This window comes from Streptomyces sp. NPDC033216, assembly GCF_055577115.1.
In genome coordinates, this window is record NZ_JBVIQK010000005.1 from 252,390 (window position 1) to 310,060 (window position 57,671).

41 protein-coding genes and 1 tRNA gene (1 of these 42 only partly in view) are annotated in these 57,671 nt (G+C 72.6%); 27 read left to right on the forward strand and 15 right to left on the reverse strand.

The window, feature by feature from the left end:
* The first annotated feature begins 479 nt into the window (after nt 1-479).
* Together ACZ5Y0_RS12880 and ACZ5Y0_RS12885 are read left to right on the forward strand one after the other, a co-directional pair.
* Entirely contained in the window at nt 480-2,555 is a 2,076-nt protein-coding gene (locus ACZ5Y0_RS12880) for a PTS fructose transporter subunit IIABC (protein WP_469128679.1), read from the forward strand.
* Nucleotides 2,556-2,662: 107 nt separating this feature from the next.
* Nucleotides 2,663-3,121: a hypothetical protein gene (locus ACZ5Y0_RS12885; RefSeq protein WP_469128680.1), complete on the forward strand. Its 459-nt coding sequence runs from the start codon at nt 2,663-2,665 to the stop codon at nt 3,119-3,121.
* A 42-nt stretch (nt 3,122-3,163) separates the two neighbouring features.
* Here the strand turns inward: ACZ5Y0_RS12885 and ACZ5Y0_RS12890 are convergent, their stop codons facing one another.
* The 4 genes from ACZ5Y0_RS12890 to ACZ5Y0_RS12905 form a co-directional block, all read right to left on the reverse strand.
* Nucleotides 3,164-3,910, reverse strand: coding sequence for a DUF6227 family protein (locus tag ACZ5Y0_RS12890; RefSeq protein ID WP_469128681.1), 747 nt, complete (start codon nt 3,908-3,910; stop codon nt 3,164-3,166).
* Nucleotides 3,911-4,108: 198 nt separating this feature from the next.
* A complete protein-coding gene (locus ACZ5Y0_RS12895) occupies nt 4,109-5,329 on the reverse strand; it encodes a L,D-transpeptidase (RefSeq protein WP_469128682.1) in 1,221 nt (406 codons plus the stop codon).
* A gap of 158 nt (nt 5,330-5,487) precedes the next feature.
* Nucleotides 5,488-6,546: a P1 family peptidase gene (locus ACZ5Y0_RS12900; protein ID WP_469128683.1), complete on the reverse strand. Its 1,059-nt coding sequence runs from the start codon at nt 6,544-6,546 to the stop codon at nt 5,488-5,490.
* 316 nt (nt 6,547-6,862) lie between these two features.
* Nucleotides 6,863-8,140 carry a low temperature requirement protein A gene (locus ACZ5Y0_RS12905; protein WP_469128684.1) on the reverse strand — a complete coding sequence of 426 codons (1,278 nt, stop codon included), beginning with the start codon at nt 8,138-8,140 and terminating at the stop codon, nt 6,863-6,865.
* 178 nt (nt 8,141-8,318) lie between these two features.
* Here ACZ5Y0_RS12905 and ACZ5Y0_RS12910 point away from each other — a divergent pair, with 178 nt between their 5' ends.
* The gene (locus tag ACZ5Y0_RS12910; protein WP_469128685.1) at nt 8,319-8,501 is read left to right on the forward strand and encodes a hypothetical protein; all 183 of its coding nucleotides are present in this window, start codon (nt 8,319-8,321) and stop codon (nt 8,499-8,501) included.
* A gap of 49 nt (nt 8,502-8,550) precedes the next feature.
* Here the strand turns inward: ACZ5Y0_RS12910 and mscL are convergent, their stop codons facing one another.
* The 6 genes from mscL to ACZ5Y0_RS12940 all read right to left on the reverse strand — a co-directional run bounded on the left by mscL (nt 8,551) and on the right by ACZ5Y0_RS12940 (nt 14,503).
* Nucleotides 8,551-9,015, reverse strand: a complete 465-nt coding sequence (gene mscL, locus ACZ5Y0_RS12915; protein ID WP_469128686.1) for a large conductance mechanosensitive channel protein MscL — start codon at nt 9,013-9,015, stop codon at nt 8,551-8,553.
* 138 nt (nt 9,016-9,153) lie between these two features.
* A complete protein-coding gene (locus ACZ5Y0_RS12920) occupies nt 9,154-9,729 on the reverse strand; it encodes an RcpC/CpaB family pilus assembly protein (protein ID WP_469128687.1) in 576 nt (191 codons plus the stop codon).
* A gap of 296 nt (nt 9,730-10,025) precedes the next feature.
* A complete protein-coding gene (locus ACZ5Y0_RS12925; RefSeq protein ID WP_469128688.1) occupies nt 10,026-10,859 on the reverse strand; it encodes an S-methyl-5'-thioadenosine phosphorylase in 834 nt (277 codons plus the stop codon).
* A 133-nt stretch (nt 10,860-10,992) separates the two neighbouring features.
* The gene (locus ACZ5Y0_RS12930) at nt 10,993-11,316 is read right to left on the reverse strand and encodes an FmdB family zinc ribbon protein (RefSeq protein WP_469128689.1); all 324 of its coding nucleotides are present in this window, start codon (nt 11,314-11,316) and stop codon (nt 10,993-10,995) included.
* 67 nt (nt 11,317-11,383) lie between these two features.
* Complete coding sequence (locus tag ACZ5Y0_RS12935) at nt 11,384-12,676, reverse strand: MFS transporter (protein WP_469128690.1); 1,293 nt, start codon at nt 12,674-12,676, stop codon at nt 11,384-11,386.
* Nucleotides 12,677-12,952: 276 nt separating this feature from the next.
* Entirely contained in the window at nt 12,953-14,503 is a 1,551-nt protein-coding gene (locus ACZ5Y0_RS12940) for a potassium/proton antiporter (RefSeq protein ID WP_469128691.1), read from the reverse strand.
* Nucleotides 14,504-14,726: 223 nt separating this feature from the next.
* Between ACZ5Y0_RS12940 and ACZ5Y0_RS12945 the strand changes: the two genes are divergently transcribed.
* Nucleotides 14,727-17,627, forward strand: coding sequence for a penicillin acylase family protein (locus ACZ5Y0_RS12945; RefSeq protein WP_469128692.1), 2,901 nt, complete (start codon nt 14,727-14,729; stop codon nt 17,625-17,627).
* A gap of 112 nt (nt 17,628-17,739) precedes the next feature.
* Here the strand turns inward: ACZ5Y0_RS12945 and ACZ5Y0_RS12950 are convergent, their stop codons facing one another.
* On the reverse strand, nt 17,740-18,357 hold the full coding sequence (locus ACZ5Y0_RS12950; RefSeq protein ID WP_469128693.1) for a 5-formyltetrahydrofolate cyclo-ligase: 618 nt from the start codon (nt 18,355-18,357) through the stop codon (nt 17,740-17,742).
* Nucleotides 18,358-18,450: 93 nt separating this feature from the next.
* Here ACZ5Y0_RS12950 and galU point away from each other — a divergent pair, with 93 nt between their 5' ends.
* The 7 genes from galU (at nt 18,451) to ACZ5Y0_RS12985 (ending at nt 24,149) form a co-directional block, all read left to right on the forward strand.
* The gene (gene galU / locus ACZ5Y0_RS12955) at nt 18,451-19,362 is read left to right on the forward strand and encodes a UTP--glucose-1-phosphate uridylyltransferase GalU (RefSeq protein ID WP_469128694.1); all 912 of its coding nucleotides are present in this window, start codon (nt 18,451-18,453) and stop codon (nt 19,360-19,362) included.
* The gene (gene glp, locus ACZ5Y0_RS12960; RefSeq protein ID WP_469128695.1) at nt 19,359-20,681 is read left to right on the forward strand and encodes a molybdotransferase-like divisome protein Glp; all 1,323 of its coding nucleotides are present in this window, start codon (nt 19,359-19,361) and stop codon (nt 20,679-20,681) included. Before galU ends, glp begins: the two co-directional genes overlap by 4 nt.
* 105 nt (nt 20,682-20,786) lie before the next feature.
* Nucleotides 20,787-21,266, forward strand: coding sequence for a cyclic pyranopterin monophosphate synthase MoaC (gene moaC / locus ACZ5Y0_RS12965; protein ID WP_469128696.1), 480 nt, complete (start codon nt 20,787-20,789; stop codon nt 21,264-21,266).
* The gene (locus tag ACZ5Y0_RS12970) at nt 21,263-21,778 is read left to right on the forward strand and encodes a MogA/MoaB family molybdenum cofactor biosynthesis protein (RefSeq protein WP_469128697.1); all 516 of its coding nucleotides are present in this window, start codon (nt 21,263-21,265) and stop codon (nt 21,776-21,778) included. Before moaC ends, ACZ5Y0_RS12970 begins: the two co-directional genes overlap by 4 nt.
* Nucleotides 21,775-22,443: a GNAT family N-acetyltransferase gene (locus ACZ5Y0_RS12975; RefSeq protein ID WP_469128881.1), complete on the forward strand. Its 669-nt coding sequence runs from the start codon at nt 21,775-21,777 to the stop codon at nt 22,441-22,443. The genes ACZ5Y0_RS12970 and ACZ5Y0_RS12975 overlap by 4 nt, the downstream gene beginning before the upstream one ends.
* A gap of 170 nt (nt 22,444-22,613) precedes the next feature.
* Nucleotides 22,614-23,975 carry a hypothetical protein gene (locus ACZ5Y0_RS12980; protein WP_469128698.1) on the forward strand — a complete coding sequence of 454 codons (1,362 nt, stop codon included), beginning with the start codon at nt 22,614-22,616 and terminating at the stop codon, nt 23,973-23,975.
* Nucleotides 23,976-24,075: 100 nt separating this feature from the next.
* Nucleotides 24,076-24,149, forward strand: a tRNA-Ala gene (locus ACZ5Y0_RS12985).
* A 110-nt stretch (nt 24,150-24,259) separates the two neighbouring features.
* Here the strand turns inward: ACZ5Y0_RS12985 and sbnB are convergent.
* Both sbnB and ACZ5Y0_RS12995 read right to left on the reverse strand, forming a co-directional pair.
* Nucleotides 24,260-25,291, reverse strand: coding sequence for a 2,3-diaminopropionate biosynthesis protein SbnB (gene sbnB, locus ACZ5Y0_RS12990; protein WP_469128699.1), 1,032 nt, complete (start codon nt 25,289-25,291; stop codon nt 24,260-24,262).
* A 29-nt stretch (nt 25,292-25,320) separates the two neighbouring features.
* The gene (locus tag ACZ5Y0_RS12995; protein ID WP_469128700.1) at nt 25,321-27,540 is read right to left on the reverse strand and encodes an MMPL family transporter; all 2,220 of its coding nucleotides are present in this window, start codon (nt 27,538-27,540) and stop codon (nt 25,321-25,323) included.
* Between the two features lie 231 nt (nt 27,541-27,771).
* On the opposite strand from ACZ5Y0_RS12995, the gene ACZ5Y0_RS13000 reads away from it, so the two are divergent.
* The gene (locus ACZ5Y0_RS13000) at nt 27,772-28,734 is read left to right on the forward strand and encodes an ATP-binding cassette domain-containing protein (RefSeq protein WP_469128701.1); all 963 of its coding nucleotides are present in this window, start codon (nt 27,772-27,774) and stop codon (nt 28,732-28,734) included.
* The gene (locus tag ACZ5Y0_RS13005) at nt 28,727-29,503 is read left to right on the forward strand and encodes an ABC transporter permease (protein WP_469128702.1); all 777 of its coding nucleotides are present in this window, start codon (nt 28,727-28,729) and stop codon (nt 29,501-29,503) included. The genes ACZ5Y0_RS13000 and ACZ5Y0_RS13005 overlap by 8 nt, the downstream gene beginning before the upstream one ends.
* Nucleotides 29,504-29,905: 402 nt before the next feature.
* On the opposite strand, the gene ACZ5Y0_RS13010 is transcribed toward ACZ5Y0_RS13005, so the two are convergent.
* On the reverse strand, nt 29,906-30,874 hold the full coding sequence (locus ACZ5Y0_RS13010; RefSeq protein WP_469128703.1) for a LuxR family transcriptional regulator: 969 nt from the start codon (nt 30,872-30,874) through the stop codon (nt 29,906-29,908).
* 229 nt (nt 30,875-31,103) lie between these two features.
* On the opposite strand from ACZ5Y0_RS13010, the gene ACZ5Y0_RS13015 reads away from it, so the two are divergent.
* The 13 genes from ACZ5Y0_RS13015 to ACZ5Y0_RS13075 all read left to right on the forward strand — a co-directional run bounded on the left by ACZ5Y0_RS13015 (nt 31,104) and on the right by ACZ5Y0_RS13075 (nt 55,193).
* The gene (locus ACZ5Y0_RS13015; protein ID WP_469128704.1) at nt 31,104-31,364 is read left to right on the forward strand and encodes a hypothetical protein; all 261 of its coding nucleotides are present in this window, start codon (nt 31,104-31,106) and stop codon (nt 31,362-31,364) included.
* 594 nt (nt 31,365-31,958) lie between these two features.
* Nucleotides 31,959-32,162, forward strand: coding sequence for a hypothetical protein (locus tag ACZ5Y0_RS13020; protein ID WP_469128705.1), 204 nt, complete (start codon nt 31,959-31,961; stop codon nt 32,160-32,162).
* Nucleotides 32,163-32,190: 28 nt separating this feature from the next.
* On the forward strand, nt 32,191-33,195 hold the full coding sequence (gene sbnA, locus ACZ5Y0_RS13025; RefSeq protein ID WP_469128706.1) for a 2,3-diaminopropionate biosynthesis protein SbnA: 1,005 nt from the start codon (nt 32,191-32,193) through the stop codon (nt 33,193-33,195).
* The gene (locus ACZ5Y0_RS13030) at nt 33,192-41,117 is read left to right on the forward strand and encodes an amino acid adenylation domain-containing protein (RefSeq protein WP_469128707.1); all 7,926 of its coding nucleotides are present in this window, start codon (nt 33,192-33,194) and stop codon (nt 41,115-41,117) included. The genes sbnA and ACZ5Y0_RS13030 overlap by 4 nt, the downstream gene beginning before the upstream one ends.
* Entirely contained in the window at nt 41,114-48,121 is a 7,008-nt protein-coding gene (locus tag ACZ5Y0_RS13035) for an amino acid adenylation domain-containing protein (protein WP_469128708.1), read from the forward strand. The genes ACZ5Y0_RS13030 and ACZ5Y0_RS13035 overlap by 4 nt, the downstream gene beginning before the upstream one ends.
* A 101-nt stretch (nt 48,122-48,222) precedes the next feature.
* Nucleotides 48,223-48,426: an MbtH family protein gene (locus tag ACZ5Y0_RS13040; protein WP_469128709.1), complete on the forward strand. Its 204-nt coding sequence runs from the start codon at nt 48,223-48,225 to the stop codon at nt 48,424-48,426.
* A 77-nt stretch (nt 48,427-48,503) separates the two neighbouring features.
* Nucleotides 48,504-48,758: an acyl carrier protein gene (locus tag ACZ5Y0_RS13045; protein WP_469128710.1), complete on the forward strand. Its 255-nt coding sequence runs from the start codon at nt 48,504-48,506 to the stop codon at nt 48,756-48,758.
* The gene (locus ACZ5Y0_RS13050; protein ID WP_469128711.1) at nt 48,755-49,975 is read left to right on the forward strand and encodes a beta-ketoacyl-[acyl-carrier-protein] synthase family protein; all 1,221 of its coding nucleotides are present in this window, start codon (nt 48,755-48,757) and stop codon (nt 49,973-49,975) included. Before ACZ5Y0_RS13045 ends, ACZ5Y0_RS13050 begins: the two co-directional genes overlap by 4 nt.
* A gap of 2 nt (nt 49,976-49,977) precedes the next feature.
* Nucleotides 49,978-51,096 (forward strand): beta-ketoacyl synthase N-terminal-like domain-containing protein, encoded by a 1,119-nt coding sequence (locus tag ACZ5Y0_RS13055; protein WP_469128712.1) that lies wholly within the window; start codon nt 49,978-49,980, stop codon nt 51,094-51,096.
* A gap of 113 nt (nt 51,097-51,209) precedes the next feature.
* Nucleotides 51,210-51,929: a 3-oxoacyl-ACP reductase FabG gene (fabG, locus tag ACZ5Y0_RS13060; RefSeq protein WP_469128882.1), complete on the forward strand. Its 720-nt coding sequence runs from the start codon at nt 51,210-51,212 to the stop codon at nt 51,927-51,929.
* A gap of 53 nt (nt 51,930-51,982) precedes the next feature.
* Complete coding sequence (locus tag ACZ5Y0_RS13065) at nt 51,983-53,098, forward strand: class I SAM-dependent methyltransferase (protein ID WP_469128713.1); 1,116 nt, start codon at nt 51,983-51,985, stop codon at nt 53,096-53,098.
* A gap of 652 nt (nt 53,099-53,750) precedes the next feature.
* Complete coding sequence (gene metK / locus ACZ5Y0_RS13070) at nt 53,751-54,947, forward strand: methionine adenosyltransferase (protein WP_469128714.1); 1,197 nt, start codon at nt 53,751-53,753, stop codon at nt 54,945-54,947.
* A gap of 15 nt (nt 54,948-54,962) precedes the next feature.
* Entirely contained in the window at nt 54,963-55,193 is a 231-nt protein-coding gene (locus tag ACZ5Y0_RS13075; RefSeq protein WP_469128715.1) for an acyl-CoA carboxylase subunit epsilon, read from the forward strand.
* 89 nt (nt 55,194-55,282) lie between these two features.
* On the opposite strand, the gene ACZ5Y0_RS13080 is transcribed toward ACZ5Y0_RS13075, so the two are convergent.
* Nucleotides 55,283-57,277 carry a serine hydrolase domain-containing protein gene (locus ACZ5Y0_RS13080; protein ID WP_469128716.1) on the reverse strand — a complete coding sequence of 665 codons (1,995 nt, stop codon included), beginning with the start codon at nt 57,275-57,277 and terminating at the stop codon, nt 55,283-55,285.
* Between the two features lie 173 nt (nt 57,278-57,450).
* Between ACZ5Y0_RS13080 and ACZ5Y0_RS13085 the strand changes: the two genes are divergently transcribed.
* Nucleotides 57,451-57,671, forward strand: the beginning of a protein-coding gene (locus ACZ5Y0_RS13085) for a sensor histidine kinase (protein WP_469128717.1). Its footprint extends 1,021 nt past the window's final position; 221 of the gene's 1,242 nt are visible here — the first part of the coding sequence; it begins with the start codon at nt 57,451-57,453; its stop codon lies off the right edge, out of view.

The following is a 57,671-nucleotide window of genomic DNA, read 5'->3' on the forward strand; positions in this document are numbered from 1 at the left end:
GGCTCCGCGCCGGGTACGGGCGTTGGCTCCGCGCCGGGTACGGGCGTTGGCTCCGCGCCGGGTACGGGCGTTGGCTCCGCGCCGGGTACGGGCGTTGGCTCCGCGCCGGGTACGGGCGTTCGCTCCGCGCCGGGTACGGGCGTTGGCTCCGCGCCGGGTACGGGCGTTGGCTCCGCGCCTGGCGCGGGCGTTCGTCTCCCCCCGCACGGGGCGTTCAGGTCGCCGGCCCCGTTCGCACCGGTGGCCGGGAAACGGCGAGGGTCCCCGTTACTCGCCGCCCGGCACGGTCGGCGTGCCGCCCTGAGCCGCCCCGCTGACCGGGGCAGGCAGGGCCCGTACCAGCCTGCCGCCCCGCGGAGGCGGGGCTTCCCCGGCCCCGGCCCCGCTCGCCCCACCTCCCCCCACCGCACCCCCGTCCCCCCCGTCCCCCTTTGCGCCCAGCACACCCCCCGGGCGATACGCGAGCGAAGGAGCCCGCGATGAGCGAGATGATCACCGCGGAACTGGTCGACCTCGACCTGTCCGCCGACACCAAGGAAGCAGCGGCGCGGTCCCTCGCCGAGCGCATGGTGGCCCTGGGCCGGGTGACCGACCTGGAGGGCTTCCTCGCCGACGTGGCCGCCCGCGAGGCCCAGATGCCCACCGGCCTCGACGGCGGCATCGGCATCCCGCACTGCCGCAGCGCCCACGTCACCGAACCGACGCTCGCCTTCGGGCGCAGCGCCGCCGGTGTCGACTTCGGCGCGCCGGACGGCCCGGCCGACCTGATCTTCCTGATCGCCGCTCCCGCGGGAGCCGACGACGCCCACCTGACGATCCTGTCGTCACTCGCCCGCCAGTTGATGGACGCCGACTTCACCTCCGCCCTGCGGTCGGCGCGGGACGCGGCCGCCGCGGCGGCGCTGATCCGCGGGGAGGAGCCGGCCACGGCGCCCGCGGAGGGTGCGGGCGCCCCCGAGGACACCGCTGTGGCGTCGGCGGCGGCCTCCGCCGACGCCACAGCGGCCGACGCCCCGACTGCCGGCACCACCTCCGCGCCCGGCTCCGACGCGCCCCCGTTCCGGATCGTCGCCGTCACCTCCTGCCCGACCGGTATCGCCCACACCTACATGGCGGCCGAGTCCCTGGAGAACGCCGGCCGTGCGGCGGGTGTCGAGCTGGTCGTCGAGACGCAGGGCTCGGCCGGTTTCACCCGCCTCGACCCGGCCGTCATCGCCGCCGCGGACGGCGTCATCTTCGCTCACGACGTCCCCGTACGGGACAAGGACCGTTTCGCGGGCAAGCCCACCGTGGACGTCGGCGTGAAGGCGGGCATCAACCGGCCCGCCGAGCTGATCACCGAGGTGCGCGGCAGGGCGGAGCGCGGCGAGGTCACCTCGGGGTCCGCTCCCGGCACGCCGGTCGAACGCGCCGGTGACGCCGGCGAGGGCTATGGCACAAGGCTCCGCAAGTGGCTGATGTCCGGCGTGAGTTACATGGTCCCGTTCGTCGCCGCGGGCGGTCTCCTGATCGCCCTCGGCTTCGCCATCGGCGGCTACGAGATCAACAAGGCTCCGTCGGTCATGGACCACTTCGTCTGGACCCAGGCGGACAGCTGGGGCGCCCTGCTCTTCCAGATCGGCGGCGTGGCCTTCGGCTTCCTCGTCCCGGTCCTGGCCGGTTACATCGCCTACGGCATGGCCGACCGGCCCGGCCTGGTGCCCGGTTTCGTCGGCGGCGCGATCTCCCTGACCGTCAACGCGGGCTTCCTCGGCGGCCTCGCGGCCGGTCTGATCGCCGGTGGGGTGGTGATGGCGATCCAGAAGGTCCGCATCCCGGTGGCCATGCGCGGCATCATGCCGGTGGTGGTGATCCCGCTGATCTCCTCGGCGGTCGTCGGATTCCTGATGCTGGTGGTCATCGGCAAGCCCATCGCCGAGGCGCAGAAGGGCATGACCGACTGGCTCAACGGCCTCACCGGCACCAACGCCGTCCTCCTCGGCGCCCTGCTCGGCCTGATGATGTGCTTCGACCTCGGTGGGCCGGTCAACAAGGTCGCCTACGCCTTCGCCACCGCGGGCATCGCGGTCGCCGACCCGAGCGACTCCGCGATGAAGGTCATGGCCGCGGTCATGGCGGCCGGCATGGTCCCGCCGCTGGCGATGGCCCTGGCCACGACCGTCCGGGGCAAGCTGTTCACGCGGACGGAACGCGAGAACGGCAAGGCCGCCTGGGTCCTGGGCGCCTCCTTCATCTCCGAGGGCGCGATCCCGTTCGCCGCGGCCGACCCGCTGCGCGTGATCCCCTCCTCGATGGTGGGCGGCGCGATCACCGGTGCCCTGTCGATGGCCTTCGGCGCGACCCTGCGCGCCCCGCACGGCGGCATCTTCGTGGTCCCGCTGATCGGCAACCCGTTCCTCTACCTGGTCGCCATCACGGCCGGAGTGTGTGTCACCACGGCCCTGGTCGTCGTACTCAAGGGCCTGCGCAAGCCGGTCACCGGGGCGGCGGCTCCCGGCGCGGAGAACGGGGCGTCCCTCTCGCCGGCGGAACGGAAGCAGCCGGTGGCGGCGTAACGTCCGTATCGCACGGGACCTTCGGGCAGCCCGCGCCACATGCGAGATACGTCACGGTCCGGGACGAAAGTCCCGGACCGTGACGTCTGCGGTGTCTACTGGTCGGTATGCCTGAGTACCTCTCGATCCCCCGCCCGACGGGCACGGCGGCGCTCCCCCTCGCCCTGGCGGGAGTCGCCTGGCTGGTCGCGGTGACCGTCCTGCTGCGTCGCAGCCGTCCGAGTACCGGCGCGTGGGGCTTCGGGACCGGCGCACAGCGCAGGCGGCGCCCGGTCCTGGGCGCGACGCGCCCCGGTCACGACGCGATACGCCCGGAACCGCGCGGACGTCTCCGGACCACGGACGTACGCCGCCGGGACAGGAACCAACAGCTCCGCAACACGGATCGCCGCCCGGACACGGACGTACGCCGTCCCGGCCCCGCCCGTCTCCCGCACTCGCCGGCCCAGCAGGCTCTGCCCGCCGTTCCGCCCCAGTCCGGCCCACGTTCGGAGGCCGTCGAACTGACCGCGGCGGAGCGGGCCGCCTTCGAGGCTCTCGTACGCCGGCTCGGCGACGACCGCTGAACCGGCGCGGGCGTTCGGGTCGGCCCGGCGGGGGACTCCGGCTCAGGAGATCCGGGCCGCCCGCCGCTCCATCGCCTCGCGGGCCGCGTCCTCGGTGGGATACACCTCGCACATGTGCCGCCCGTCGGGTGTGGCCGTGTGCTCGACCTCCCAGAGGGAGACCTCCCGGCCGTCACGGAGCAGGAACGCGTGCTCGTACAGCGCGAAGCCCAGGCCGACGCGCCCCGCACGGCAGGGCCTGCCGAAGGCCTGGGTGATCTGGTGCGCGAAGGCCGACCTCAACAGGGCGGCCGTGTCGGCGCCCGGCCGGTCCGCGTTCTCCGCCCGGCGCAGCAGCCGGCGGGCGTGGTCCGCCGAGTCGTCCGGCACGTACACATGCCGGGGAGCGGGGATCGGCGCCAGTTGGACCAGCACCGGCAGTTCGAAGTCCGGTGCGTCGGCAGGGAGGGGCAGCCGGGCCGTGGCGGCCCGCAGCTCCTCCTCGTCGACGTACACCTCGTGTTGCGGCTCGCTGCCCGGGGTGGGGTTGTGGACCAGCTCCCACAGGGTGAGCGCGGAGCCGTCCGGCAGCAGCCAGGTGTGCCGGTACGTCTCGCGGTGCAGGCCCGCGCTGTGGTGTGCGGAGTGCAGTGAGCTGTCGTGCGCCAGCGCGCAGTCGAGTTGTCCCACGCTCTCGTCGGGCAGTTCGAACGAGTTCAGGGCGCGACCGAGGAGCCGCGCGAGGTGCTCCTCCGGAGTCTCGGGCGACTCGGCTGCTTCGTGCGCTGCCGTCTCGTACGGAACGCTCAAGGTTTCTCCCGGCGTTGCTGCATGTCACCTTGTGGGTGCATACCGTAGCTCCTCGGTCGGGCGTCGTGTCCGGGAACCGGGAAAACGTACGTCGGGAAAACGCGGAGGCCGCGCGAGAAGTTCCCGCGCGGCCCGATGATCCGTCAGGAACCGCCGGTCAGAGGCGTCTCCCGCCGGAAAGGGAGGCGCGCGGACGGCTCAGGTCGCGCTCCCCGCGATCCATTCGCTCCAGGCCAGGTTCCACCCGTTGAGGCCGTTGTCCGGGGCGACCGTCTTGTCGGGGGAGTTCTTGACGATCACCACGTCACCGACGAGCGAGTTGTCGTAGAACCACTTGGAGGGGGTGTCGCCCCGCGCTCCGCGCGTGTCCGCGAGGCCGACGCAGCCGTGGCTGGTGCCTTTCCGGCCGAAGGGCGGGTTGCCCTTGTCGTACCAGTAGTTGCCGTGGATGAAGGTCCCGGACTGTGTCAGACGCATCGCGTGCGGCACGTCCGGGATGTCGTACTCGCCGCCCAGACCGACCGTCCGGCTGTTCATCCGCGTCTGCGTGAACTTCTCCGTGATCACCATCTGGCCGTTGTACGTGGTGTGCTGGGCGCTGCCCGAGGAGATCGGGACGGTCTTCAGCGTCGCCCCGTCCCGCACCACCGACATGGTCTGGGTGCCGACGTCGACGGTGGAGACCTGTGAGCGTCCGATGGTGAAGGTGACCGTCTTCTTCTGCACGCCATGGACGCCGTTGGCGCCCTGCACGCCGTCCAGGTCGATCTTCATCGTGACCTTGGAGCCGGCCTTCCAGTACTCCTCGGGCCGGAAGTCGAGCCGCTGCGACCCGAACCAGTGCCCGACCACCTTCTGCCCGCTGCTGGACGAGACCGTGATGTGCGACTGAACGGCCTTCTTGTCGTCGATGGCCTTGTCGAAGGTGAAGGACACCGGCATACCGACACCGACCGTCGTGCCGTCGTCCGGTGTGTACGTCCCGACGAAGCTGTTGGCCGAGGACACCGTCGTGAAGACCGAGTCGGCCGCCACCGTCCGGCCGTTCGCGTCCTTCGCCGTCGCCGCTATCTCGTACTTCGTCCCGCGCTCCAGCTGCTCCTTCGGCTTCCAGCTGCTGCCGTCCGCCGACAGCGAGCCCGCCACGACCTGCTGCGTCCCGGCCACCGTCATCTTCACGGTGGTCAGCCGGCCGTCGCTCACCTTCACGCCGGTGCTGTTGATCGACGCGCTCGTCGAGCCGTCCTCGGCCGAGATGACGATCTTCGCGGTATGTGTCCTGGAGGAGTTTCCATCCCCCTTGCCGTCCTTGTTCCCGGCGTTGGCGCTGCCGCCGCAGGCGGTCAGGGTGAGGGCGCCGACCACCAGGGCGGCACAGGCCCCCAGTGTGCGCCGCGCTGTTTTGTTCGGCGTTGTCACGGGCTGCTCCAGCTTCGTGTGATGTGCGTGATCCGCTCCAGTACGTGGAAGAAGAGGACCACCACGTCCGCCGGGGTTCCCGCCGTCGGCCACTGAGCCCTTCGCGTGACAGAACCGGGACAATGACCCGTGCTTCCGGGGCCACTTCCCGGCCCCTCCTACCGGTTCCCGTACAGCTCCCCGTACGACGGCCACGTCCCGCCGGCCCCCGTCACCGACTCGGCGGCGCGCACGGCCCGCACGATCGCCCGCGTCACCATGTCGGCGCCCGCCGCGAGGACGTCGTTCAGGGCGAGCGGACGCGCGGTGCCGAGCGGGCCGGTGCCCAGCGGCCGCGTGCCGGTCGCCAGCGCGAACACCGTGTCCCCGTCGTGCAGCAGGTGCACCGGCCGTACGGCGCGGGCGATGCCGTCGTGCGCCGTGCCCGCCAGCTTCTGTGCCTGCGCCTTCGTGAGGTCCGCGTCGGTCGCCACCACCGCGAGGGTCGTGTTCAGCGGCGGGGGCGCGCTCTTCGCGGCGCTCTCCGCCAGGCGCCGCCGGGCGGCCTCGTGCACCCGCTCCTGCGGATACTCCACACGTCCCTGGAACAACTCCCCGTACAGCACGCCCGTTTCCGGGTCCACGACCGAGCCCGCGGCGTTGGCCACCACCAGCGCGGCCACCGTGACCCCCGAGTCGAGCACGGTGGCGGCGGTACCGACCCCGCCCTTCATCGGCCCGACCGCGGCGCCCGTCCCGGCGCCCACGCACCCTTCCGGCACCCGCGCACCGGGTGTGCTCGCCGCGGCGGCCTCCACCGCGGCCCGGCCGAGCGCGGCGTCCGGGCGGGCCCGGAAGTCGCCGCCGCGCCCGAGGTCGAAGACGCACGCGGCGGGCACCACCGGCACGACGTGCGCGGGGTCCGCGCCCACCGGCACCCCGCGACCGCGCTCCTCCAGCCAGGCCATCACCCCGGACGCGGCGTCGAGTCCGTAGGCGCTGCCGCCGGTGAGCACGACCGCGTCCACCCGCTGCACCACGTTGCGCGGATCGAGGGCGTCGGTCTCCTTGGTCCCCGGGCCGCCGCCTCGTACGTCCACGGCGGCCACGGCCCCGCCTTCAGGGGCGAGGACGACCGTGGTGCCGGTCAGCCACCCGTCGCCGGTGCGAGACGCATGCCCCACGCGCATCCCGGCCACATCCGTCAGAGCGCCGACTGTCAGAGCGTCACCTGTCATACGCCCCAGTCTCGCGCGTGCCGGTCTCATGCGTGCCCGGGTCTCACGCGAGCCGGTCTCACGCGAGCCGGTCTCACGCGAGCCGTTCTCGCGCGAGCCGTTCTCGCGCCTCCGATCCCACCCGTGACGGTCATGACCGCCCCCCGTCTGCCGGTCCCAGCGTGCCGGTCTCACGTGCCCGGGTCTCACGCGAGCCGGTCTCACCTGGGCCGTTCCCCCCCGGCACCGGTCTCGCCGACTCGGTTCCGAGCGGCGACCGTCACACCGACGCGGTCAGCCGTCCGTCGTGACTTCGCGCGGCGGCACCCGTCCGTCGTCACACCGCCTCGCCGGCACCCCGCGGTGCGTCCTTCCGCGCGGCCATGCGCGCCGTCAGCGTCGTCCCGGTGGCCACCGCCAGTGCCGACACCAGGCCCGCCGCGAGGACCGACCAGTCTCCGAGGAAGGTGCAGCAGATCACCAGCAGTGCGGCGACCGGCAGCACCAACTGCTGGGCGAGACCGACCTTGAAGTGGCGGGAGTGCAGCGCCCAGACGGTCAGCAGATACAGCCCCGTCGGCAGGGTCACCGCCGCCGACGCGGCGAACGTCGTCAGGTGCGCCTCGCCGACCGCCTGCTCGACCGCCACCTCCAGACCCGCGCCGATCGCGGCGGCCGAGGCGAAGACGAGGTAGTGCCCGTAGCCCCACCGGAAGGCCTCCTTGCTGGACCGCAGCCGGCCGTGGAAGGGCACCACGAAGTAGATCCACCACGCGGAGAAGATGATCAGCAGCCCACCCGCGGCGATCGGGAGCAGCTCGTCGAGCGCGTCGTTCTCGTCGATACCGACCTTCACCGCGATCGTGGCGGCGGCGATCGTCTCGCCCAGCACGATGATCGTGAACAGCCCGTAGCGCTCGGCGATGTGGTGCGGGTGCCAGGAGGTCGGGTGGTCCTTCTCCGCGTAGACCGGAACGCACATCTCCAGCAGCGCCATCACCAGGAACAGCCAGGGCTTGCCGCCCTCGGGCAGGAACAGCAGGCCCAGCCAGCCGATCTGGCAGAGCGCGACGCCGACGGCGTACCGCAAGGCCATCGCCTTCTCCGCGCCCTCGCTCGACAGGGCGACGCGCAGCCACTGCGTCGTCATGGCGAGCCGCATGATCAGGTAGCCCACCACGACGGCCACGAAGTCGTGGTCCTCGAACGCCCGTGACACCCCCGCGGCCAGGACCAGGACGCCTGCGATCTGGATGAGGGTGACGACCCGGTAGAGGACGTCGTCGTTGTCGTACGCCGAGGCGAACCAGGTGAAGTTCATCCAGGCCCACCAGATGGCGAAGAAGACCATCGCGTAGTCGAGGATGCCCTCGCCCGCGTGGGACTCCGCGACGGCGTGCACCAACTGGACGCCCGCCTGGGCGATGGCCACGACGAAACAGAGGTCGAAGAACAGCTCGAGCGGGGAGGCGACGCGGTGGGCCTCGCCCCGGCCGCGAGCCGTGAGCCTGCGCAGCGGCCGGGCGTGCGCGGGCGCGCCGGGTGTGGGAGAGGGGGACCGGGACGCGGAGGAAGAGGGGCGTGGGGAGGACGGCGGAGGGGGACTGGTCGTCATGGAGCCCAGCACAACAGATATCCGCGGGAAAAACGTGCCGAGGAGCGCACGGGCGTGTGACAGCCGAAGCCGCGCGCAAAGGTGCAGGTCACAAAAGGGCTGCGGGGCTTGGGGGGCCGAGGAGCGGGCGGCGGCCGAAGGCCGCTCCGTTCCGCATCCGGGACCGTACCCTGGAGGCATGACCACCCCCGCCGCACCCGAGCCGCGCGAGCCGAAGGCCGCGCTGATCTTCGACGACCCGCTGGACCGGCAGTCCTCGGACGACACGGACCACGGATGGGGCGAACGGCCCGGCGCCGGCGGCGACAGCGCGGCCGACCTCAAGCGCTTCCTCGACGAGAAGCCGCCCCACCACATCTGAACCCGGAGGGCCCGCCCGACCACCGCCCGCCGGGCCCCGCACAAAACCGCTACCGCTCGCCGTGTCCGGAGCCGCGCTGGGCGACCAGTGCGTCGCGGATCTCCTTGAGCACCTCCAGCTCGGTGATCTCCATGACCTCGTGCGTGCCCTCCTTGGCCTTTCTGCGGGCCTCCATCCTCGCCAGGTACTTCGACATCGGCAGGACCATCAGGAAGTAGACGACGGCCGCCGTGATCACGAACGTCAGCGTCGCGCCGAGGACGGAGCCCCAGAGGATCCGGACCCCCGTCGCGGTGTCGTCCGTGCCGGTGCAGGGGCCCTTGATGCAGGAGCTGTAGCTGTCCAGGTTCTTCGTCCCGATGGCCCCGACCAGCGGGTTGATGATGCCCTTCACCACCGAGTTAACGATGTTCGTGAAGGCCGCGCCGATCACCACCGCCACTGCCAGATCGACGACGTTCCCGCGCATCAGGAAGGCCTTGAAGCCCTGCCAGACGCTCGCCTTTTCGCTCACCTCGGTGACGCTCCTCGCATGTACGGGTTGTGGGACGAACAGCTCCGCAACCTACGTCACCCCTCGGCGGGCGTGTCCAGTCCGGCAGCTCCGACGAAAGCCCTGGCGGCAGAGCGCGCAGCCCACAGAAGACGAGACTCACCACAGGGTCACCGCCAGCCTGGCCGTGGCGCTCGCGCCCGCGAGGCGGGCCGCGGTGGACCGGGGCACGGACAGCACGACCAGCGCGCCACCGTCACCGCTCCTGTCGAGGGCCCCGTCAGTGGCCCAGCCGGCGGCCCGGTCGGCGCCCTCCTGGCCGGCGTCGACCGATCCGTCCGACGATTGTCCCGGCACCTTGGTCACCAGCGCACCGCGCGCGATCACGTGGGCCTCGCCGTCCCGCACCGCAGGCCGCTCGGCGGGGTCCACGGCGATGACGTCGACCCGGTCACCGGGGCGCAGCAGCCGGACGGTGGCCGCGTCGGCGATCCGCACCGCCGCCCGAACCCTCACGGCGGTACGGGAGCCGGCGGCGGTACCACCGGCAGGCGCGCGCGCCGACGACTGCGCGCGGGCGGGCGGGCCCCCGCCCGGATGCCCGCGAGCCGGCTCACCGTCGCGCGGGCCCGCCGCCGTGAGCGCGGCGGCCGTGACGGCGAGACCGACCGCGAGGGCCCGCCTCCGGTTCCGGGCCAGCCGGTGCAGCAGATGGAGGCCGCCCCGGATACGCACCGGAGGGAACTGCGGGACCTCGCACGGAGGAGGGACGGGGAGGGAGGGAGGAACCAGGAGAGAGGGAGGGACGGGGAGAGGAGGCGGCACAGGAGGAGAAGGCGGGAGACAGGGAGAGGCGGACCGGAAGGACAACGGGATCACCACCAGCGACGACGGACGGGGCCTGCCCATCCACGATGAGTCCTCGCGCCGCCGCCCGCCCGGACCGGTGCATCACCGCCGGACTGTGGACAACTCCCTCACTCGAACGGTGAGTTCCGTCTTCCGTCCCCGAAGAAGCGGACCTCCGCCCGCTACGGCAGCTCGAACCCCGGATTCAGCCCGCCCAGCGCGTTCACGCACGGACAGTCCCGCTCCTCGGTCGAGGGCAGCGCGGCCACCGCGTCGAACAGGACGCCCCGCAGCCGGTCCACGTTCGTGGCGAACACCCGCAGCACCTCCTCGTGGGAGACGCCCTCACCGGCCTCGGCACCCGCGTCCAGGTCCGTGACCAGCGTCAACGACGTGTAGCAGAGTTCGAGTTCACGGGCGAGAGCCGCCTCGGGGTGGCCCGTCATGCCCACCACCGACCAGCCCTGCGCCTGGTGCCACGACGATTCGGCGCGGGTGGAGAACCGGGGACCCTCGATCACGACGAGCGTCCCGCCGTCCACCGGCTCCCACTCCCGCCCGCGCGCCGCGTTCAGCGCGGCCGAGCGGCCGGTGGGGCAGTAGGGGTCGGCCAGGGACACGTGCACCACGTTGGGCACCGACCCGTCGGGCAGCGGCAGCCCGTCGAAGTACGTCCCGGGCCGCGTCTTCGTGCGGTCGACGAGCTGGTCCGGCACCAGCAGCGTGCCAGGGCCGTGATCGGGGCGCAGACCACCCACCGCGCACGGGCCGAGGGCCTGGCGCACGCCGACCGAGCGCAGCGCCCAGAGGTTGGCCCGGTAGTTGATCCGGTGGGGCGGCAGGTGGTGACCGCGGCCGTGCCGGGGCAGGAAGGCCACCCGCCGGCCGGCGATGTCACCGAGGAAGAGGGAGTCGCTGGGGGGCCCGTAGGGGGTGTCCACCTGGACCTCGGTCACGTCGTCCAGGAACGAGTAGAAGCCCGACCCGCCGATTACGCCGATCTCTGCGTTCGCCATGGGCAGCACAGTATCGGGCGCCTCTCGCGCCCCCGATCCGGCTCCGGGGTTCCGGCGGCTCCCGGGTACGCCCACCGTCACCGGAGACACCGAGAACCCCGCCGTCGTACGACGGCGGGGTCCGGAAGCATGGCTACGCGGCGGAGGTGCCCGCCGAGGTGCCGGAGCTGGACGTCTTCGAGTCCGACGAGGACGAAGAAGACGTGGTCGAAGACGTCGAGGACGTCGAGGACGCCGACGACTTCGACGGTGACGACGCCGACGAGCTGCTCGACGAGGAGCCGCGGCTGTCGTTCCGGTAGAAGCCGGAACCCTTGAAGACGATGCCTACGGCGGAGAACACCTTCTTGAGGCGGCCACCGCAGTTGGGGCACTCGGTCAGGGCGTCGTCGGTGAACTTCTGCACCGCCTCGAGGCCCTCGCCGCACTCGGTGCACTGGTACTGGTAGGTCGGCACTGTCTTCCTCCTGGCACTCTCACTCAATGAGTGCTAACGACGGTCCATACTGACGCATTCCCGGGGATCAGTCCACTGGGACCGGCGAGCGGTGACCGACGCCACGTGCGACGGTACGTCCCCGGGGCCTGGCCACCAGCCGCGAACGCAGCGCCAGCAGGGTCCCCAGGGCCAGGACCGTACCGCCCAGCGGCACCAGGAAACCGGCGCCGCCCCAGAGGCGGTCCTCCAGCTGGCCGGCGGCGGTGACGGCCGCCGCCTGGCCGAGCGCCACCGCGCCGGTGAGCCAGGTGAACGCCTCGGTGCGCGCGCCCGCCGGGACGAGGCCTTCGACCAGCGTGTAGCCGCTGATGAGCGCGGGCGCGATGCACATGCCGACCAGGAGGCCGAGCCCCGCCAGCAGCAGTACGGAGTGCGCCGCCCACAGGCCGGAGGCCGTCAGGGCCAGCGCCGCGTACCCGACGACGAGGCGGTGCTGCGGGGCCGCCTTCCAGGCGACGGCGCCGCAGACCAGGCCGGAGAGCATGTTGCCGGCGGCGAAGGTGCCGTACAGGACGCCGTTCAGGCCCGGCTCGCCGATCGATTCGGTGAACGCGGCCAGCGAGACCTGCATGCCGCCGAAGACCGAACCGATGCCGAGGAAGGCCACGACCAGCACGCGCACACCGGGGACGCCCAGTGCGGAGGCGTGGTCCACGCGCGCGTGCCCGTCGACGGCGACGGCGGGCTGGGTGCCCTTCTGCGCGGCGAACAGCAGACCGCCGACCAGGGTCAGGGAGGCCTCCGCCACCAGCCCGGCGGCCGGGTTGACGGCGGTGCACAGGGCGGTCGCCAGGAGCGGGCCGACCACGAAGGTCAGTTCGTCCGTGACGGACTCGAACGCGGCCGCGGTGCCCATCAGGGGCGAGCCCTTCAGCTTCACGCCCCAGCGGGCCCGCACCATCGGGCCGACCTGCGGGACCGAGGCGCCGGTGGGCACGGCCGCCACGAACAGCGCCCACAGGGGGGCGTGGGCCAGCGCGAGCGCCGTCAGCGTCAGACCCGACAGGGTGTGCACCAGGACGCCGGGGACCAGTACGGCGCGCTGGCCGTAGCGGTCGGCGAGACGGCCGGTGTAGGGCGCGCACAGCGCCATCGAGACACCGGTGACGGCCGCGGCCGCGCCGGCCACGCCGTAGGAACCGGTGGTGTGCTGCACGAGCAGCACGATGGAGATGGTGAGCATGGCGAACGGCTGGCGCGCGGCGAAGCCGGGCAACAGGAACGTCCAGGCGCCGCGGGTGCGCAGCAGCTGCCCGTATCCCGGGCGGGACGAGGCCGGCGAATCCTTCGACGGCTCGGAGGTGACCGTGGATGCCACGGCCCGTGCCTTTCTGCCGCCTGGTAGCGCTACCCCAGGTGTGTCCGGGCGGCGCCGAGAGCTGTCCTCTTGCGCGCACTGCGGTAGATGCCGGTGCCCACACGGAAGGTGTTCCGGCCGCCATACGGTCGCGCCAGCTCTGCGTCAGGCAGAGTTGGTTCGATCAAGGTGTGCCTTTATCGTACAGGGATCACGGCCCGTCGCACCTGTGAAAATGAGCACCATCGGCGGGTCGGCCTCCGAACGGGGGAGGCGTGAACACCACAAAACCGGCGCTCAACGCGGGTCCGCGTCGTCCGTCCCCAGCCAGTCGGCCAGCTTGCCGCCGTGGCCCACGGCGCGCAGCCGTCGCTCGGCCGCGTCCCGGACCGGGTCGGTGGCGACGACGAGCAGCTCGTCGCCGCGCCGCAGCACCGTCGTGGGCAGCGGCACGAAGGAGGTGCCCTCGCGCACGACGAGGGTGACGGCGGCCCCGGCGGGCAGCCGCAGCTCGTTGACCTCGACGCCGTGCATCTTGGAGCCCTCGGGGATCGCCACCGACAGCAGATGCCCGCGCAGCCGCTCCAGCGGCGCCGACTCGATGCCCAGGTCGTCGGCCTCGGGGTCCTTGCCGAGCCGTAGCTTGCGGGCCAGCCAGGGAAGCGTCGGCCCCTGGATCAGGGTGTAGACGACGACCAGGACGAAGACGATGTTGAAGATCCGGCGACTGCCCTCGATGCCGCTCACCATGGGGATGGTCGCCAGGATGATGGGGACCGCGCCGCGCAGGCCCGCCCAGGACATGAGCGTCTGCTCCTGCCAGGGCACGCGGAACGGCGTCAGGCAGAGCACGACGCTCAGCGGGCGCGCCACCATGGTCAGCACCAGGCCGATGATGAGCGCCGGAACCACGTCGTCGCCCAGTTCGTGCGGGGTCACCAGCAGGCCCAGCAGGACGAACATGCCGATCTGGGCGATCCAGCCGAGTCCGTCGGCGAAGCCACGGGTGGCGGGCCAGTGCGGAAGTTTCGCGTTGCCCATCACCATGGACGCGAGGTACACGCCGAGGAAGCCGCTGCCGTGGGCCAGCGCGCCCGCCGCGTACGCCGTGACCGCGATCGCCATGACGGCGATCGGGTAGAGGCCGGAGGCGGGCAGGGCCACGTGCCGCAGCCCCCACGAGCCCAGCCAGCCGACCGTGAGGCCGACGGCGGCGCCGATGACCAGTTCCAGCGCTATCTCACCCAGCAGCACGTACCAGTGTTCGACGGGGCCGACGGTGGAGAAGGCAACCACCAGGATGACGACCGGGGCGTCGTTGAAGCCGGACTCGGCCTCCAGGGTGCCCGTCACGCGGGAGGGGAGCGGGATCCTGCGCAGGACGGAGAAGACCGCCGCCGCGTCCGTGGAGGACACCACCGCGCCGATGATCAGCGCCTGCCGCCACTCCAGTCCGACGAGGTGATGGGCGGCCGCGGCGGTGACGCCGACGCTCACCGCGACCCCGGCCAGCGCCAGCACCGAGGAGGCGGGCAGGGCCGGCCTGATCTCCTTCCACTTCGTGCCGAGGCCGCCCTCGGCGAGGATCACGACCAGGGCCGCGTACCCGATGACCTGGGTCATCTCGGCGTTGTCGAAGTGGATGTTGCCGATGCCGTCCTGACCCATGAGGACGCCGATGCCCAGGTACACGAGCAGGCTGGGGAGCCCGCTGCGCGAGGAGATCCGGACCGCTGCGACGGCGACGAGCAGGACGAGCGAGCAGACGAACAGGAGCTGGTTGAGGTGGTGGACAGTCAGCGGCGGTTCCCTTCGCCGGCCCGCGCTTCTCGCGCGCGGAGCGCACATGGACATCGGACACGAAGCTGTGACGCCCCGGACCCGATTACTTCGTTACCTTACCTAACTCTTGACGATTTCTTGACGCTCGCCGTTGGAAGATCGAACATCCCTACGTGCTGGTTGCCGACTCCGCGTCAAGTGGCCCGGACCCCTGCGCCTATGGTTGCTCCAGCGCTCATTCATAGTCATAGCCCGACCTGCCGCTCGCGTTAGGACAGCAAGGACAGCGATGCCCCCCAACACCACCGCCACAACGGGCGACAAGCCCGCCAAGTCCGGCAGGAAGAAGGGGCGCAAAGCCCGACTTCTCGTGCTCGTCCTGGTGCTGGCCCTCATCGGAGGCATCGCGTACGGCGGCTACTGGTCGATCAGTACCGTCCGCGCCTCCTTCCCGCAGACCAAGGGTTCGATCACTCTCGACGGCCTCACCGGGCCGGTGGACGTGCAGCGGGACGGCTACGGCATCCCGCAGATCTACGCGTCCTCCGACGAGGATCTGTTCATGGCGCAGGGGTTCGTCCAGGCGCAGGACCGGTTCTACGAGATGGACGTGCGCCGTCACATGACCTCCGGGCGTCTGTCGGAGATGTTCGGCAAGAGCCAGATCGACAACGACGAGTTCCTGCGCACCCTCGGCTGGGACCGGATCGCCGAGCAGGAGTACGACCGAAAGCTGTCGCCCTCCACGAAGAAGTACCTCGACGCGTACGCCAAGGGCGTCAACGCCTACCTCAAGGGCAAGGACGGCGAGGAGATCTCGCTGGAGTACGCGGCCCTGGGATTCACCAACGACTACAAGCCCGCGGAGTGGACGCCCGTCGACTCGGTGTCCTGGCTGAAGGCCATGGCCTGGGACCTGCGCGGCAACATGCAGGACGAGATCGACCGCGCCCTGCTGACCAGCCGCCTCGGCCCGCAGCAGATCGCCGACCTGTACCCGCAGTACCCGTACGACCGCAACAAGCCGATCGTCCGGGAGGGCCAGTACGACGAGCTGACCGAGACCTTCGAGCAGGGCGGCTCCGGCGGCTCCAGCGGGTCCGGTGACTCGGACGGTTCCTCGGACGGCTCCTCCTCGGACGGCTCCTCCTCGGACGGTTCCTCGGACGGCTCCTCCTCGGACGGCTCCTCCTCGGACGGTTCCTCGGACGGCTCCTCCTCGGACGGCTCCTCCTCGGACGGCGCGACCGGTGGTTCGGGCACCTCGTCCGGCACCTCGGGATCGGTCCTGGAGAGCCAGCTCGCGGGCCTCTACGACGTCCTGGACGACCTGCCCACGGCGGTCGGCGTGAACGGCAACGGCATCGGCTCCAACTCGTGGGTCGTCGGCGGCGAGCACACCATCACTAACAAGCCGCTGCTGGCCAACGACCCGCACCTGTCGGCCTCGCTGCCGTCCGTCTGGTACCAGATGGGCCTGCACTGCCGCAAAGTCTCCGCCAAGTGCCAGTACGACGTCTCCGGCTACACCTTCGCGGGGATGCCCGGCGTGGTCATCGGCCACAACGAGGACATCTCCTGGGGCATGACCAACTCCGGCGTCGACGTCACCGACCTGTACCTGGAGAAGCTCTCCGGTGACGGCTACCTCTACGACGGCAAGGTCAGGCCCTTCCTCACGCGCGAAGAGACCATCAAGGTCGCCGGCGGCACCGCGAAGAAGATCGTCGTCCGGCAGACCGCCGACAAGATGCCCCTGCTGTCCGACCGCGACGACGAACTGGTCAAGGTCGGCAAGAAGGCGACCGTCGACGACGACGCCCCCGACCGCGGGAACGGCTACGCGGTCGCCCTGAAGTGGACCGCGCTGGAGCCGGGCACCTCCATGGAGGCCGTGTTCGCCATGAACAAGGCGTCCGACTGGGACGAGTTCCGCAAGGCGGCCGAGAAGTTCGACGTCCCCTCGCAGAACCTGGTCTACGCCGACACCGAGAACCACATCGGCTACCAGCTGCCCGGAAGGATCCCCAAGCGCGCGAAGGGCCACGACGGCTCGGTCCCGACCATGGGCTGGGAGTCGAAGAACGAGTGGACCGGTTACCTCGATTTCGACCAGCTGCCCTACGAGTACGACCCGGAGCGCGGCTACATCGTCACCGCCAACCAGGCCGTGGTCGACCCGGACGATTACCCGTACACGCTCACCACGGACTGGGGCTACGGCACCCGCAGCCAGCGGATCACCGACCTGATCAAGAAGAAGACCGAGGGCGGCGGCAAGGTCTCCACCGACGACATGCGCCAGTTGCAGCTGGACAACAGCAGCCAGATCGCCAAGAAGCTGGTCCCCGCGCTGCTGAGGATCAACCTGGACGACCCGGACGTCCGTGAGGCGCAGGAACTGCTCCAGGGCTGGAGTTTCACCCAGGACGCCGACTCGGCCGCGGCCGCCTACTTCAACGCGGTCTGGCGCAACATCCTCAAGCTGGCCTTCGGCCACAAGCTGCCCAAGGAACTGCGCGTCGAGGGTCAGTGCCTGTGGGTCGACCCGGTCGACACCACCGGTCCGGTCGACGACAAGGACAAGGTCCGCGAGTGCGGTCAGCGGGACGGCGACCAGGCGCAGCCGGACGGCGGCGACCGCTGGTTCGAGGTGGTGAGCAACCTCATGGAGAAGCCGGACAGCGACTGGTGGACGACGCCCGAGACGGGCACCCGCCCCGGCGCCGACAAGAACCGCGACAAGCTGTTCGAGCGCGCCATGATCGACGCTCGGTGGGAGCTGACCGCCAAGCTCGGCAAGGACATCGACACCTGGAGCTGGGGCCGGCTGCACCGCCTGTTCCTGAAGAACCAGACCCTGGGCACCAGCGGCCCCGGTCTCCTCCAGACCGTCCTCAACCGCGGGCCGTGGAAGCTCGGCGGCGGTGAGGCGGCGGTCGACGCGACCGGCTGGAACGCCGCGGGCGGTTACGACGTCGTCTGGGTGCCGTCGATGCGGATGGTGGTCAACCTCGACGACCTCGACAAGTCGAAGTGGATCAACCTCACCGGTGCCTCCGGGCACGCCTTCAGCGCCCACTACACCGATCAGACGGACAAGTGGGCCGAGGGTGAGCTGCTCGACTGGTCGTTCGACAAGAAGGCGGTCGACGACAGCACGAGCGACACCCTCCTGCTGAAGCCGTGAACGGCTGAAACGCCGAACGGCTGTAGGCACCGACGGCTGAAACGCCGAACAGCCGACAGGGGCCCTCCACGCGCGTGCGGAGGGCCCCTCGGCGTGCCGTCGGCCCTTGCCGTCAGCCGGTGAAGCGCCGCACGCCCGACGGCGTCACCACGGCGTGCACCGGCCGGTCGTGCGGCTCCTCCGGGACATGCCCGACGACCTCGCTGTCGTACAGCAGCACCACCAGTGCGGGATCCGCGCCCGCGCGGTCCAGCCGCGCCAGCACGCGGTCGTACGATCCGCCGCCGCGGCCGAGACGCATGCCGCGCCCGTCGACGGCGAGGCCCGGCAGCAGCACCACGTCGGCCTCCGTCACCGCGTCGGGCCCCAGTCGCCCGCCCGCCGGCTCGAAGAGGGCCGTCTTCCCGCCGTGCTGGACCCGCGCGAGGGATTCCTCGCCGGTGTACGCGCCCCAGTCGAGATCGTTGTCGGGCAGCAGCGCGGGGAGCAGGACGCGCACGCCCCGCGCGAGCAGCGCGTCCAGCAGCGCGAGGGTTCCCGGTTCGCGGCCCACGGAGACGTACGCCGCGACGGTGCGCGCTCGGGCCAACTCCGGGACCTCCAGGGCGCGCTCGGCGAGCGAGGCGGCGGCTTCCCGCAGGTCGTCCGACGTCAACCTGTTCCTCACCGAGACGAGTTCCCGCCGCAACCTGCGTTTGTGAGACTCTGCTCCGCCTTCGGTCTGGCTCATGTGTGGCTCCCGCGCGATTCCCATACGCTCATATGATCATGAATTAACCGGAGCTACAGATCCCTCGCAAAGCCACCGGATAAGGTTCCCGACATGACTCAGTCGCACCCCAGGATCAGCAAGGCTGTCATCCCCGCAGCCGGCCTCGGCACCCGGTTCCTTCCGGCGACCAAGGCCACTCCCAAGGAGATGCTGCCGGTCGTGGACAAGCCCGCGATCCAGTACGTGGTCGAGGAGGCCGTCTCCGCCGGCCTCGACGACGTCCTCATGGTCACCGGGCGCAACAAGCGCCCGCTCGAGGACCACTTCGACCGCAACTACGAACTGGAGTCGGCACTTCAGAAGAAGGGCGACGCCGCCCGCCTCGCCAAGGTCCAGCAGTCCAGCGACCTGGCGACCATGCACTACGTGCGCCAGGGCGACCCCAAGGGCCTCGGGCACGCGGTGCTGTGCGCGGCCCCGCACGTCGGGCAGGAGCCCTTCGCCGTCCTCCTGGGCGACGACCTCATCGACCCCCGCGACCCGCTGCTCCAGCAGATGATCGAGGTGCGCGAGCGGCACGGCGGCAGCGTCGTCGCCCTCATGGAGGTCGCCCCCGAGCAGATCCACCTCTACGGCTGCGCGGCCGTGGAGGACACGACGGACGGCGGCGTCGTCAAGGTGACCGGCCTGGTGGAGAAGCCGGACGTGGCGGACGCCCCGTCGAACTACGCGATCATCGGGCGCTACGTCCTGGACCCCGGTGTCTTCGAGGTGCTGCGCCGGACCGAGCCCGGACGAGGCGGCGAGATCCAGCTCACCGACGCCCTCCAGCAGCTCGCGCAGGACGAGAAGGCCGGCGGCCCGGTGCACGGCGTCGTCTTCAAGGGCCGCCGCTATGACACAGGCGACCGCGGCGACTACCTGCGTGCCATTGTCAGACTCGCGTGCGAACGTGAAGACCTGGGACCGGACTTCCGGTCCTGGCTTCGCAGTTACGTCACCGAGGAGATGCAACAGCCTTGAGCACCGCCGCGCCCCGCAGCACCGGACAGGACCGCCTGTGGTCGGTGGACGAGCACCTGGAGGACATCCTCGCCGCCGTCCGCCCCCTGGAACCCATCGAGCTGCAACTGCCCGACGCTCAGGGCTGCGTCCTCGTCGAGGACGTCATGGTGCCGGTCTCCCTGCCGCCCTTCGACAACAGCTCGATGGACGGGTACGCGGTACGGGTCGCGGACGTCGCGGGCGCGAGCGAGGAGTACCCGGCCGTCCTGGAGGTGGTCGGGGACGTCGCCGCGGGCCAGGGCGACCTCCTGCACGTGGGGCCGGGACAGGCCGCCCGGATCATGACCGGGGCCCCGCTGCCGCCCGGCGCCGAGGCCGTCGTCCCGGTGGAGTGGACCGACGGGGGCCTCGGTGAGGGCCCCGTCGACGGGATGCCCGCCCGCAGCCTCGCCCCCGAACGGGCCTCGGGGCAGGTCCGTGTCCACCGCCCGGCGCAGGCACGCGCGCACGTCCGCGCCGAGGGCAGCGACGTGAAGGCCGGCGACCGCGCCCTGGAGGCCGGCACCGTCCTCGGTCCGCCGCAGATCGCCCTGCTCGCCGCCATCGGACGCGGCACCGCACGCGTACACCCGCGCCCGCGCGTCGTCGTCCTGTCCACGGGCAGCGAACTCGTCCAGCCCGGCGAGGAACTGGGCAGCGGCCAGATCTACGACTCCAACAGCTTCGCCCTCACCGCCGCGGCCCGCGACGCCGGAGCCATCGCCTACCGGGTGGGCGCGGTCGCCGACGACGCCGAGACCCTCCGGTCCACGATCGAGGACCAGCTGGTGCGGGCCGACCTCGTGGTCACCACCGGCGGCGTGAGCGTCGGGGCGTACGACGTCGTCAAGGAGGCGCTGTCACACGTCGGGGACGAGGACGAGGCGGGCAGCGGTATCGACTTCCGCAGACTCGCCATGCAGCCCGGCAAGCCCCAGGGCTTCGGCTCCATCGGCCCCGACCACACCCCGCTGCTCGCCCTGCCCGGCAATCCGGTGTCGTCGTACGTCTCCTTCGAGCTGTTCGTGCGGCCCGCCATCCGCACCTTGATGGGGCTCCGGGACGTCCACCGGCCCACCACGCGCGCGAGACTCGTCGCGGACAAGGCGCTGACCTCGCCCAAGGGGCGCAGGCAGTTCCTGCGCGCGACCTGCGCCGAGGGCGCCGTGCGCCCGGTCGGCGGCGCCGGCTCGCACCTGGTCGCGGCTCTCGCGCACGCCGACTCGCTGATCGTCGTGCCCGAGGACGTGGAGTCCGTCGAGCCGGGGACCGAGGTCGAGGTCGTCCTGCTCGGCTGAGCGCACACGCGTGTGCCGTCCGCAGCCCGGTCCGGGGCCGCTGCGGGCCCCCGCATGGGGGTACCGTGTCGCGCACAACAGGCCCGGACCGGGAGCGCCACCACCATGAGTACGCAGGACCGACTGACGCACATCGACGAGGCGGGTGCCGCCCGCATGGTCGACGTATCCGGCAAGGACGTGACGGCGCGGACGGCGCGGGCCGGCGGGCGCGTTCTCGTCTCGCCCCGTGTGGTCGAGCTGCTGCGCGGCGAAGGGGTCCCCAAGGGGGACGCGCTGGCCACCGCCCGGATCGCGGGCATCATGGGCGCCAAGCGCACGCCCGATCTCATCCCGCTGTGTCACCCTCTGGCCCTCTCCGGTGTGAAACTGGACCTGTCGGTCGCGGACGACGCCGTGGAGATCACCGCCACGGTCAGGACGACGGACCGCACGGGCGTCGAGATGGAGGCCCTCACCGCGGTCTCCGTCGCCGCGCTCACCGTGATCGACATGGTGAAGGCGGTCGACAAGGGAGCGGTCATCACGGACGTTCGGATCGAGGAGAAGACGGGCGGCAAGTCGGGCGACTGGAGCCGGCCGTGAGCGCCGCGCCGTACCGCGCGCTGGTCGTGACCGCCTCCAACCGCGCTTCGGCCGGTGTCTACGAGGACCGGGGCGGTCCGCTGATCGCCGAGGGCCTCACGCGCCTCGGGTTCGCCGTCGACGGGCCTCAGGTGGTGCCCGACGGGGACCCGGTGGAGGCCGCCCTGCGCGCCGCCGTGACGGCCGGGTACGACGTGGTCGTCACCACCGGCGGCACCGGCATCTCGCCGACCGACCGCACGCCCGAGGCGACCCGCGCGGTGATCGACCACGAGGTGCCCGGCATCGCGGAGGCCATCAGGGCGTACGGCCGCGACAAGGTGCCGGCCGCGGCGCTGTCGCGAGGCCTGGCCGGCGTGGCGCACCGCACACTGATCATCAACCTGCCGGGTTCCACCGGCGGGGTCAGGGACGGGCTCGCCGTCCTGGAACCCCTGCTGGCGCACGCCGTGGACCAGCTCCGCGGCGGTGACCACACCAGACCCGGCGCCAAGCCTGGGGGTGCGAGCTGAACAGCCCGTCCTGGCCCGTCGAACTGACGGAGGGCGACATCGTCCTGCGGCCGATAAAGCTGCGCGACCAGCGGGCCTGGCGCGAGGTCAACCGCCGCAACCGGGACTGGCTGCGCCCCTGGGAGGCGACCATCCCGCCGCCCGCGCCCACCGGACCGATCACGCACCGGCCGACCTACCGGCAGATGGTCCGCCACCTGCGGTCCGAGGCGAACGCGGGCCGGATGCTGCCGTTCGTCATCGAGTACCAGGGGCGGCTGGTCGGGCAGTTGACGGTCGCCGGGATCACGTGGGGGTCCATGTGCTCGGGGCACGTCGGCTACTGGGTGGACGAGTCCGTGGCGGGCCGCGGGGTGATGCCGACAGCCGTGGCGATGGTCGTGGACCACTGTTTCCGCTCCGTCGGGCTGCACCGTATCGAGGTCTGCATTCGGCCCGAGAACACGCCCAGCCGCCGGGTCGTGGAGAAACTCGGATTCCGTGAGGAGGGGCTGCGGCCGCGTTATCTCCACATCGACGGGGCCTGGCGCGACCATCTCGTGTTCGCCCTCACGGCCGAGGAGGTGCCGGAAGGCCTGCTGAGCCGCTGGCGGCGCAACCGCCCCCGGAGCGCTGCCCGTGATCCGCAGAACACCCGACGGAATCCCACCAGCCCCGGAAATTGAATAAGTGTTCGAAAATGTCGCGCGATGACCGCCTCGGGAGGGGAATTCACCGCCCAGGCGGCCTGCTGATCGGACGGGTCACAAAAAAAGCTCGAAATATCAGCCAGATCGTGCGACACACCGGCTCAATTGGCGGATGGCCTCACGCAAACCCCTCTACCGTGTGAGGCGTGAGCAGCAGCGGCCTCATCTACGCAGTCATCGTCGGGGCCTGGGCCGCCTACTTGGTGCCGATGTGGCTCCGTAGGCAGGACGAGCTGAACGAGGCCCGTCCGACGGAACGCTTCAGCACCGCCATCCGGCTCCTGTCCGGACGGGCGGGCATGGAGCGCCGGTACGCCAAGGACCTGCGGGCGCGCTCCGCCGAGGAGGAGGAGCTCGACGCCGACGCGCCGGACGACGCCACCGAATCGGTGGACGTCCGGGCCTTCGCCATGCCTCCGGTCCGTCCGCAGGTCACGGAGACGGCCCAGGAACGCGAGCAGGCCCGCCCGGAGCCGACCCACGAACAGGTCGCCGCCCAGGCGGCCCGTGAGCACTCCGCCCAGGCGGCCCTCGAAGCCCGTGAAGCCCGTGAGCAGTCCGCCAGGACGGCCCGTGAGCAGGCGGCCAGGCCGCCGCAGGAATCCGGCGCCGTACCGGCGCACCAGCGCGTGCCCGAAACGCGCCGCGCGCCTTCCGCGCCGGCGGCTTCCGCCGCCGCGTCCGCGCAGGCGCAGGCGGCCGCCGCGCGCGCCCAGCGCTCGAAGGTCCTCGCGCGCCGCAGGCGCACCACCGTCGTCCTCTTCCTCGCCTTCACCCTGGGGGCGATCGTCGCGGCCGTCGGCGGACTCGCGTTCCTCTGGGCGCCGGGCGTGCCCGCCGTCATGCTCAGCGGATACATCGCCTATCTGCGCTCCCAGGAACGCCGCCGCTTCGCCTACCAGATGGACCGCAGGCAGGCCGAGGCGGCGGCCCAGCGGCTCCGCGAGCGGCAGCCCCGCCGACGGGCGTCCGCCTCGGCAGCGCACGCCTCCGCCCCGGTCGACCCGGCCCTCGACGCCGGCGCAGAGGAGCCGCACGAGGGCTCCGAGATCGAGACCGACCCGGGCCTGGTGGCGCTCGCCGCGGACCGGCGGGCGCTCGTCGAGCAGACCGACCACGCCGAGTGGGTCGACCAGCAGCGCGAACGGCAGCGGCGGCCGGGCCACGGCGACAGCTGGGACCCGGTGCCGGTGCCGCTGCCCACGTACGTGACCGCGCCGGTCGCGCCGCGGGCCACCGCCGACGTGGACCTCGGAGCGCCGGACACCTGGAGCTCGGCCCGGTCCAGCTCGGTCGCGCCCGAGCAGGAGGCGACCGACGAGACACCCGACCGGCACGCCGCGAACGGCGCGGAGGGCGGACCGGACGGGGACGCGGGGCAGGGCGAGGGCGGCGAGCGAAGCGACGCGCGGCGCGCCGCGTCGGCCCGGCGCTCGCGCGAACGGGGCCGCACGCCGCTGTTCGACCAGTACGAGGACGGCGAGCGGCCGCGTGCCGCCAACGAGTGAGCGACCGCCCGCGGGCGACGCCGTATTCGCGGTGGTCGGGGGCCCGGGGAACGGATTTCCAAGCACCCCGACGGGGATGCTAGAGTTTCACTCGTTGCAAGGGCCTGTGGCGCAGTCCGGTAGCGCACCTCGTTCGCATCGAGGGGGTCTGGGGTTCAAATCCCCACAGGTCCACGCAGCATAGGGGCCCGTTCCTGATATCAGGAACGGGCCCCTTGCCATGTGCTGATGCGACACGGAGCCCCTGCCGGTGAGGTCGGCAGGGGCTCCGTCGTGTGCGGGGATCAGCCGTGCTGGGACGGGCTTGTCGGCCAGCGGGTCGTCTCTCCGAAGAAGCCGTCGATGGGGACGGCCTCGCCGGTGGCGCGGGCCTCCCGGTAGACGTGCAGGCCCACCGCCAGGTCGAGGACGCCGAGGCCGAACGGGGAAAAGATGATCGGCTTGTCGGTGCCGGTGCTCACCCGGCCGCGGATGTGCTGGGCGAGGGTGCCGGTGATGAAGTCGCGGTGCCCGTACTTCTGTTCCGCGAGGTGCGGCGAGGTGTTGGCCTTCAGGCAGTGGTCGATGTCGTCGACGACGTTGTAGGCGTCGTTGACCAGCTCCGGGCCGATGTCCCGCAGGGAGATGTTCAGTACGACCTGGCCGGGGGCGAACGCGCCCGCGTCCAGCACGTACGGCTCCGCCGCCGTCGTCGCGAAGACCACGATGTCGGCCTTGAGCAGGGCGACTTCGAGGCTCGCGGTGGTCGACGTGGGGTAACCGAGGTGGTCGTCCGCGTGGGCGGCGAGGGCCTCGGCGTACTCGGGGATCTTGTCGTGGACCGTGACGCCGCCGAACTGCCAGCCCAGCGCGGCGAAGAACTCCAGGATGTTGCGGGCGATGATGCCGCCGCCGATCACCGACAGATGCCCGGCGGTGCGGGAGCCGGACAGCTGCTCGGCGGCCAGGACCGCGGAGGCGGCCGTACGGGCGGCGCTGATCTGGGAGGCCTCCAGCAGCGCGAACGGATAGCCGGTGGCGTAGTCGTTCAGCAGGAGGGCGGCGCTGGCACGGGGGATGCCGTCGGCGATGTTCTGCGGGAACGAGCCGATCCACTTGATGCCGGCCACGTCGTGCTCACCGCCCAGGTAGGCCGGGAGCGCGATGATGCGGGCGTCCGGCTTGTCGGGGAAGCGCAGGAAGTAGCTGTCGGGGTTGACCGAGTCGCCGTCGTCGTGGGCCAGATAGGTGGAGCGCACCTCGCGCACGATCTCGGGACGGGAGCGGGCGATGACCTCGCGGGCCGTGGTGCCGCCGACCACGCTGAACTCGAACACGGGGGTGCCTTCCGTCGAATGGGTGGGGGTCATCGGCCTGCCGCCGCGTGTTCCGGGGCCGTGGGGGCCCCGGCGGGGCCGGACGTGGCCGGGCGGGACTTGCGCAGGAACTTCGGGGCCGCCCAGTTGGCGTCGCCGAGCAGGAGCATCACCGAGGGCAGGAGGACCGCGCGGACCAGGGTGGCGTCCAGCAGGACGGCGACCGCGAGGCCGACGCCGAGCTGCTTGAAGTCCTGCATCTCCAGCGATCCGAAGACCGCGAAGACGGCGACCATGATCAGACCGGCGCTGGTGACGACGCCCGCGGTGGTGCGGATGCCGTGCGCGATGGCGTCACGGGTGGTGGCGCCGCGGTCGTAGGCCTCGCGGATCCGGGAGACCACGAACACGTGGTAGTCCATCGACAGGCCGAACAGCACCACGAAGACGAACAGCGGCATCCAGGACTCGACCGCGCCGATGCCCTCCGTGCCCACCAGGGACGCGCCCCAGCCGTGCTGGAAGACGGCCGTCATCACGCCGTACGCGGCGCCCACCGAGAGCAGGTTGAGGATGATCGAGGTGAGGGCGATGACGGGGGAGCGGAAGGAGAACAGCATCAGCAGGAAGGTCACGCCGAGGACGAAGGCGAAGACCGGGACGATGCTCTTCTTCAGCTGGTCGTTGTAGTCGACGGAGAAGGCGAGGTCGCCGCGGACCAGGGCGGTGGTGCCGGGAACCTTGCCGACGGTGTCGGGGACGAGCGTCTCGCGCAGGGTGGTGAGGGCCTTCTTGGAGGTGGCGTCGGAGCCGTTTCCGGCCAGCGGCACGCTCAGTTCGGCGATGTTCTCCTTCGCGTGGACGGTGACGCCGATGGACTTGCCGGTCTGGCCCGAGGCCACGGCCTTCGCCTGGAAGTCGGCGATGGCCTGCTTCATCTCGGCGGAGTCGATGTCGGCGGACTCGATGATGACGCTCGCGGGCGCCGGCGAACCGGGGAAGTCCTTCTCGATCTGCTGGGAGACGGCCACGGTCGGGTTGTCCTCGGGCAGCAGCTTGTCGGTGCCGAGCTTCTCCGTCTTCATGCCGAGCGCGGGCGCGGCCAGGGCGAGCAGGAAGGCGACGGCGAGCAGGGCGAAGACGGCGGGGCGGGCCAGGACGCCGCGCAGCAGGACGCTGTTGCGCCGCGGGGTGCCGGTGGCGGCGCGGCGGTCGCGGCGGCGGCCCAGGAGCGGGATGCGGCCGGCGCCGATCTTGTCACCGAGCATGGCCATCAGGGCGGGCAGGACGGTCATGGAGCCGAGGACGGCGATGACGACGACCTCGATGGTGGCGATGGCGAAGCCCTCGAAGACGGTCAGCCCGGACAGGAACATCCCGGCCATGGCGACGCAGACCGTGATGCCCGAGATCAGCACCGAGTGGCCGGAGGTGGCCGCGGCGATCTGTAGCGCCGTGGCGTTGTCGCGGCCCGCCTCGCGCTCCTCGCGCTGGCGGCGCAGGTAGAAGAGGCAGTAGTCGACGCCGACGGCCAGCCCCATCAGGAACATCATGGAGTTGGTCATGCCGTCGACCGGCACCACGTGGCTGGTCAGCGCGAGCAGGCCGAGCGCGCCGACGCAGGCGGTCACGGCGAGCGCGATCGGCAGCAGGGCGGCGACCAGCGCGCCGAACACGGCGAGCAGGATGCCCAGCGAGACCGGCAGCGCCGTGTACTCGGCGCGCACGAAGTCCTCGCCGAGGCTGTCGTTGATGGCCTTCAGGCCGGTGGCGGCGCCGTACTGACCGAGGGTCACGTCCTGGTGCGCGGCGTCCGTCTTCCGCACGGCGTCGATGACCGGCTGCACGCGGTCCGCGGCGGTGTCCGGGTCGCCCTTGATGTCGTACTGGATGAGGGCGGCGTGCTTGTCGCCGGAGACCAGCTTGGTGGTGTCGGGCGTGCGGACGCGGGTGACGAGGCCGGTGGCCTCCAGGGCGTCGGTGGTGTCGGTGACGGCCTTGGTGAACCGGGGGCTGTCCGCGGTGAGTTCGTCGCTGCGGAGGTAGATCAGCTCGCCGGCGGGTTCGGTCAGGCCGGCGTCCTGGAGGATGCGCTCGGCGCGGCCCGAGTCGCCGGTTCCGTAGTCGGCCTCGGTGAGGTTGACCTGGCCCGCCGAGCTGCCCAGGGTCATCACCAGAACGACCAGGACGAGCCAGCCGAACACCGCGGTCTTCCGGTGTTCGGCACTCCACCTGCCGAGTGTGGCTGCGAGGTTCCGTTTGGCTGCCATTTTCGCTTCTTCTCTCCTGCGGCATGGGGGGTGCGGGGTTCCGGGAAAAAGCTTGGCGCGCGCTCACGGGCATTCGTAGGTCTCACGGAGGCAGCATGCTGCGGCTGCAGAGTGCTGCCATGTCATAGCGGACATAGCGGGCACCTGGCCGGTATTTATCCTGCTACCTTCACGCCTCGGAAAGGCAATCCACACACACTCGGAGAGATCCAGAAGAGGGCGGGGAGGGGCATGGAATTCGCCATTCAAGCCGAAGGGTTGAAAAAGAGATTCGGCGATCATGAGGTGCTGGCCGGTGTCGATCTGAGCGTGCCACCGGGAACGGTGCTCGGGCTGCTCGGCCCGAACGGCGCGGGCAAGACGACCACGGTGCGCACCCTGGCCACCCTTCTCGCGCCGGACGCCGGCCGCGCGACGGTAGCCGGTTACGACGTGGTGCGCCGGCCCCGCGAGGTGCGCCGTCGGATCGGTCTGGCCGGGCAGTACGCGGCCGTGGACGAACTGCTCACCGGGCGCGAGAACCTGGTACTGATCGGCCGGCTGATGGGCCTCGGCCGACGCGGCGCGCGGACCCGGGCCGAGGAACTCCTCGACGGTTTCGGGCTTCAGCACGCGGCGGGCCGGCCCTCGAAGACGTACTCCGGCGGAATGCGCCGACGGCTGGATCTGGCCGCCTGCCTCGTCGCCTCGCCGCAGGTGCTGTTCCTCGACGAGCCGACCACCGGGCTCGATCCGGCCAGCCGCATCACGCTGTGGCAGCAGGTCCGCGAGCAGATCGCCCGCGGTGTCACCGTGCTGCTGACCACGCAGTACCTGGAGGAGGCCGACTTCCTCGCCGACCGCATCACCGTGTTCGGCTCCGGCCGGGTGATCGCCGAGGGGACCGCCGACGAACTGAAGCGGAAGGTGGGTGACGAGCGGCTGGAGATGTCCGTGGAGCGCTCCGAATCGCTCGACGCGGCCGCGGCGGCGCTCGGACGCGCGGTGTCCGAGGTGCCGGTGGTCGACCGGGAGACGCGGCGGGTCGCGGTGCGGCTCGTGGACGGCATCGGGGGAGTGGCCCGCGCGGCCGCGGAACTCGAACGGTCCGGGGTGCCGGTCACCGACTTCGCCGTGCGGCGGCCGTCGCTCGACGAGGTGTTCCTCCAGCTGACCGGGGCGGGCGCCCAGACGAAGGAGAGCGGCGATGAGTGAGGTCCTGTCCCTGACGGGACGGCAGATGACGCATCTGCGCAGGACGCCGGAGAAGATCATCTCGGTGTCGCTGACACCGATCGCGATGGTGGTCATCCTCGGCTATCTGTTCGCCAGTGTGATCAGCGTCAAGGGTGGCGAGTACCACGACTACGTGATGGCGGGCGTGTTCGCGCAGGTCGGCCTGGCCTGTGTGGGCGCCACCGCGCTCGGGGTCGCGTCGGACCTGCGCGCGGGGCTGACCGACCGGTTCCGCTCGATGCCCATCTCACGGGCCTCGGTGCTCTTCGCGTACACCGTGGCGGACCTGGTCACCGCGGCCGCCGCGATGGTCGCCGTGGCGGGGGTCGGACTGCTGGTCGGCTGGCGCATCCACGGCGGGTTCCTCGAGGCGGTCGCGGGTTTCGCGCTGATCCTCGGATTCACGTACGCGATGCTCTGGCTGGGCGTGCTGATCGGTCTCGCGATGCGCAACATGGAGGCCATCAACGGCGTCACCGCCCTCGCCCTCGTGCTGTTCTCGTTCCTCTCCAACTCCTTCATGCCGCTGCGGGGACTCCCCGGATGGCTGCGGACGGTCGCGGAGTGGAACCCGGTCAGTTCGGTGGCCGAGGCTTGCCGGGTGCTGTGGGGCAACGCCCCCGCCTCCGCCGGCGCGAGCCTGCCGGTACGCCATCCGGAGCTGGCCTCGGTGCTCACCCTCGGCGTGCTGCTGGCGGTCGTCGTACCGCTGGCCCTGCGCGCCTTCCGCACGGCCGCGGCCCGGTGAGCGGCGGGTGTCGTGGCGCCCGGCGCCACAGCCGCGACACCCGTTTCCCCCGGGGCGCGGCCTCTCTTCCCACGGCGGACCGCGCGGTGTGTGCCGCTGTGGCGGTCCGTCTCACCTCTGTCCCTACGGCGGGTCGCGCGGCGTGTGCCGTCATGGCGGTCCGCCTCACGTCTGTCTCCACGGCGGCCCGCGGGACCTGTGTTCCTAGAGCGATCCGTGAGGCCTGCGTTCCTACAGCGATCCGTGAGGCCTGTTTCCTACGGCGGCAGGCGGCGCGTCTGTGTCCGCGCTGGTCCGCGGGGTCTCCGCCGGGTCCGCGCCGGTCCGCGCCGGTCCGCGCCGGTCCGCGGCGTGTGCGCCGCCACGGCGTGTCGTGCGGCCGGTGTCGGCGGTTCGGCCGGGTCAGTCCGCCGTCCCCCCCTCCGCGGTCGCCCCTCTCAGCCAGCCCCGCTCCCCCGCGAGGACGCCGGCCTGGAAACGGCTGCGGGCGCCGAGTTGGCTCATCAGTTCGGCGGTGATGCGGCGCGAGGTGCGGACCGACACCCCGATCTTTCTGGCCACCACGTCGTCCGTGTAGCCCTGGGCGAGCAGGCTGAGGATGGCACGGGCCTGGCTGGACAGACCGGTGCGGGAGTCGGTGATCGGCTCTTGGCCGTAGGGCGTCCCGGCCTCCCAGACGTGTTCGAACAGCGAGCACAGGGCGGAGACCAGGCCCTTGCCGCGCAGCAGCAGGGCACCGGACGCGGTGTTCTCCGGGTCGGAGGGCACCACGGCGACCCGCCGGTCGAAGATGATCAGACGCAGCGGCAGCGTGGCCACCGTGCGCACCCGGCCGCCGAGGTCGGTCAGCCAGTCGAAGTGCGTGGTCATGTCGGGGTCGCTCAGCGAACCCTGGAGATAGAGGCTGCGCATGTGGACGCCGCGGGACAGCAGGCTCTCGTCCAGCGGGCGGACCGCGCGGCGGGAGTCGGCCGGCTGCCTGCTCAGCGGGATGAAGCCGCTGAGTTCCTCGGTGCACTCCTGGGACAGTTCCTCCAGCCGGGTGCGGATCATGTCCAGGCCGGTGATGCGTTCCACCTCCAGTCCCCGCTGGTTGCGGACGGCGTTGTTGTAGCTGCCGATGATCTCGGTGACGGCCTGGCGGCTGGTGGCGATGGCCTGCTGGCGTTCGGCGAGCCGGACCTCCTCCTGGGTGAGCAGCGCGGTCAGTCGCAGCTCGGGATTGACGACGAGGAGTTCGCCGGCCGAGTCGCCGGAGGGGCGCACCAGAGCGAGCCGGGCCAGCTCGTCGAGGGCGTGCCGGACCCGTTCGACAGACCAGGCCAGATGCGCGGCGAGCCCCGGCACATCCAGGTGGGTCTCCTCGACCATGGCTCGATACAGACTTTCAGGATCCGATGCCAGTCCGAGTATCCGCAACACTCTTCGCCCCCTATGTACGTCTTCGGACGACGTACAGTCTCCCGCTCTCCCGGTCCCCGCGGGCTAGGTAGATCGTCAGTGACGGCCCCCGACTGTCCTACCGGAATGAGACACCTGTGGCGCGATTACAACCGAAGTTGACCGATTGTCGGCCAAGCTGCGCGAGCTTGCTGTGTACATGATTTATGTGCGTCTGGCGCGCGGTCTCAGGCCGCTGGACGACCGCGAGTTGCACCGGTCCGTCCGTGCGGTGGCCGACAGCCAGGACGGTGTCCAGCACATCTACGCGGAGGTCGGTGCCGAGGGCGCCGACCTCGTCCTGTTCGTGTGCGCCTCCACGCAGGCCGCGGCCCACGCCGCCGCACGGCGTGTCGTGACGCGGTCCCTGCGGGTGGAGTCGCTGCGCGGCTGGGCGATCCGGGATTCCGTCGGCAGCTGACCGGCGACCGGCCGATGCGGGCCGAAGGCTGACCGTGGCTGACAGTCGACCCACCGACGGCTTGCCGCTGCTTGACCGGCCTGGCGACCGTCCGGCGGCCGATCTGTGTCCGACCGGCGAGGCGACCGTCCGGCGGCCGAAGGTTGCCTGCCCGGCGTCAGTCCGGCGGCCGATCTGTGCCTGACCGGCGCCCGATCTGTGCCTGACCGGCGCCCGACCGGCACCTGACCGGCGCCCGACCGGCCGGCTGATCAGTGTCCGACCGGCCCCTGACCAGCGGGAGATCAGTCTCCCACCGGCCCCCGACCGCCGCTTGACCGGCCCCCGTGGGTCCCCCCAGTTCCCGGAATGTTGGCCTCCTATTTCAGCTGGGCCTCATATGCCACGGAGGAATGGTCAATTCCCTTTCCCTGGAGCCCTGAAAATAATCTGGCATGACGTTGTCACGGCAGGACCCTGACAGTCGAAAGCCTTAACCCAGGGGTGACGTGTTGTAAGAATCAAGGCATCGGACGAGATGCCCCGGACTTTCCCCGGAAAACTCCGAGCGGGCCTCCCCGGAATTAGCCGACCAGTTGAGACGAGGAATTAGTCATGCGCTCGATGCTTCGAATTGCCGCCTGCACGGTCGTCGCCGTTTCCGCGATCGCTGTCGGTGCGGGCTCCGCCTCCGCGAGCACACCCGGCGCGGAAGCGGGGACGGCGGTCACGTTGCCGACCGTCGGTGAAGCGGTCGCCGAGCTGGTCAGCACCCTTCAGCAGCTCGGCGGCTTCCACCGCGAGCCCGAGTGGTCCTGACACGGGAAGACGGGGGAGGTCGGGCACGGTGCCCATCATCGGAACCCCGCAGGAGTTCCACGAGGAAGACCTCTTCGTAGACCTGCGGCAGTTGTACGGATGGCCGCTCTATCTGAAGTGCGAGGCCTTCAACTTCGCCGGCTCGGTGAAGCTCAAGGCAGCCGCCTCCATGATCGACGCGGCCGAACGCAGCGGGACGCTCGGACCGGACTCCGTTCTGGTGGAGTCCTCGTCGGGCAATCTGGGCCTGGCGCTGAGCATGATCGCCGCTGCCAAGGGATATCGCTTCATCTGCGTCGTGGACGCCCGCACGAACCTGACGACGCGCCAGGCCATCGAGTCGCTGGGCGGTGAGGTGCACGTCATCACCGAGGCCACCGGTGCGGGCGGGTTCCTGGGCGCCCGGCTGGACCACGTGCGGGCGCTGTGCTCCGAGGACGAGCGGGTGCTGTGGCTCAACCAGCACGCCAACGCCAACAACTGGATGGCGCACTACCGCACCACCGCTCCCGCCATCGAGAAACAGTTCCCCGCGCTGGAGCTGCTCTTCGTCGGCGCCGGCACCACCGGCACGCTGATGGGCTGTGCCCGCTACTTCAAGGACCGCCCCGGCTCACAGGTGACGATCGTCGGCGTCGACAGCGTCGGCTCGGTCACCTTCGGCGGGCCCCCGGGCGCTCGCATGATCCCCGGCCTGGGCGCCGGCGTACGGCCGGCGCTCTTCGACGAGTCCTACGTCGACGACATGGTGCTCGTGCCGGAGATCGACACCATCCGCACCTGCCACCAGCTGGCCCGCAGCGGGTTCCTCTTCGGCGGCTCGACCGGGACGGTCGTCAACGGCGCGGTGCGCTGGCTCGCCGAGCACCGGCCCGGGGAGAACGTCACCGCCGTGGCCATCTCTCCCGACCTCGGTGATCGCTACCTGGACACGATCTACCAGAGCAACTGGGTCCAGGACATCTACGGCCTCGACGAGTTCGGCCTGGGGACCGGGCCGACCCCCGCCACTTCTGGAGTGAATCAACGATGAGCGAGTCGTTCAGCCACGAACTGCCGCTCTCGCTCGCGCAGCGGGAGATGTGGTACGCCCAGCAGCTCGACCCCGGCAACCCGGTCTTCACCATGGCCGACCACCTGGACCTGCACGGCCCCCTCGACCCGGCCCGCTTCGCGGCGGCCTGGCACGGCCTGCTCGACGAGACCGAGGCCCTGCGCGCGGTGTTCACCGAGCGGGACGGCGAAGCCGTGCAGACGATCCGGGAGTTCACCCGGGAGGTCGGTGAGGGCGCCCTGCACCGGGCCGACCCCGCCGACCCCGCGGGCCCGCTCGCGCCCGGCGTCGCGGTGCGCGACCTGCGCGCCGAGGCCGACCCGGACGCCGTCTCGCGCCGGCTGATGGCGGAGGACCTGGCACTGCCGTCCTCGCTGGCGGACGGCGCCGTACGGTGGCAGCTGCACCGGATCGCCGACGGCCACCACCGCTTCTACCTGTCGGCCAACCACATCCTGCTGGACGGTTTCAGCCGCACCCCGTTCTACCGGCGGTTCGCGCAGCTGTACGCCGGCACGGACGGCGGGGAGGCCCTGCCGGCCCTGCGGATCCTCGTCGACGACGAGCAGGCCTATCTCGACTCCGCGAAGCACGAGCGGGACGCCCGGTTCTGGGCCGGTCGGTTCGCGGAGACCCCCGAGCCGACCCGGCTCTCCCCGCGGCGCCCCCTGCGGGCACGGCACACGCTGAGGTGGAATTCCCCCGTTCCCGCAGCGACCGTGACCCGGCTGGAGCGGGTCGCCTGGGAGAGCCGGGTCACCCTTCCCGCCGCGCTGGTCGCGGCCACCGCCTCCTACCTGGCTCGGGTGACCGGCGGCAGCCGGGTGCTGCTGACGCTGCCCGTGCCGGCCAGGACCACGCCGACGGCCCGCACCGTCCCCGGCATGCGCGCCAACTTCCTGCCGCTGCCGCTGGACGTCACGCCCGCGCTGACCCGCGACGGCCTGCTGGAACTCACCGCGGCCGAACTGCGCGGCACCCTGCGGCACCAGGGCTACCGCGGTGACCGGCTGCGCCGCGAGCTGGGTCTCGCCGGGGACGCGGAGCTGTCGTACGGTCCGACCGTCAACGTGCTGGAGTCGGGGGCCGATCTGGTCTTCGGCGAGTGCACCGGCCGGCTGCACAACCTGTCCACCGGGCCCGTGCCGGGACTCCAGCTCATCTACCTGGACGCGCCGGACGGCCGCTGGACGCTGCGGCTGGACGCCAACCCGGGCCTGTTCACGGACGGGGAACTCGCCGCGCACGGCGAGCGGCTGCTCGGCCACCTGGAGGGCTTCGCGCTCGCCCCGGCCGCGACTCCGCTGGGCCGCCTCGACGTCACGCTGCCCGCCGAGCGGCGGATCGTCCTGGAGGACTGGAACGCCACCGTGCGCACCGGCGGTTTCACCGACGTGGTGGAGCGGGTGCGCGAACTGGCCGCCGCCGCCCCGGACGCGATCGCCGTCGACGACGGCACCGCACGGCTGACGTACGCCGAACTCTGCGGGCGGGCCGATCAGGTGAGCCTGCGGCTGGCCGGGGCCGGGGTGGCCACCGGGTCGCTGGTGGCGCTGGTCGCCGATCCGGGGACGCAGTTCGTCGCCGCCGTGCTCGGGGTGCTCGCCACGGGCGCCGCCTGGATCCCGCTGGACGTGCACGCGCCCGTCGCCCGCGGCGCGGCCCTGCTCGCCGACAGCGGCGCGGACGCCCTGCTGTTCAGCCCCGCCCGCGAGGGGTACGCCCACCAGCTGCTCGCGGCCGGCGACCACTGGCCGAAGATCGTCGAGCTTCGGGAGGGAGGGTCCGGCGACGCTCCGACGCCTGTCCCACCGGCCGCGGGCACGGGCGACGACCTGGCCTATGTGATCTTCACGTCCGGATCCACCGGCCGCCCGAAGGGCGCCATGGTGCACCGGGCCGGCATGGTCAACCACCTGCTCGCCAAGGTGGAGGACCTCGGGCTGACGTCCACCGACGTCCTGGTGCACAACGCGCCCGTCACCTTCGACATCTCCGTGTGGCAGATGCTGGCCGCGCTCGTGGCCGGTGGCCGCACCCGGATCGTGCCGCGGTCGCTGGCCACCGACCCGCAGGGCCTGTTCGCGCTGGTCGACCAGGAGGACATCACCGTCCTGGAGGTCGTGCCCTCGCTGCTGCGGGCGGCCGTCGACGACTGGGACAGCGGCGCCGCCCGGCCGGGGCTGTCCTCCCTGCGCCACCTCGTCGTCACCGGCGAGGCCCTGCCCGCCGACCTGTGCCGCCGCTGGTTCGCACACTTCCCCGACGTGCCGCTGGTCAACGCCTACGGCCCGACCGAGGCCTCCGACGACGTCACCCACGCCTTCATCCGCTCCGAGGCCGACCTCGGCGACGTCCACACCCCGATCGGCTCCGCGATCCGCAACACCCGCCTGTACGTCCTCGGCGACGGCCTGCGCCCCGTGCCCGTGGGCGCGCCCGGCGAGCTGTACGTCGGCGGCGTCGGAGTGGGCCGCGGCTACCTGGACGATCCGCGCCGCACCTCGGCCGTGTTCGTCGCCGACCCGTTCGCACCGGTGCCGGGCGCCCGCATGTACCGCACCGGCGACCGGGTACGGCACCGCCCCGACGGCCGCCTGGAGTTCCTGGAGCGCGTCGACCACCAGGTCAAGATCCGCGGACACCGCATCGAACTCGGCGAGGTCGAGGCCGCGTTGCGCGGCGTCACCGGTGTCACCGACGCGGCCGTGGACGTCGCCGTGGACAGCGCCGGCACCACCCGGCTGGCCGCGTTCGTCACCGGCGGCGTCGACGTCGCCGAGGTGAAGGCCGAACTGGCCACCACCCTGCCCGACTACATGGTCCCGGCCGCGTTCGTGGTCCTGGACCGGCTGCCGCTCACCCCCAACGGCAAGGTCGACCGGAAGGCGCTGCCCGCGCCCGACCTCAGCGCCGGGCAGACGGGACGCCACCCCCGTACCCCGCGCGAGCAGGTGCTGTGCGCGGTGTTCGCGGAAGTCCTCGGCGTCGAAAAGGTCGGCATCGACGACGACTTCTTCGAATTCGGCGGTCACTCGCTGCTGGCGACCCGCGCGATCAGCCGGATCCGGGTGCTGCTCGGCGCCGAACTGCCCGTCCGGGTCCTCTTCGAGGCCCCCACGGTCGCCGCCCTCGCCGAACACCTCACCGAGGCGGGGACGGCACGCCCCGCGGTCACCGCCCAGGTCCGGCCCGCCGACCTGCCGTTGTCCTTCGCCCAGCAGCGCCTGTGGTTCCTGGACCGGCTCGACGCGGAGGCGGCCGTCGGCTACCACCTGCCGCGCGCGGTGCGGCTGACCGGCGCCCTCGACCACGAGGCGCTCGCCGCGGCCCTCGGGGACGTCGTCGGCCGCCACGAGTCGCTGCGCACGGTCTTCCCGGAGCGCGACGGCCGGGCCGTCCAGGTCGTCCTGTCCGCCGAAAACAGACCGTTCGACCTCCCCGTCACCGAGGTCGCCGCCACCGACCTCGACGCGGTGCTCGCCGAACGGGCCGTGCGCCCCTTCGACCTGGCTGCCGACCTGCCGCTGCGGGCCGAGCTGTTCACGCTGTCGGACCAGGACCAGGACCAGGACCAGGACCAGGACCACGACCAGGACCACGACCAGGACCAGCAGCGGACGCAGACGCGGGAGCACGTGCTGCTGGTGGTGCTGCACCACATCGCCGGCGACGGCTGGTCGGTGCTGCCGCTCGCCGAGGACCTGCGCACGGCGTACACGGCGCGCACCGCGGGCCACGCCCCCGGCTGGGCGCCTCTCGACGTGCAGTACGCCGACTACACGCTGTGGCAGCGGGAGTTGCTCGGCGACAGCGCCGACCCCGGCTCGCTCGCCGCCCGCCAGCTCGACTTCTGGCGCAACGAACTCGCCGGGATACCCGACGAGCTGGAGCTGCCGGCCGACTTCCCGCGCCCGGCGCTGCCCGGTCACCGCGGCGGCCAGATCGTCTTCCGGCTGGACCGGGAACTGCACGAGGCGGTCACCGCGCTCGCCCGCGCCACCGGCGCCAGCGTCTTCATGGTGCTCCAGGCCGCGCTCGCCGCCCTGCTGCGCAAGCTCGGCGCCGGCACCGACATCCCGCTCGGCACCCCCGTCGCGGGCCGCACCGACGCGATCCTGGAGCGACAGGTCGGGTTCTTCGTCAACACGCTCGTGCTGCGCACCGACGTCTCCGGCGACCCCACCTTCCGTGAGCTGATCGGCCGCGCCCGCACCACCGACCTGGCCGCCTACGCCCACCAGGACGTGCCCTTCGAATGGCTCGTCGAGGCCCTCAACCCGGAGCGTTCCCTGGCCCGCCAGCCCCTGTTCCAGGTGCTGCTCGCCCTCCAGAACAACGCGGCGACCGACCTCGCCCTGCCCGGCACCCGCGCCGAGACGACCGCCGTCCCCACCGGCACCTCCCGTTTCGACCTGGCCTTCGAACTCACCGAGGAACAGGACGGCAGGGGCCGCCCCGCCGGCATCGGCGGACTGCTGGAGTACAGCGCCGACCTGTTCACCCACGAAAGCGCCGAGTCGGTCGCCGCCCGCCTGGTGAGCTTCCTGCGCGCCCTCACCGAGCGGCCGGACACCGCGCTCAGCGGCTTCGACGCCCTGCTGCCCGCCGAGCGCGAGCGGCTGTTCGGCGAGTGGAACGGCTCCGCGGCCGCGGCACCCGAACCCTCGACGATCTCCCGCCTGTTCGCCGTCCGCGCCGCCACCGACCCGCACCGGCCCGCGCTCGCCCTGCCCGACGGCACCACCGTCTCCTACGGGGACCTCGCCGACCGGGCGCACCGGCTCGCGCACCTGCTCGTGGAGCGGGGCGTGCGCCCCGGCCAGGTCGTGGCGCTGATGGCGGACCGCTCCGCGCACACCGTCACCGCTGTCCTGGCGGTCCTGGCCGCCGGAGCCGCCTATCTGCCCATCGACCCGGCCTACCCGGACGAGCGGATCGCGTACGTCCTCGACGACGCCCGCCCGGCCGCGGTGCTGACCACGGCCGCCGTCGCCGACCGCGTCCCCGCGACGGCCCCCGAGCCGCTCGTGCTGGACGCCGACGCCACCCTCGCCGACCTCGCCGGCCGGTCCACCCGCGCCCCCGAGCACGGCCCGGTACCCGGCGACCCCGCGTACGTCATCTACACCTCGGGCTCCACCGGCCGCCCCAAGGGCGTGGTCGTCGGCCACGCCTCGGCGGCCGCCCTGACAGCGCAGGCCGCACGGTTCGGGGTGCGGGAGGGCACCCGGCTGCTCCAGTTCGCCTCGCTCAGCTTCGACGCGGCGGCCTGGGAGGTGCTCACGGCCCTGGTCACGGGCGCCGTCCTGGTCCTGGCCACGGATGACCAGCGCGCACCGGGCGACCCCCTGGCCGCCTGTCTCACCGACGCCGGCATCGACGTCGTCTGCCTGCCGCCGGCCGTGCTGGCGGCGTGGCCGGAGGACCGGCCGGTGCCGTCCGGGATCACCGTGATCACCGCGGGCGAGGCCTGCCCGCCCGCCCTGGTCGAGAAGTGGGCCGAGCACACCACCCTGCTCAACGCCTACGGGCCGACCGAGACGACGGTCTGCGCGACCGTCAGCGAACCGCTCGTGCCCGGCGGCAGGCCGCCCATCGGCACCCCTCTGGCCGGCACGGTCGTGCACGTCCTCGACGACGACCTGCGGCCCGTCCCGGCCGGTGTCACCGGCGAGCTGTACGTCGGCGGCGCCGGTCTCGCGCACGGCTACCTGGGCCGCCCGGACCTGACCGCCCAGCGGTTCGTCACGGACCCGTACGGCCCGTCCGGCGGCCGCATGTACCGCACCGGCGACCTGGTGCGCCGCCGCGCCGACGGCGCCCTCGACTACGTGGGCCGCGCCGACGACCAGGTCAAACTGCGGGGCTTCCGTATCGAACTGGCGGAGGTCGAGGCCGCTTTGGCGGCCCACCCGGAGGTGGACCGGGCCGCCGTCGTGGTCCGCGAGGACCGCCCCGGCGACAAGCGCCTCGTCGCCTACGTCGTCCCGGCGGCCGGCGCGACCACGCCCCCGGCGACCCTGCGCGGCCACGTGGCCGGGCGGCTGCCCGACTACATGGTCCCGGCCGCCGTGGTCACCCTGGACGGCCTGCCGCTGACCACCAACGGCAAGCTCGACCGGCGCGCCCTGCCCGCCCCCGACTACACCGACGCCACCCGCGGCCGGGCCCCGGTCACCGAGCGGGAACGGGCGCTGTGCGCGGTGTTCGGCGAGGTCCTCGGGCTCGACGAGGTCGGCGCGGACGCCGGGTTCTTCGACCTGGGCGGCGATTCCATCAGCTCCATCCAGCTGGTCGGCGGGGCCCGCGCGGCAGGTCTCCTGCTCACCGCGCAGGACGTCTTCCTGCACCGCACGCCCGCCGGGCTCGCCGCGGCGGCCCGCGCGGTGGAGGAGCAGGTCGTGCGGGGCACGGACGACGGCGTGGGCACCTTCGCCCCCACGCCGATCATGCGCTGGCTGCACGCCCTCGACGGCCCCTACGACGCCTTCCGCCAGGCGGTCGCCGTCCGCACCCCGGCCGGCGCCACCCGGGCGAGCCTCGCCGCCGCCCTCCAGACGGTGATCGACCACCACGACGCCCTGCGGATGAAGCTGCTCGACGAGGACGGCACCTGGACCCTCAAGGTGCGCGAACCGGGCGCGGTCAACGCGCCCTGGCTGCTCGGCCGGGAGAACGTGGCCCGGCTGGACGGCCCCGCCCTCGCCGAAGCCGTGCGGCGGGCCGCGCTGGACGACGCCGGACGCCTGGCCCCGCGCGAGGGCACGATGCTCCGCGCGACCTGGCTCGACGCGGGCGCGGACCGCCCCGGCCGACTCGTCCTCACCCTGCACCACCTGGTCTGCGACGGGGTCTCCTGGCGGATCCTGCTCGACGACCTCGGGCGTGCCCACCAGGCGGCCGTGACCGGCGCACCGGCGGAGCTGGAGCCGGTCGGCACCTCCGTACGGCACTGGGCCGCACTGCTCGACGAGGAGGCCGCCGGCGAACGGCGGGCCACCGAGGCCGGGTTGTGGCGGCGGACGCTGGCCGCTCCCGACCCGCTGCTCGCCGGGCGCGCCCTGGACCCGGCGCGGGACACCCACGCCACCGCCCGCACCCTGCGCAGCACCCTCGACCCCGGCGCCACCCGGGCGGTCCTCACCGAGGTGCCCGCCGCCTTCCACGCCGAGATCAACGACGTACTCGTCACCGCCTACGCGCTGGCCGTCGCCGACTGGCGGCGCCGCACCCGCGACGACGCGGGCGCGGTGCTGATCGAGATGGAGGGGCACGGCCGCGAGGAGATCGCCGACGGCATCGACCTCGGCCGGACGGTCGGCTGGTTCACCACCACCTACCCGCTGCGCGTCGACCTCGGCGAGCCGGACTGGGCGGAGGTGTGGGCCGGCGGGCCCTCGGCGGGACGCGTGCTCAAGCAGGTCAAGGAGCAGCTGAGGGCCGTGCCCGACCACGGCGTCGGCTTCGGCGTCCTGCGCCGGATCGCCGCCCTGCCCGGCCTGGAGGGCACTCCGCAGCTCGGCTTCAACTACCTGGGCCGGCTGCCCGCTCCGGGCGACGCGGACTGGGCGACCACCGAGGAGTCCCCGCTCATCGCGGCGGGCGCCGACCCCGGGCTCGCGCTGCCGCACGTGCTCGGCCTCAACGCCCTCACCGAGGACGGGCCGGACGGGCCGCGCCTGACGGCCGTATGGACCTGGCCGGGCGAACTGCTCGACGAGGCGGACGCCGCCGACGTCGCCGAGGGCTGGTTCCGGGCGCTGCGGGCGCTCGTCGCCCACGCCCAGAACCCCGACGCGGGCGGCCACACGCCCAGCGACGTGGACCTGATCGCCCTGAGCCAGGACGAACTGGACGCATTCGAGAACGAGATGGACGACTGGGGGGCCTCCCTGTGACACGAGGACGATCCAACCTGAGCGACGTCCTGCCGCTCACCCCGCTCCAGGAAGGCCTGCTCTTCCACGCGGTCTCCGGGCGGCGGGAGCTGGACGTCTACACCGTGCAGCTGGTCCTGGACCTGTCCGGGCCGCTGGACGGGGCGCGCCTGAAGGCCGCCGCCGAGCGGTTCCTCGACCGCCACCCGCACCTCAAGGCCGGGTTCCGCTACCGCGACAACGGAGACCCCGTCCAGCTCGTCCCGCGCACGATCGCCCTGCCCTGGCAGGAGGACCACGTCACCGGCGAGGACCTGATCGGGAAGCTGACCGAGGAGGACCGCCTGCGGCCCTTCGACATGGCCCGTCCGCCGCTGCTGCGGTTCCGCCTGATCCACACCGGCGAATCGTCGTACCGCTTGGTGCTGACCGCCCACCAGATCCTCTTCGACGGCTGGTCCATGCCGGTCATCATCAGCGAACTGTTCACCCTGTACGGCGACCTGTCGGCCCCGCTGCCGCCCGTCACCCCGTACAAGACCTACCTCGCCCATCTCGCCCGCCAGGACGGCACCGGCGCCGAGACGGCCTGGCGGGAGGCGCTGGACGGGCTCACCGAGGCCACCCTCGTCGCCCCCGGCGGCACGGACGGCTCCCGGCTGCCCGACCACCACGTCCTCGACCTCCCGGCGGGCTTCACCGCCGACCTGACCGCCTGGGCCAAGGAACGCGGCCTCACCCTCAACACCGTCGTGCAGGGCGCCTGGGCGGCGGTCCTGGGCACCCTCACCGGGCGCGCCGACATTGTCTTCGGCTCCACGGTCTCCGGCCGCCCGCCGGAGCTGCCCGGCGTCGAGTCGATGGTCGGCCTGTTCATCAACACCGTCCCCGTGCGGGTGACGCTCGATCCGTACGCGGCGTTCCCCGAGATCCTCGGCCGGCTCCAGGAGCGGCAGGCCGCGCTCCTGCCCCACCAGCACCTCGGCGCCGCCCGCATCCAGCGGACGGTGGGCCTGGGCGAGCTGTACGACACCGTGCTCGTCTTCGAGAACTACCCGCTCGACCCGGCCGCCCTGCGCGACCCGGTCCCCGGCCTCGCGGTCACCGGCCTGGAGGCCAAGGACGCCACGCACTACCCGCTGAGCCTGATGGCGATCCCCGGCGAGCGGCTGCGGCTGACGGTGTCCTACGACCCCGGCAGGTACACCGCGACCGAGGCCGCCGACGTCGTGGCCCGGCTGGAGCGGGTGCTGCGGTCGGCGGTCACCGCACCGGAGACGCCGTTCGGCCGGATCAGCACGCTGCTGCCCGGTGAGGAGGTGCTGGACCTGCCCGTGCCGTCCGGCCGGGACGCGTTCGCGGACGTCGTCGCACGGGTGCGCGAGCTGTGCGCGGTCCGGCCCGACGCCGAGGCCGTCGCCGACGACCACGGCAGCCTCACCTACGGCGGCCTGGCCGAACGGGCCGGCGGCATCGCCGCCCACCTCGCCGACGCCGGCATCGGCCCCGGCTCCCTGGTGGGCGTCCTCGCCGCGCCCGGACGCCACTTCGTCGCCGCCGTCCTCGGCACCCTCGCGGCGGGCGCCGCCTGGGTCCCCCTCGACGTGCACGCCCCGGTCGCCCGCAGCGCCTCCCTGGTCCGGGACGCCGGCGTACGGCACCTGCTGGTCGACGGCGAGTACGAAGGGGCGGCACACGAGGTGCTGGCCGCCGCCGGGGCGGACCTGCCCGTCACCCCCGTCGCCACCCTGCCGCCCGCCCCCCTCGCCACGGCTCCCGGCACACCCCTCGACCTGGCCTACGTCATCTTCACCTCCGGGTCCACCGGGCGGCCCAAGGGCGCCATGGTGCACCGCGACGGCATGGTGAACCACCTCCTCGCCAAGGTGCAGGACCTCGGCCTCGACGAGGACACCGTGCTGGTGCACAACGCCCCGGTGACCTTCGACATCTCCGTGTGGCAGATGCTGGCCGCCCTGGTGAGCGGGGGCCGGCTGCGGGTCGTGGCACGGTCCACGGCCGCCGACCCCCAGGCCCTGTTCGGCCTCGCGGACACCGAGGCGGTCACCGTCCTGGAAGTCGTCCCCTCACTGCTGCGGGCAGCGCTCGACGCCTGGGACGGGGGGGCCCGCCCGCCGGTCCTGGCCGCGCTGCGACAACTGGTCGTCACCGGCGAGGCCCTGCCCGCCGACCTGTGCCGCCGCTGGCTCGCCCGTTTCCCCGCCGTCCCCCTGGTCAACGCCTACGGCCCCACCGAGTGCTCCGACGACGTCACCCACGCTGTCATCGCCGACGCCGCCGGCCTCGGCGACGTACGGGCGCCCATCGGGCGGGCCGTGCGCGAGACCGGGCTGTACGTCCTCGACGACGCGCTGCGTCCGGTGCCCGCAGGGGTGCCGGGAGAGCTGTACGTCGGCGGGCGCGGGGTCGGGCGGGGCTACCTGGACGACGCCCGGCGCACCGGGTCCGTGTTCGTGGCCGATCCGTTCGCGGGGACGCCCGGCGCCCGCATGTACCGCACCGGTGACTGGGTGGTGCGGCACGCGGACGGACGGCTGGAGTTCCTGGAGCGGCGCGACCACCAGGTCAAGGTGCGCGGACACCGCGTCGAACTCGGCGAGATCGAGGCCGTCCTGCGCACCCTGCCCGGCGTCGCGGACGCCGTGGTCACCGTGTTCGGCGAGACCGGCACCGCCCGCCTCGCCGCCCATCTGGCCGGCAGCGCCGACCCCGCGCGCGTGAAGCGCGAACTGGCCGCGCTGCTCCCCGAGTACATGGTGCCGTCCGCGTTCGTCGTGCTGCCCTCGCTGCCGCTGACCTCGAACGGCAAGGTGGACCGCAAGGCCCTGCCCGCCCCCGGCCTCACCGGCGTCACCACCCGTGAGCCGCGCACCCCGCAGGAGGCCGCGCTCTGCCAGGCCTTCGCCGACGTCCTCGGCGTCGAACGGGTCGGCGCCGACGACGACTTCTTCGAGCTGGGCGGCCACTCCCTGCTCGCGACCCGCCTGATCAGCCGCGTCCGCGCGCTGCTCGGCGCCGAACTGCCCATGGCCCTGGTCTTCGAGGAGCCCACCCCGGCCCGCCTCGCCGCCGGTCTGCGCACGGCGGGGGCGGCCCGGCCCGCGCTCGCCCCCGCCGTACGGCCCGCCCGGCCGCCACTGTCGTACGCGCAGCGGCGGATGTGGGTGCTCAACCGGCTGGAGGGGACGGCCGGCGCGTACCACCTGCCGTGGACGCTGCGGCTCACCGGGCCGCTGGACCGGGAGGTCCTCCAGGCGGCCCTGAACGACGTGGTCGCCCGGCACGAGGCGCTGCGGACCGTCTTCCCGGAGGCCGACGGGGAGCCCTACCAGCGGGTGCTGGAGACGGCCGCCGTGCCGTTGGCCGCCGTCGGCGACCTTCAGGAGTTCGTCGCCCGCGCCTTCGACCTGGCCACCGAACTCCCGTTGCGGGCCGGCCTGTCGGCCGTCGGGGAGGAGGAGCACCTGTTGACCGTCGTCATCCACCACATCGCCGCCGACGGCTGGTCCAACGCCGTCCTCGCCCGCGACCTCGGTACCGCCTACCGGGCCCGCCTCGACGGCACGGACCCGCTGTTCGCCCCGTTGCCCGTGCAGTACCCGGACTACGCGCTGTGGCAGCGGGACCTGCTCGGCGACGAGGACGACCCGGGCAGCCTGGCGCACGAGCAACTGGGCTTTTGGCGCAAGGTGTTGGACGGTCTGCCGGACGAACTCCAACTGCCCGCCGACCGGCCCCGGCCCGCCGTCGCCTCCTACCGGGGCGGCACCGTCGGCTTCACCGTCCCCGCCGCGACCCACCGCCGGGCCGCCGCCCTCGCCACCCGCTCGGGCGCCAGCCTCTTCATGGTCCTCCAGGCCGCCCTGGCCGCCCTCTACGCCAAGCTGGGCGCCGGTCGGGACGTCCCCCTCGGCACCCCGGTCGCCGGTCGCACCGACGAGGCCCTGGACGACCTGGTCGGGTTCTTCGTCAACACCCTCGTCCTGCGCACCGACGTCTCCGGCGACCCCACCTTCACCGACCTCGTCGACCGCGTCCGTACGGCCGACCTCGCCGCGTACGCCCACCAGGACGTGCCGTTCGAGAAACTCGTCGAGGCCCTCGCCCCCACCCGCTCCCTGGCCCGTCACCCTCTCTTCCAGACCCTGCTCGCCCTGCACAACAACACCCGGCCGGACCTCACACTGCCGGGACTCCACGTCGAGTTCGGCGCGGCGGCCACCGGCGGCGCCCGTTTCGACCTCGCCTTCGACCTGGCCGAGGGACAGGACGCCACGGGCGCGCCCGCCGGGCTCGCCGGACGCCTGGAGTTCAGCGCCGACCTGTTCACCGAGGAGACCGCCCGAGGCCTCGCCGACCGGTTCGCCCACCTCCTGGACGCCCTGACCGGCGCCCCCGACCAGCCCCTCAGCAAGGTATCCGCCCTGCTGCCCGGCGAACGTCACACCCTCCTGGAGGACTTCAACCAGACCTCCGCCCACCGCTACGACGGACCGCCGCACCGGTGGTTCGAACAGCGGGCCGCCGCCCACCCCGAGCGCACCGCCCTCGTCTTCGAGGACCGCGCCCTCACCTACCGCGAGCTGGACGGACAGGCCGAGCACCTCGCCCGCGTCCTGCGCGCCCGCGGTGCCGGACCCGGCAGCCTGGTCGCCGTCGCCCTGCGCCGCTCGGCCGACCTGGTCGTGGCCGTCCTCGCCGTGCACAAGGCGGGCGCCGCCTACCTGCCGATCGACCCGGCCTACCCCGCCGAACGCATCGGGTACGTCATCGAGGACGCGGGACCGGTCCTGGCCCTCACCACCACCGACGTGGCCGGCGGCCTGCCCGCCCTGGACGCCGTACCGCGACTGCTCCTGGACGAACCCCTCCCGGACGCACCCCCGTTCACCGGGGACCCGGCACCCGCCGACGCCGCCTACACCATCTACACCTCCGGCTCCACCGGCCGCCCCAAGGGCGTGGTGATCCCCTTCGCCGCCTTCGCCGACTTCCTCGCCGACCTGCGCGCCCGCCTGGAACTGGGGGAGCGGGACCGGTTCGTCGCGGTCACCACCTTCGGCTTCGACATCGCCAACCTGGAACTGTTCGGACCGCTGATCTCCGGCGCCCGCCTGGTCCTCGCCGGACACGACACCGTCCGCGACCCCGAGGCCCTCGCCACCCTGCTGGCCGACTCCGGCGCCACCGTCATGCAGGCCACGCCCACCCTGTGGCACGCCCTGGTCACCGAGCACCCGCACGCCCTCGCCGGCCTGCACGCACTGACCGGCGGCGAGGCGATCAGCCCCGCCCTCGCGGCCCGGCTGGCCGCCACCACACGGAAGCTGACCAACCTGTACGGCCCGACGGAGACCACCATCTGGTCCACCGCCGCCGAACTCGACGGCACCGGGACCCCGGCCATCGGCCGCCCCCTCGGCGGCAACCGCACCTACGTCCTCGGCCCCGACCTGCAACCCGTTCCGACCGGCGCCACCGGCGAGCTGTACATCGGCGGTGCCGCCCTGGCCCGCGGCTACCACGGGCGCCCCGGTCTCACCGCCGAGCGCTTCGTCGCCGACCCGTTCGCGGACGAGTCCGGCGCCCGCGCGTACCGCACCGGCGACCTGGTACGGCAGCGGACCGACGGCACGATCGAGTACCTCGGCCGTGTCGACCACCAGGTCAAGGTGCGCGGATTCCGGATCGAACTGGGCGAGATCGAGGCCGCGTTGACCGACCATCCCGACGTCGAACAGTCGGCGGTGGTGGTGCGCGACGACCGGCTCACCGGATACGTGGTCACGGCGAGCGGTACCGAACCGGCCGACCTGCGCTCCCATGTGGCCCGCCGTCTGCCCGACTACATGGTCCCGGCCGGCGTGGTCGTCCTGGGCGCGCTCCCGCTCACCCCCAACGGCAAGGTCGACCGCGTACGGCTGCCCGCGCCCGCCGCACCGGCCCCGACGGGCGGCCGCGCCCCGGCCACCCCGCGGGAGGAACTGCTGTGCCGCCTGTTCGCCGAGATCCTCGGGGCAGGACAGGTGGGGGCCGACGACGACTTCTTCGCCCTCGGCGGCGACTCCATCCGCTCCATCCGGTTGGTGGGCCGGGCGAAGGCGGCCGGAGTCCGGTTCACACCGGCGGACGTGTTCGTGCACCGGACGGCCGCGGCGCTGGCCGCACTGGACTCGGTGGCTTCCGGCGGTTCCGACGCCTTCGGGGCCGACCCGCACGTGGAGGCCGGCCGGGACACCTCGGGGGACGCCGCCTTCGCGCCCGTCCTGCCGATCCGCCCGCACGGCAGCCGACCACCCCTGTTCTGCGTGCACGGCGGTGTCGGCCTCGGCTGGCCCTTCCTGTCCCTGGCCGCGCACCTGCCGGACACACCCGTGCACGCCTTCCAGGCCGCCGGGATCCAGGACGACGCCCCGCAGCCGGAATCCGTCACGGAAATGGCCGCGCAATACGTCGAAAGAATGGTGGAAATCCAGCCGGACGGCCCGTATTATGTTCTCGGCTGGTCGTTCGGCGGACTGGTCGCCCACGAAATGGTCTGCCAGCTCGTGGAGTCCGGTAGAGAGGTCGCCCTGTTGGCGAATCTCGACGGTTTCCCGGCGGCAACGGCCGAGACGGCGGGAAGACCGCCGTCGGGAACACCGTCGGACAATCCGGCGCACGAGGTCCCCGACGACGCCCTCCTGAGCGACGAACTGCGTACCAGGCTCGGTGCCGCGGGCGACGCGCTGGCGGAGCTGACCGAGGACCAGTACACCCGGCTCCTGCGGGTCATCAGGGCGCTCGACGCGCTCGCCGTCGCCCACCGTCCCCGCCTCCACCAGGGCGACCTGCACTTCTTCGCGGCGACGCGAGGAGACACGCGCGCCACCGACGAATCCGTCTGGGCCCCCCACACCGCCGGCCGGATCGTCCGCCACGAGGTGGACGCCGACCACGACGGAATGCTCGACGCCGCCCCGGCGGCGGCCGTGGCCCGCGTGCTGACCGACCTCATGGAATGACATCAGAATGAGCGAGATGTGAATTCCGGGAAATTCCATGAAATGCCCGCGCGGGGAGAGTGTGCCCGCTTCCGCGGAAAGAGAAGGGACACGTCACGGTAATGGGAAATCCGTTTGACGACGAGACCGGGACATTTCATGTGCTGGTCAACGAGGAAGGCCAGCACTGCCTGTGGCCGGCGTTCGCACAGACACCCGACGGTTGGAAGGCCGTCCTGTCCGACGTCGGCCGGGCCGAGGCCCTCGACCACATCGAGCGGAACTGGACCGACCTGCGGCCCCGGAGCCTCGCCGAGGCGGGCTGACCGGCCGCGGCACCCACCGCCCACCACGCACCACCTCACCACCGCACCACCTCACCACCCAGGAAAGGAACGACACCATGAGTGCCATCACCATCGACGAGACCGTCGAGACCCAGGTGAGAGAGATCATCGCCGACGCTCTCGAACTGGAGGAGGAACTGACCCCGACGGGCCTGTTCGTCGACGAGTACGGCGCCGACTCCCTCGCCGCGATCGAGTTGCTGTCCACGCTGGAGAAGACCTTCGGCGTGACGATCGAGCAGGACGAGCTGCCCAAGATGGTCAACCTCGAGGCCGTCCTCGAGGTGCTGTCCCGGGCCGCGGCGCGATGACCGCCCGGCGTGTGGTGCTGACCGGGATCGGGGTCCTGTCCAGCATCGGCAACGGCGTCACCGAGTTCACCCGGGGCCTGCGTGAGGGCCGGTGCGGGGCGGGCCCCATCACCCGCTTCGACAGCGCCGGATTCCGCCGGCAACTCGCCCATGAGGTGCAGGACTTCACCCCGTCCGCATGGGTCCGCCACACGCCGGCCGAGCAGCTCGGCCGCGCCACGCAGTTCTCCGTCGCCGCCGCCCGGATGGCGGTGAGCGACGCCGGGCTCGACCCGGCGGATCTGCGGGGCGGGCCGGGCCTGGTCACCGTCGGCACCACCGACGGCGAGGCCGACGCCCTCGACCGGCTGGTCGAGGCCCAGGCGAACGGCACCGACCCGGCCGGGCTCGACCCGGTCGGCGTCGGCCGGCTCGCCGCCCACCGGCTGGCCCTCGCCGTCGTGAAGGAGCTGCGGCTGCCTCGCGCGGTGCCCTCCGTGCTCGGCACCGCCTGCGCCGCCGGCAACTACGCCGTCGGCGACGGCTACGACGCCGTACGCTCCGGCGAGGCCGAGTGGGCGCTCGTCGGCGGGGCGGACGCCCTGACCCGGCGGACCTTCGCCGGTTTCCACCGGCTCGGCCTGGTCGCCTCCGACCGCTGCCGGCCCTTCGACGCCCACCGGGAGGGACTGCTCACCGCCGAGGGCGCGGGCATCCTCCTCCTGGAGAGCCTCGACTCCGCCCGCGCCCGCGGCGCCCGCATCTACGCCGAACTCCTCGGCTACGGCCTCAACTGCGACGCCCATCACCCCACGGCGCCCAACATGGACAGCGTCGCCCAGGTCATGCGGCTCGCGCTGGCCGACGCGGGCGTCAAGCCCGAGGAGGTCGACCTCGTCTCGGCGCACGGCACCGGCACCCCCACCAACGACGTCACCGAGATCCGGGCCGTCCGCCAGGTGTTCGGGGACCATCCGCCGCGCACCGTCGCCCTGAAGTCGATGCTCGGCCACTCCATGGGCGCCGCCAGCGCTCTCGGAGCCGCCGCCTCGGCGCTCGCGCTGACCCACGGGTTCATCCCGCCGACCGTCAACCACCGCTCCACCGACCCCGAATGCGCCGTCGACTGCGTGCCCAACCACGCCGTCGACGCCGACCTCAGAGTCGTCGTCAACAACGGCCTGGCCTTCGGCGGCAACAACGCCGCCGTCGTCCTCGGCAGACACGAGGAGACCTGATCATGACGACCGTCGCGGTCCCCACGGACCGCCACTTCATCACCGCCTGGTCGGCCGTCTCGCCCTACGGCGTGGCGAGCGCCGACTACGCGCGGGGCATCGTGACGGAGGACCCCGGCGGCAGCCGGGCCGTCCCCGTCCCCGAGGGACACGCCGCCGGGGAGGCCTGCCTGGTACCCGGATTCGAGGTGCGGGAGGTGCTCGGCCGGGCCGGCACCCGCACGATGGACCGGGCCACCGGCCTCGCCGTCACCGCCGTACGGGAACTCTTCGACGAGGCCTCCCGCGAACAGCGGCCGGTCCCGGTCGGCACCGGCACCGCGCTGGTCCTCGGTACCACCCTCGGCAGCGCGCAGAGCCAGCACGACTTCGCCATGGCCTCCTTCACCGGGGACAAGCCGTACGACGTGCCGGCCCAGTTCATGCCGAACGTGCTGATGAACTGCCCCGCCGCCGCCAGCGCCATCCGGTTCGGCCTCAAGGGACCCAACACCACCCTCGCCGGGGGCCGGCCGACGGGGCTCATCGCCCTCGGCTACGCCCGCCGCCTCCTCGCGGCAGGCCGCGCCGAACGGGTCCTCGTCGGCGCCGTCGAGGAGTATTCGCCGTCCCGCTCCTGGATCGAGCACCACACCAGGGGCGCCGACGAGACACCCGGTCCGCTGGGTGAGGGCTGCGCGCTCCTCCTGGTCGAGCCGGGCAACGGCATACCGGCCGGTCGCACCGCTCTGGCCGAACTCCTCGCCGTGGACGCCCGCGTGGACGTCGACGACGAACTCGCCAGCACGACCGAGGCGTCCGTCCGGGACGCCCTCGCCTGCGCCGGCGTCGAGCCGTCCGAGGTGTGGGCGGCCGTCGGCGGCGGACTCACCGGACGGGCCGGGCACGTCGAAACGGCGCTGCTGCGGCGGCTGTTCGGCGCCGACGCCAGCACCCGAGTCGACGTCCACGACCGCATCGGCGACACCGCGGGCGCCTCCACCGCCTTCCAGCTCGCCGCCCTCCTCGCCGCCGCCCGCCGTACGCCGGAGGCCCACGGCAGAGCGGCCGTGATCACCTCCGTCGACCGCGACGGCTCGGTCGCCTGCGCGGTGGTACGGCTCCTAGGGGAGGCGCCGTGAGCACGGAGAACACACGAACGGGGAGCCGTAGGGGGAGCCACGCCGGGACGGACGCCCGCAGCGCTGCCGGGACCGCCGCGGGGAGTGGCGCCGGGAACGCCGTCGGGACCGCCCTGATCAGCGGAGGATCGCGGGGCATCGGACGGGCCACCGCGCTGCGGCTCGCGCAGGACGGATACGACATCAGCTTCGCCTACCGCTCCGACGGGGAGGCCGCGAGCGGGCTCGGCAAGGAGCTGGACGAACTCGGCGTGCGCTGGCTCGCCCAGCAGCTCGACGTCGTCGACGCGCGGGCCGTGCGGGACTGGGTCGCCCGCACCGAGAACGAGCTCGGACCCGTCACCGTCGCCGTCGCCTCCGCCGGTATCACCCGCGACCGCCCCCTGCTGCTGATGTCCGACCAGGACTGGCAGGACGTCATCGACACCAACCTCGACGGCACCGCCCATCTCTGCCGCGCCGCCCTCTTCCCGATGGTCAAGCGGAAGTCCGGCGTCATCATCACCCTGTCCAGCGTCTCCGGCGCCGGCAACCCCGGCCAGGGCAACTACTCGGCGTCCAAGGCCGGAATCATCGGCCTGACCTGCGCCCTCGCCAAGGAAGCCGCCCGCTTCGGCATCCGCGTCAACGCCGTCGCCCCCGGCATGATCGAAACCGACATGACCGCCGGGGCCTTCACCGAGGAACAGCGCGCCCGCACCCTCGCCGCCGTACCGCTCGGCCGTTTCGGTACCGCCCAGGAAGTCGCCGAATCCATCGCCTTCCTCGCCTCCGACAAGGCCTCGTACATCACCGGCGCCGTGCTCCGGATCGACGGCGGGATCGTCGTGTGACCGGCCGCTCCACCGACCTCACCCCACCACCCGACACCGGGAGTAGACCTGCCATGACCGCGCCCGTCGACCTCACGCCCAAGGCCACCGCCAACCACACCCCGCTCGTCGACACCCACCTGCTGCCCGCCGACGACGACGGTGCACGAGCCACTCACCGCGTCTACGAGCACCTCGTCGGCATGTGGGCACCCGGAGTCATCGAGGCCGCCCAGGACCTCGGCGTCTTCGCCACCCTCACCGACGGCTCCGCCACCGCGGCCGGCCTCGCCGAGACCCTCGGCACCGACCTGCGCGCCACCCGCGTCCTGCTCGACGGGCTGCACGCCTACGACATCGTCGGGCGCGAGCGCGGCGGCGACGGCCAGGCCGTCTACACCCTGCCCGCCTCCCTGCACGGCGTGTTCGCGCCCGACGGGCTCTACAGCCTCGCCGGGAAGATCACCCACGACCGCAACGTCGCCTGGCACGCCTGGCGGCACCTCGCCGAGAACGTCCGCAACGGGGCGCGCGGCGAGCACGGCGGGCAGCAGGTCAACCAGATATCCGAGGAGGACTACACCTCCCTCGCCCGCGGCATCAACTTCTGGGCGCCGCCCGTCGTCTCCGTCCTCGCCGACGCGCTGCGCGAGCGGGGCTGGGGGGACGACACCGAGGCCGTTCTCCTCGACGTCGGATGCGGTACCGGCATCTACAGCCACCTGCTGCTCCAGGCGTTCCCGCAGCTGACCGCGCGCGGGCTGGACGCGCCGCGGATCACCGCGATCGCCGCCGAGCAGGCGGAGCGGCTGGGCGTCAGGGAGCGGTTCTCGCCGCTCACGGCGGACTTCTGGAACGACGACTGGGGCAACGGCACGGACCTCGCGCTGTTCGTCAACATCTTCCACCTCCAGACGCCGGAGTCGGCGCACGAGCTGCTGCTGAAGACGGCCAAGGGGCTCGCCGAGGGCGGGGTCATCGCGATCGTCGACCACATCGTGGACGAGGAGGCCGGCTCGGCCAACGTACAGAACCGCTTCTTCCGGTTGTTCGCGGCGTCGATGCTGGCGACGGGCGGTGGGGACGCGTACACCGTGCACGACTACGACCAGTGGCTGTCGGACGCCGGGCTGCGGCGGATCGCCCTGCTGGACACGCCGATGCACCGGGTGCTGCTGGCGGGGCGCTAGCACGGGGGGCGGGCGGTGACCGTCACGGGGCTGCGCCCCGGACCCCGGTCCCGCCCGCCCACCCGCCGGCTCGGTAGGCCGGGGGCGGTCGGCCGGGGCCGTGCCCCGGACCCCGTTCTCGCCCGCCCACCCGCCCGGCCCGGTCAGTCGAGAGGCACCGTCACGGGGCTCCCGCCCCGGACCCCGGTGGGGGCTGCGTCCCCTGCGCCCCTCGACCGCCCGGCTCGGTCGGCCGGGTGGCGGCCGTCACGGGGCTGCGACCCTGACCCCGGTCCCGCCCGCCCACCCGCCCGGCCCGGTCAGTCGAGAGGCACCGTCACGGGGCTGCGCCCCGGACCCCGGCGGGGGGCTGCGTCCCCTGCACCCCGTGCGAAGCCCCACCCCTGCCCGGCGGCCCTTGGGGGCCGCGTCCCCCTCATCCCTTCCGGGCCCCGCCCTCCAGCCTCGATGGGCCCTCGCCTCCCCGCCCCCCGGCGGCCCCCGGCCTTCCCCGACCCCCCGGTGGGCTTCCGCCTTCCCGACACTCCCGCCGAGCCCCGCCTTCCCCGACACCCCTCGAGGGCGCCTTCACCGCACCCCCGGGGAGCCCGAACCTCCTCCCCCCGCCGCCTGCTCCACCCATCCACCTCATCCACCCAGGAGCAACCATCCCATGACGCGACACCTCTTCACCTCCGAATCCGTCACCGAGGGGCATCCCGACAAGATCGCCGATCGGATCAGTGACGCCGTTCTCGATGCTCATCTCGCGCAGGACCCGTATGCGCGGGTCGCCGTGGAGACCCTGATCACCACCGGGCAGGTGCATCTCGCGGGGGAGGTCTCCTCCACGGCGTGTTTCGATGTGGCCTCGCTCGTGCGGCGGGAGATTCTGGACATCGGGTACGACCACTCCGTCAAGGGGTTCGACGGGGCCACCTGTGGTGTCTCGGTGTCCCTGGGGCAGCAGTCGCCGGACATCGCGCGGGGCGTGGACGCCGACGACACCGCCGGTGACCCGCTGGACGCGCAGGGGGCGGGGGACCAGGGGCTGATGTTCGGATACGCCTGCCGGGACACCCCGGAGCTGATGCCGTTGCCGGTGTCGCTCGCGCACCGGCTCGCGCAGCGGCTGACGGCCGTCCGCAAGGACGGCACCGTCCCCTACCTGCGGCCCGACGGAAAGACGCAGGTCACGGTCGAGTACCAGGGGAGCCGGCCGGTCCGGCTGGACACGGTCGTCGTGTCCGCGCAGCACGCCGCCGACGTCGACCTGGACACCTTCCTGGCCCCGGACGTCCGGATGCACGTCATCGAGCCCGAGCTGGCCGCCCTGCGCGAGCGCGGCATCGACCTCGACACCGACGACTTCCGTGTCCTGATCAACCCCACCGGCCGGTTCGAGATCGGCGGCCCCACCGGGGACGCCGGACTGACCGGACGGAAGATCATCGTCGACACCTACGGCGGCATGGCGCGGCACGGCGGCGGCGCTTTCTCCGGCAAGGACCCCTCCAAGGTGGACCGTTCCGCGGCGTACGCGATGCGCTGGGTCGCGAAGAACGTCGTCGCCTCCGGACTCGCCGACCGCTGCGAACTCCAGGTCGCCTACGCGATCGGCAAGGCCGAGCCGGTCGGCCTGTTCGTCGAGACGTTCGGCACCGCCCGGGTCGCCGTCGACCGGATCAAGGACGCCGTCGCCGAGGTCTTCGACCTGCGTCCGGCGGCCATCATCCGCGACCTCGACCTGCTGCGCCCGGTCTACGCGCAGACCGCCGCCTACGGCCACTTCGGGCGCGAGCTGCCCGACTTCACCTGGGAGCGCGCCGACCGCGCCGACAAGCTCCGCGCCGCCGCGGGCCTGGGCTGAGAGGGGAGCCGGGCCATGTACACCGACCCGCCCGCGCTGCCGTTGCCCGCGGGGCTTCCCGCGCCCCGCTTCGAGGTCGTCTCCGGCGATCCCGACATGACCGAACTCGCCGCCCTGACGCTCGTCCTGTACGCCTTCACCCAGTCCCGTCCCGAGTCGACGGAGGCCACCCGTTCGGTGGCCGAGTGGTGGCGCCGGCGTCCGGGCGAGTACGGGACCGCGGGTTCCTGGCGGGACCGCGGATGACCGCTTCCCCCCGCTGTCACGCGGTGAGCCCGCCGCCGTCCGGGTACGTCCCGAGCGGCGGCGGGCTCCTTGCGCGGGGCCGGGCCGCGTCACGGCAGGAGGCCGTAGGTCGCGCCCAGGCCGACCACGACCGTCGCCGCCAGGGCGTGGCAGGTGTAGGTGACCCGGCCGGCCACCGGCCACCAGCCCCGGCGCCAGGCCACCACGGTGCAGATCAGGAGCAGTGCGGTGGCGGCGGCCGCGGCCGCGACCAGGTGGGGGATCAGGGTCAGCAGGGGCGAGTCGCCCACGAGGACGGTCCGGTTGAGGGCGTTGCCGTCGCCGGTGAGCCGGATGAAGCACACCGTGGCCGTGGCCAGGATCGCGCCGGTGAGCCAGGCCAGCGTCCAGGCGAGCCGGCCGCCGGGCGCCTTGGCCTTGCGGCGTCGTACGTACGCCACCAGCGGGAGGAGCAGGAGGGCCGCGCCGAGGACCGCGAGGCCGGCCATCAGGGCCTGCTGGTGCAGGACCGGCGACTGGTACCAGGGCAGCTTCTCGAAGACCTGGGTCGGGTCGGAGGCCAGGGCCAGCCGGCCGTCGCGGAAGGCGATCCGGTCCTGTCCGGCGCGCTCCTGGAAGACGCCCGGAGCGACCGGCACCCAGTGCTGCTCGCCGACCCGCGGGTCCCGGGCCAGCCCGGTCGTGGTCAGGGAGCCGTCCTCGCCCGCGCTGACGTGCACGGAGGTGGTGAGGGCCGCGACCCGCGTCAGGTCCGAGGTGCTGGTGCGGGTGGTGCGGTAGTAGCCGGAGTACGGGGAGGCCGCCGCCCCGTCCTGCCGGGTCAGCTGGGCGGAGGCGCCGGCCGAGGGCCTGTCGGCGGGCTTGTTCCGGTCGGTGGCGGAGGGGATGACCGTGGCGCCCCTGCCGCCGTCACCGAGCCGGTCCGCCACCCGGTTGACCAGTTCCTGTCCGGCGAAGGAGGCGCTGCCGTCGACGCCGTCGCCGTTGTAGACGACGTACACGCCGACTCCGGACGCGGGGAGCAGCGCCAGGTTGCCGTGGAAGCCGGGCAGGTCGCCGTCCTTCACCCACATCCGCTGTCCGGCCCGCTGACGCTCCTCCAGCAGGTAGCCGATGCCGGGCAGCCGGGGGTCGTTGGCGAACTGGCGGTGCAGCATGGCACGGGTGGAGGCGCGGGTGAGGACCGGGCCGCCGTCGTCGAGCAGGGCGCTCATCAGGCGGCCCATGTCGGCGGCGGTGGTGACGGCGCCCGCGCCGGTCGGCGTCCAGGCGCCGTACTGTCCGTCCTCGGCGCGCTGCCGGCCGCCGTCGGGCCGGTAGCCGAGGGCGAGGGTGTCGGTGGTGCGGGCGTCGGGCCGCGCGAAGGTGGTGCGGGACATGCCGAGGGGCTCGAGGACGGCGCGGTCGATGTAGTCGGCGAAGGGGGTCCCGGTGACCTGTTCGACCAGATGACCGGCGAGCGCGACACCGTAGTTGTCGTAGCTCGCCACCTCGCCGGGCGGCCGTACCCGCTTCGGCTGGTGCTTGTCGAGGCTCTCGCCGAGGGCACCCGCCGGCTCGGGCGAGGTGCCGCCGCGGCCGAGGATGCTGGTGTCGAATCCCGCGGTGTGGGTCAGCAGATGACGAACCGTGACCGGATGGCCGGGGTAGCTGTCCTTGATCTTGAAGGTGGTCAGGTACCGGTTGACGTCGGCGTCCAGGCTCAGCTTGCCCTTCTCCACCTGCTGGAGCACGGCGACCGCCGTGAACAGCTTGGCGTCGGAGGCCATGAAGTAGCCGGTGCGCCGCGGGTCGCTGCGCACGTTCCGCTCGACGTCCGCCAGGCCGTAGCCCTTGGTCAGTGTCTGCCCGTCGCGGTCCACGACGACGACGGAGGCGCCCGGGACGCGGTAGTCGGCCAGCTGCTTCGGCACCAGTTCGTCCAGCAGCGCGGACAGGCTGCCGCCCTGCCGTGCGGACGCCGTACCGGCACCGACGCCGGCGCCGGGGCCCGAACGGCCGTCCGCGGCGGCCGGGGTCACCACGCACAGGACGGCGGTCACCACGGCCGCCACCAGGATGAGGATTCGCTCTCGGCTCGTCATGCCTTCGATTCCACCCGAGGCGGCCGTCGCGTCCCATGGCCCTGTGTGGTGTCCGTGGGGTACCCAGGTACACCCCCCGGGAGGGGACAATGGTCCCTGGATCGGCGGCACGTGGCGCACCAGGATGTAACACGTACGGCGGCAACGAGCCGTCAGATCTCAGGAGTTGTGGCATGAATATCGCCAAGGACGCGCGTACCGCAGTCGCCGGACTTCCGCTGGCCGGTCTGGCCGTCGTCGAGGTGTTCTTCTTCTCCCTGCTGGTGACGGCGATCTCGCTGCTCGGGGCGGGCATCGGCCTCTTCCTCGTCCCGGCGGCCGCGGTCGCCGCCCGCGGCACGGTGAACATCACCCGCCGGCTGGCCGGCGCCCGCCTGGAGGACGGCATCCCCGA

Bases quoted from the DNA above. Each gene is read 5' to 3' on its own strand.
- ACZ5Y0_RS13010 (WP_469128703.1), bottom strand. From the start codon at position 30,874: ATGGTCGAGGAGACCCACCTGGATGTGCCGGGGCTCGCCGCGCATCTG.
- ACZ5Y0_RS13020 (WP_469128705.1), top strand. From the start codon at position 31,959: ATGCGCTCGATGCTTCGAATTGCCGCCTGCACGGTCGTCGCCGTTTCC.
- ACZ5Y0_RS13045 (WP_469128710.1), top strand. From the start codon at position 48,504: ATGAGTGCCATCACCATCGACGAGACCGTCGAGACCCAGGTGAGAGAG.
- ACZ5Y0_RS12995 (WP_469128700.1), bottom strand. From the start codon at position 27,540: ATGGCAGCCAAACGGAACCTCGCAGCCACACTCGGCAGGTGGAGTGCC.
- ACZ5Y0_RS12940 (WP_469128691.1), bottom strand. From the start codon at position 14,503: ATGTGCGCTCCGCGCGCGAGAAGCGCGGGCCGGCGAAGGGAACCGCCG.
- ACZ5Y0_RS13015 (WP_469128704.1), top strand. From the start codon at position 31,104: ATGATTTATGTGCGTCTGGCGCGCGGTCTCAGGCCGCTGGACGACCGC.
- ACZ5Y0_RS12925 (WP_469128688.1), bottom strand. From the start codon at position 10,859: ATGGCGAACGCAGAGATCGGCGTAATCGGCGGGTCGGGCTTCTACTCG.
- ACZ5Y0_RS13040 (WP_469128709.1), top strand. From the start codon at position 48,223: ATGGGAAATCCGTTTGACGACGAGACCGGGACATTTCATGTGCTGGTC.
- ACZ5Y0_RS12945 (WP_469128692.1), top strand. From the start codon at position 14,727: ATGCCCCCCAACACCACCGCCACAACGGGCGACAAGCCCGCCAAGTCC.
- ACZ5Y0_RS12880 (WP_469128679.1), top strand. From the start codon at position 480: ATGAGCGAGATGATCACCGCGGAACTGGTCGACCTCGACCTGTCCGCC.
- ACZ5Y0_RS13050 (WP_469128711.1), top strand. From the start codon at position 48,755: ATGACCGCCCGGCGTGTGGTGCTGACCGGGATCGGGGTCCTGTCCAGC.
- ACZ5Y0_RS12900 (WP_469128683.1), bottom strand. From the start codon at position 6,546: ATGACAGGTGACGCTCTGACAGTCGGCGCTCTGACGGATGTGGCCGGG.
- moaC (WP_469128696.1), top strand. From the start codon at position 20,787: ATGAGTACGCAGGACCGACTGACGCACATCGACGAGGCGGGTGCCGCC.
- ACZ5Y0_RS12905 (WP_469128684.1), bottom strand. From the start codon at position 8,140: ATGACGACCAGTCCCCCTCCGCCGTCCTCCCCACGCCCCTCTTCCTCC.
- metK (WP_469128714.1), top strand. From the start codon at position 53,751: ATGACGCGACACCTCTTCACCTCCGAATCCGTCACCGAGGGGCATCCC.
- ACZ5Y0_RS13055 (WP_469128712.1), top strand. From the start codon at position 49,978: ATGACGACCGTCGCGGTCCCCACGGACCGCCACTTCATCACCGCCTGG.
- ACZ5Y0_RS13065 (WP_469128713.1), top strand. From the start codon at position 51,983: ATGACCGCGCCCGTCGACCTCACGCCCAAGGCCACCGCCAACCACACC.
- ACZ5Y0_RS12885 (WP_469128680.1), top strand. From the start codon at position 2,663: ATGCCTGAGTACCTCTCGATCCCCCGCCCGACGGGCACGGCGGCGCTC.
- ACZ5Y0_RS13075 (WP_469128715.1), top strand. From the start codon at position 54,963: ATGTACACCGACCCGCCCGCGCTGCCGTTGCCCGCGGGGCTTCCCGCG.
- ACZ5Y0_RS12910 (WP_469128685.1), top strand. From the start codon at position 8,319: ATGACCACCCCCGCCGCACCCGAGCCGCGCGAGCCGAAGGCCGCGCTG.
- ACZ5Y0_RS13005 (WP_469128702.1), top strand. From the start codon at position 28,727: ATGAGTGAGGTCCTGTCCCTGACGGGACGGCAGATGACGCATCTGCGC.
- ACZ5Y0_RS13080 (WP_469128716.1), bottom strand. From the start codon at position 57,277: ATGACGAGCCGAGAGCGAATCCTCATCCTGGTGGCGGCCGTGGTGACC.
- ACZ5Y0_RS13030 (WP_469128707.1), top strand. From the start codon at position 33,192: ATGAGCGAGTCGTTCAGCCACGAACTGCCGCTCTCGCTCGCGCAGCGG.
- ACZ5Y0_RS13000 (WP_469128701.1), top strand. From the start codon at position 27,772: ATGGAATTCGCCATTCAAGCCGAAGGGTTGAAAAAGAGATTCGGCGAT.
- ACZ5Y0_RS12950 (WP_469128693.1), bottom strand. From the start codon at position 18,357: ATGAGCCAGACCGAAGGCGGAGCAGAGTCTCACAAACGCAGGTTGCGG.
- galU (WP_469128694.1), top strand. From the start codon at position 18,451: ATGACTCAGTCGCACCCCAGGATCAGCAAGGCTGTCATCCCCGCAGCC.